Source organism: Pseudomonas sp. P7758, assembly GCF_013386485.1.
Lineage (GTDB): Bacteria > Pseudomonadota > Gammaproteobacteria > Pseudomonadales > Pseudomonadaceae > Aquipseudomonas.
In genome coordinates, this window is the sequence record NZ_JACARS010000005.1 from 1 (window position 1) to 57,671 (window position 57,671).

At 62.4% G+C, this 57,671-nt stretch carries 49 protein-coding genes (1 of these 49 running past the window's edge); 20 read left to right on the top strand and 29 right to left on the bottom strand.

Going from position 1 to position 57,671, the window contains the following annotated elements:
* Window positions 1-88: 88 nt before the first annotated feature.
* Window positions 89-2,308 carry a primosomal protein N' gene (locus HX873_RS00555; RefSeq protein WP_177080423.1) on the bottom strand — a complete coding sequence of 740 codons (2,220 nt, stop codon included), beginning with the start codon at window positions 2,306-2,308 and terminating at the stop codon, window positions 89-91.
* Window positions 2,309-2,605: 297 nt separating this feature from the next.
* Here HX873_RS00555 and rpmE point away from each other — a divergent pair, with 297 nt between their 5' ends.
* From rpmE to HX873_RS00570, 3 genes are all read left to right on the top strand, one after another.
* On the top strand, window positions 2,606-2,836 hold the full coding sequence (gene rpmE, locus HX873_RS00560) for a 50S ribosomal protein L31 (RefSeq protein WP_003209330.1): 231 nt from the start codon (window positions 2,606-2,608) through the stop codon (window positions 2,834-2,836).
* 41 nt (window positions 2,837-2,877) lie between these two features.
* A complete protein-coding gene (locus tag HX873_RS00565; protein ID WP_087692534.1) occupies window positions 2,878-3,666 on the top strand; it encodes a thermonuclease family protein in 789 nt (262 codons plus the stop codon).
* Window positions 3,667-3,847: 181 nt separating this feature from the next.
* Window positions 3,848-5,116 carry a malic enzyme-like NAD(P)-binding protein gene (locus HX873_RS00570; protein WP_003209334.1) on the top strand — a complete coding sequence of 423 codons (1,269 nt, stop codon included), beginning with the start codon at window positions 3,848-3,850 and terminating at the stop codon, window positions 5,114-5,116.
* Between the two features lie 195 nt (window positions 5,117-5,311).
* Here HX873_RS00570 and HX873_RS00575 read toward each other — a convergent pair whose 3' ends face one another.
* The gene (locus HX873_RS00575) at window positions 5,312-7,768 is read right to left on the bottom strand and encodes a penicillin-binding protein 1A (protein ID WP_371316571.1); all 2,457 of its coding nucleotides are present in this window, start codon (window positions 7,766-7,768) and stop codon (window positions 5,312-5,314) included.
* 220 nt (window positions 7,769-7,988) lie between these two features.
* Here HX873_RS00575 and pilM point away from each other — a divergent pair, with 220 nt between their 5' ends.
* The 10 genes from pilM (at window position 7,989) to hemE (ending at window position 22,520) form a co-directional block, all read left to right on the top strand.
* The gene (pilM, locus tag HX873_RS00580; RefSeq protein WP_177122240.1) at window positions 7,989-8,642 is read left to right on the top strand and encodes a type IV pilus biogenesis protein PilM; all 654 of its coding nucleotides are present in this window, start codon (window positions 7,989-7,991) and stop codon (window positions 8,640-8,642) included.
* On the top strand, window positions 8,642-9,193 hold the full coding sequence (locus HX873_RS00585) for a PilN domain-containing protein (protein ID WP_087692529.1): 552 nt from the start codon (window positions 8,642-8,644) through the stop codon (window positions 9,191-9,193). Before pilM ends, HX873_RS00585 begins: the two co-directional genes overlap by 1 nt.
* Window positions 9,190-10,215 (top strand): pilus assembly protein PilP, encoded by a 1,026-nt coding sequence (locus tag HX873_RS00590; protein WP_177122241.1) that lies wholly within the window; start codon window positions 9,190-9,192, stop codon window positions 10,213-10,215. The genes HX873_RS00585 and HX873_RS00590 overlap by 4 nt, the downstream gene beginning before the upstream one ends.
* Window positions 10,216-10,284: 69 nt before the next feature.
* Window positions 10,285-11,622, top strand: a complete 1,338-nt coding sequence (locus HX873_RS00595) for a type IV pilus secretin PilQ (protein ID WP_177122263.1) — start codon at window positions 10,285-10,287, stop codon at window positions 11,620-11,622.
* Window positions 11,623-11,626: 4 nt separating this feature from the next.
* Window positions 11,627-12,145, top strand: a complete 519-nt coding sequence (gene aroK / locus HX873_RS00600; protein ID WP_003209345.1) for a shikimate kinase AroK — start codon at window positions 11,627-11,629, stop codon at window positions 12,143-12,145.
* A 147-nt stretch (window positions 12,146-12,292) separates the two neighbouring features.
* On the top strand, window positions 12,293-13,393 hold the full coding sequence (aroB, locus tag HX873_RS00605; RefSeq protein WP_003209346.1) for a 3-dehydroquinate synthase: 1,101 nt from the start codon (window positions 12,293-12,295) through the stop codon (window positions 13,391-13,393).
* A 10-nt stretch (window positions 13,394-13,403) separates the two neighbouring features.
* Complete coding sequence (locus tag HX873_RS00610; protein ID WP_003209350.1) at window positions 13,404-14,963, top strand: SPOR domain-containing protein; 1,560 nt, start codon at window positions 13,404-13,406, stop codon at window positions 14,961-14,963.
* A 350-nt stretch (window positions 14,964-15,313) separates the two neighbouring features.
* The gene (gene gltB / locus HX873_RS00615; RefSeq protein ID WP_003209351.1) at window positions 15,314-19,759 is read left to right on the top strand and encodes a glutamate synthase large subunit; all 4,446 of its coding nucleotides are present in this window, start codon (window positions 15,314-15,316) and stop codon (window positions 19,757-19,759) included.
* Window positions 19,760-19,791: 32 nt separating this feature from the next.
* Window positions 19,792-21,210 (top strand): FAD-dependent oxidoreductase, encoded by a 1,419-nt coding sequence (locus HX873_RS00620; RefSeq protein ID WP_003209353.1) that lies wholly within the window; start codon window positions 19,792-19,794, stop codon window positions 21,208-21,210.
* 242 nt (window positions 21,211-21,452) lie between these two features.
* The gene (gene hemE / locus HX873_RS00625) at window positions 21,453-22,520 is read left to right on the top strand and encodes a uroporphyrinogen decarboxylase (protein ID WP_177122242.1); all 1,068 of its coding nucleotides are present in this window, start codon (window positions 21,453-21,455) and stop codon (window positions 22,518-22,520) included.
* A gap of 53 nt (window positions 22,521-22,573) precedes the next feature.
* Here the strand turns inward: hemE and HX873_RS00630 are convergent, their stop codons facing one another.
* A complete protein-coding gene (locus HX873_RS00630; protein ID WP_371132458.1) occupies window positions 22,574-23,791 on the bottom strand; it encodes an MFS transporter in 1,218 nt (405 codons plus the stop codon).
* A 181-nt stretch (window positions 23,792-23,972) separates the two neighbouring features.
* On the opposite strand from HX873_RS00630, the gene HX873_RS00635 reads away from it, so the two are divergent.
* The gene (locus HX873_RS00635; RefSeq protein ID WP_003209358.1) at window positions 23,973-24,866 is read left to right on the top strand and encodes a LysR family transcriptional regulator; all 894 of its coding nucleotides are present in this window, start codon (window positions 23,973-23,975) and stop codon (window positions 24,864-24,866) included.
* Between the two features lie 161 nt (window positions 24,867-25,027).
* Here HX873_RS00635 and HX873_RS00640 read toward each other — a convergent pair whose 3' ends face one another.
* The 19 genes from HX873_RS00640 to HX873_RS00730 all read right to left on the bottom strand — a co-directional run bounded on the left by HX873_RS00640 (window position 25,028) and on the right by HX873_RS00730 (window position 41,287).
* Complete coding sequence (locus HX873_RS00640; RefSeq protein ID WP_003209360.1) at window positions 25,028-25,468, bottom strand: hypothetical protein; 441 nt, start codon at window positions 25,466-25,468, stop codon at window positions 25,028-25,030.
* 26 nt (window positions 25,469-25,494) lie between these two features.
* A complete protein-coding gene (locus HX873_RS00645; RefSeq protein WP_177066716.1) occupies window positions 25,495-26,721 on the bottom strand; it encodes a beta-ketoacyl-ACP synthase in 1,227 nt (408 codons plus the stop codon).
* Window positions 26,721-27,449: a 3-oxoacyl-ACP reductase FabG gene (gene fabG / locus HX873_RS00650; RefSeq protein WP_087692521.1), complete on the bottom strand. Its 729-nt coding sequence runs from the start codon at window positions 27,447-27,449 to the stop codon at window positions 26,721-26,723. Before fabG ends, HX873_RS00645 begins: the two co-directional genes overlap by 1 nt.
* The gene (locus HX873_RS00655; RefSeq protein ID WP_177122243.1) at window positions 27,446-27,907 is read right to left on the bottom strand and encodes a hotdog family protein; all 462 of its coding nucleotides are present in this window, start codon (window positions 27,905-27,907) and stop codon (window positions 27,446-27,448) included. The genes fabG and HX873_RS00655 overlap by 4 nt, the downstream gene beginning before the upstream one ends.
* Entirely contained in the window at window positions 27,904-29,070 is a 1,167-nt protein-coding gene (locus tag HX873_RS00660) for a beta-ketoacyl-[acyl-carrier-protein] synthase family protein (RefSeq protein ID WP_177122244.1), read from the bottom strand. The genes HX873_RS00655 and HX873_RS00660 overlap by 4 nt, the downstream gene beginning before the upstream one ends.
* Window positions 29,067-29,549 carry a hypothetical protein gene (locus HX873_RS00665; RefSeq protein ID WP_032899865.1) on the bottom strand — a complete coding sequence of 161 codons (483 nt, stop codon included), beginning with the start codon at window positions 29,547-29,549 and terminating at the stop codon, window positions 29,067-29,069. Before HX873_RS00665 ends, HX873_RS00660 begins: the two co-directional genes overlap by 4 nt.
* The gene (locus HX873_RS00670; RefSeq protein ID WP_008439235.1) at window positions 29,546-30,280 is read right to left on the bottom strand and encodes a class I SAM-dependent methyltransferase; all 735 of its coding nucleotides are present in this window, start codon (window positions 30,278-30,280) and stop codon (window positions 29,546-29,548) included. Before HX873_RS00670 ends, HX873_RS00665 begins: the two co-directional genes overlap by 4 nt.
* A complete protein-coding gene (locus HX873_RS00675; protein WP_177122245.1) occupies window positions 30,277-32,595 on the bottom strand; it encodes an MMPL family transporter in 2,319 nt (772 codons plus the stop codon). The genes HX873_RS00670 and HX873_RS00675 overlap by 4 nt, the downstream gene beginning before the upstream one ends.
* Window positions 32,585-33,247 carry an outer membrane lipoprotein carrier protein LolA gene (locus HX873_RS00680; protein WP_043226421.1) on the bottom strand — a complete coding sequence of 221 codons (663 nt, stop codon included), beginning with the start codon at window positions 33,245-33,247 and terminating at the stop codon, window positions 32,585-32,587. The genes HX873_RS00675 and HX873_RS00680 overlap by 11 nt, the downstream gene beginning before the upstream one ends.
* Before the next feature lie 32 nt (window positions 33,248-33,279).
* Entirely contained in the window at window positions 33,280-33,705 is a 426-nt protein-coding gene (locus tag HX873_RS00685; protein WP_177122246.1) for a thioesterase family protein, read from the bottom strand.
* Complete coding sequence (hutH, locus tag HX873_RS00690; protein ID WP_177122247.1) at window positions 33,698-35,239, bottom strand: histidine ammonia-lyase; 1,542 nt, start codon at window positions 35,237-35,239, stop codon at window positions 33,698-33,700. Before hutH ends, HX873_RS00685 begins: the two co-directional genes overlap by 8 nt.
* Window positions 35,223-36,158 carry a glycosyl transferase gene (locus tag HX873_RS00695; RefSeq protein WP_134325617.1) on the bottom strand — a complete coding sequence of 312 codons (936 nt, stop codon included), beginning with the start codon at window positions 36,156-36,158 and terminating at the stop codon, window positions 35,223-35,225. The genes hutH and HX873_RS00695 overlap by 17 nt, the downstream gene beginning before the upstream one ends.
* Window positions 36,155-36,889, bottom strand: coding sequence for a glycosyltransferase family 2 protein (locus HX873_RS00700; RefSeq protein WP_177008295.1), 735 nt, complete (start codon window positions 36,887-36,889; stop codon window positions 36,155-36,157). Before HX873_RS00700 ends, HX873_RS00695 begins: the two co-directional genes overlap by 4 nt.
* A 167-nt stretch (window positions 36,890-37,056) precedes the next feature.
* Window positions 37,057-38,727 carry an acyl-CoA synthetase family protein gene (locus tag HX873_RS00705; RefSeq protein WP_177080415.1) on the bottom strand — a complete coding sequence of 557 codons (1,671 nt, stop codon included), beginning with the start codon at window positions 38,725-38,727 and terminating at the stop codon, window positions 37,057-37,059.
* Entirely contained in the window at window positions 38,724-39,269 is a 546-nt protein-coding gene (locus tag HX873_RS00710; protein WP_008439202.1) for a membrane protein, read from the bottom strand. The genes HX873_RS00705 and HX873_RS00710 overlap by 4 nt, the downstream gene beginning before the upstream one ends.
* Entirely contained in the window at window positions 39,266-39,520 is a 255-nt protein-coding gene (locus HX873_RS00715) for an acyl carrier protein (protein ID WP_003209389.1), read from the bottom strand. The genes HX873_RS00710 and HX873_RS00715 overlap by 4 nt, the downstream gene beginning before the upstream one ends.
* Window positions 39,521-39,529: 9 nt before the next feature.
* On the bottom strand, window positions 39,530-39,799 hold the full coding sequence (locus HX873_RS00720) for a phosphopantetheine-binding protein (RefSeq protein WP_003209392.1): 270 nt from the start codon (window positions 39,797-39,799) through the stop codon (window positions 39,530-39,532).
* Window positions 39,783-40,589, bottom strand: a complete 807-nt coding sequence (locus tag HX873_RS00725) for a 1-acyl-sn-glycerol-3-phosphate acyltransferase (RefSeq protein WP_177122248.1) — start codon at window positions 40,587-40,589, stop codon at window positions 39,783-39,785. Before HX873_RS00725 ends, HX873_RS00720 begins: the two co-directional genes overlap by 17 nt.
* Complete coding sequence (locus tag HX873_RS00730) at window positions 40,565-41,287, bottom strand: beta-ketoacyl synthase chain length factor (RefSeq protein WP_177022516.1); 723 nt, start codon at window positions 41,285-41,287, stop codon at window positions 40,565-40,567. The genes HX873_RS00725 and HX873_RS00730 overlap by 25 nt, the downstream gene beginning before the upstream one ends.
* 348 nt (window positions 41,288-41,635) lie before the next feature.
* Here HX873_RS00730 and HX873_RS00735 point away from each other — a divergent pair, with 348 nt between their 5' ends.
* The gene (locus tag HX873_RS00735) at window positions 41,636-42,406 is read left to right on the top strand and encodes a ParA family protein (RefSeq protein ID WP_003209397.1); all 771 of its coding nucleotides are present in this window, start codon (window positions 41,636-41,638) and stop codon (window positions 42,404-42,406) included.
* 441 nt (window positions 42,407-42,847) lie between these two features.
* Window positions 42,848-43,096: a DUF6124 family protein gene (locus HX873_RS00740; protein ID WP_003209399.1), complete on the top strand. Its 249-nt coding sequence runs from the start codon at window positions 42,848-42,850 to the stop codon at window positions 43,094-43,096.
* On the opposite strand, the gene trxC is transcribed toward HX873_RS00740, so the two are convergent.
* Window positions 43,084-43,518 carry a thioredoxin TrxC gene (trxC, locus tag HX873_RS00745; RefSeq protein ID WP_003209402.1) on the bottom strand — a complete coding sequence of 145 codons (435 nt, stop codon included), beginning with the start codon at window positions 43,516-43,518 and terminating at the stop codon, window positions 43,084-43,086. The two genes, HX873_RS00740 and trxC, sit on opposite strands and share 13 nt — an antisense overlap.
* A gap of 235 nt (window positions 43,519-43,753) precedes the next feature.
* Between trxC and HX873_RS00750 the strand changes: the two genes are divergently transcribed.
* The gene (locus HX873_RS00750) at window positions 43,754-44,050 is read left to right on the top strand and encodes a type II toxin-antitoxin system HigB family toxin (RefSeq protein ID WP_093202502.1); all 297 of its coding nucleotides are present in this window, start codon (window positions 43,754-43,756) and stop codon (window positions 44,048-44,050) included.
* The gene (locus HX873_RS00755; protein WP_134325620.1) at window positions 44,047-44,448 is read left to right on the top strand and encodes a type II toxin-antitoxin system HigA family antitoxin; all 402 of its coding nucleotides are present in this window, start codon (window positions 44,047-44,049) and stop codon (window positions 44,446-44,448) included. Before HX873_RS00750 ends, HX873_RS00755 begins: the two co-directional genes overlap by 4 nt.
* Window positions 44,449-44,454: 6 nt before the next feature.
* On the opposite strand, the gene selO is transcribed toward HX873_RS00755, so the two are convergent.
* The 4 genes from selO to HX873_RS00775 all read right to left on the bottom strand — a co-directional run bounded on the left by selO (window position 44,455) and on the right by HX873_RS00775 (window position 52,992).
* Window positions 44,455-45,918 (bottom strand): protein adenylyltransferase SelO, encoded by a 1,464-nt coding sequence (gene selO / locus HX873_RS00760; RefSeq protein WP_008439185.1) that lies wholly within the window; start codon window positions 45,916-45,918, stop codon window positions 44,455-44,457.
* 50 nt (window positions 45,919-45,968) lie between these two features.
* Window positions 45,969-49,319, bottom strand: coding sequence for a mechanosensitive channel MscK (gene mscK / locus HX873_RS00765; RefSeq protein WP_008439184.1), 3,351 nt, complete (start codon window positions 49,317-49,319; stop codon window positions 45,969-45,971).
* Between the two features lie 70 nt (window positions 49,320-49,389).
* On the bottom strand, window positions 49,390-51,132 hold the full coding sequence (locus tag HX873_RS00770) for a potassium/proton antiporter (protein ID WP_003209410.1): 1,743 nt from the start codon (window positions 51,130-51,132) through the stop codon (window positions 49,390-49,392).
* Between the two features lie 234 nt (window positions 51,133-51,366).
* The gene (locus tag HX873_RS00775; RefSeq protein ID WP_177028666.1) at window positions 51,367-52,992 is read right to left on the bottom strand and encodes a methyl-accepting chemotaxis protein; all 1,626 of its coding nucleotides are present in this window, start codon (window positions 52,990-52,992) and stop codon (window positions 51,367-51,369) included.
* 277 nt (window positions 52,993-53,269) lie between these two features.
* Between HX873_RS00775 and HX873_RS00780 the strand changes: the two genes are divergently transcribed.
* Both HX873_RS00780 and HX873_RS00785 read left to right on the top strand, forming a co-directional pair.
* On the top strand, window positions 53,270-53,500 hold the full coding sequence (locus tag HX873_RS00780) for a hypothetical protein (RefSeq protein ID WP_003209413.1): 231 nt from the start codon (window positions 53,270-53,272) through the stop codon (window positions 53,498-53,500).
* A complete protein-coding gene (locus tag HX873_RS00785) occupies window positions 53,497-53,790 on the top strand; it encodes a cell division protein ZapA (protein ID WP_003209415.1) in 294 nt (97 codons plus the stop codon). The genes HX873_RS00780 and HX873_RS00785 overlap by 4 nt, the downstream gene beginning before the upstream one ends.
* Here HX873_RS00785 and HX873_RS00790 read toward each other — a convergent pair.
* Both HX873_RS00790 and putA read right to left on the bottom strand, forming a co-directional pair.
* Window positions 53,787-55,589, bottom strand: coding sequence for an acyl-CoA dehydrogenase (locus tag HX873_RS00790; RefSeq protein ID WP_177122249.1), 1,803 nt, complete (start codon window positions 55,587-55,589; stop codon window positions 53,787-53,789). The two genes, HX873_RS00785 and HX873_RS00790, sit on opposite strands and share 4 nt — an antisense overlap.
* A gap of 229 nt (window positions 55,590-55,818) precedes the next feature.
* A protein-coding gene (putA, locus tag HX873_RS00795) for a trifunctional transcriptional regulator/proline dehydrogenase/L-glutamate gamma-semialdehyde dehydrogenase (RefSeq protein ID WP_134325624.1) crosses the window boundary here: on the bottom strand, window positions 55,819-57,671 show its end. 2,101 nt of this gene lie beyond the right edge of the window; only the last 1,853 of its 3,954 coding nucleotides appear in the window; its start codon lies off the right edge, out of view; its stop codon occupies window positions 55,819-55,821.

Here is a 57,671-nt window from a genome sequence, read left to right on the forward strand (position 1 = left end):
GCTTGCTCCCGCTGGAGTGCGTAGCGCTCCCGGCTTTTTTGGGGCTGCTACGCAGCCCAGCGGGAGCAAGCTCCCTCGCCACAGGTGGTTAATACAAATCTACCGGGTCTACGTCCAGCGACCATCTCACTTGTCGCCCGCTTGGCATTTGCTCCAGCGCAAGTAACCAGCTGCTTAATAAACGATGCAGCGGCGCGCGGGCACTGGCTTGCAAGAGTAGCTGGGCGCGGTAGCGCCCGGCGCGGCGTTCCATCGGTGCTGGCACCGGGCCCAATAGCTCGATGCCGGTCAGACCCAGTTCCCCCAGCAAACGTTCAGCCTCGCTGCACGCTTCATCCAGGAAACCTTCGGCCTGCCCTGGCTTGTGCGCTTCGGCCCGCAGCAGCGCCAGATGCGCAAACGGTGGCAAACCTGCCGAGCGTCGCTCGCTCAAGGCCTGTTCGGCGAAGGCAAAGTAACCTTGTTCTGTCAGTTGAATCAGCAGCGGGTGGTCGGCCAGGTGCGTCTGGATGATCACCTTGCCCGGCTCTTCGGCCCGCCCGGCCCGGCCTGCGACCTGCACGATCAACTGCGCCATGCGCTCGCTGGCGCGAAAATCCCCGGAGAACAGCCCGCCGTCGGCATCCAGGATCGACACCAGGGTCACCCGTGGGAAGTGATGCCCTTTGGCAAGCATCTGCGTGCCCACCAGAATGCACGGCTGGCCCTTCTGGATCGTGGTGAACAACTGATTCATCGCGTCCTTGCGCGAGGTGCTGTCGCGGTCGACCCGCAGCACCGGGTAATCCGGGAACAGGATGCCCAGTCGTTCTTCGGCGCGCTCGGTGCCCGCGCCCACCGGTCGCAAGTCGACTTTGCCGCACTGCGGGCAGTGCCGCGGCACCCGCTCCACATGGCCGCAGTGATGGCAGCGCAACTCGCCGGAGCGCTGGTGCACGGTCATTCGCGCATCGCAGCGATTGCACTCGGACATCCAGCCGCAGTCGTGGCACAGCAGCGTCGGCGCAAAACCCCGGCGGTTGAGGAACACCAGCACTTGCTGGCCCGCCGCGAGGGTTTGCCCGATGGCTTGCTGCATCGGCCCGGAAATGCCGCTGTCCAGCGGGCGACTTTTTACATCCAGGCGCAGGAAGCGGGGCTGCTTGGCACCGCCGGCACGTTCATTGAGACGCAGCAGGCCGTAGCGCCCGGTGTAGGCGTTATGCAGGCTTTCCAGGGAAGGCGTGGCCGAGCCCAGCACAATCGGGATGTTTTCCTGGCGGGCACGCACCAGCGCCAGGTCGCGGGCGTGGTAGCGCAGGCCTTCCTGCTGTTTATAGGAGCCGTCGTGTTCTTCGTCGATGATGATCAGCCCGGGATTTTTCATCGGGGTGAACAGCGCCGAACGGGTGCCGATAATAATGTCGGCCTCACCGTCCCGGGCGGCGAGCCAGGATTCCAGGCGCTCGCGGTCGTTGACCGCCGAGTGCACCAGGGCGATGCGCGCGTTGAAACGCTGCTCGAAACGCGCCAGGGTTTGCGGGCCGAGGTTGATCTCGGGGATCAGCACCAGTGCCTGTTTGCCGGCTTCGAGGGTTTCGCGGATCAGTTGCAAATAGACTTCGGTCTTGCCGCTGCCGGTGACGCCCGCCAGCAGGAACGCGTGGAAACTGTCGAAACCGGCGCGAATCGCTTCATAGGCGGCGCGTTGTTCGGGGTTGAGCGGCAGTTCCGGCTGGGCCAGCCAGTGTTCGTGGCGCTCGCCGGGAGCATGCTTGCGGATCTCCACCTGCACCAGGCCCTTGGCCAGCAGCAAGTCCAGGCTGTCCTTGCTCAGCATCAGCTTGCTTAAGAGCTGATGGGCGACGCCGTGGGGATGCTGGGCCAGGGTTGCCAGGGCTTCACGCTGGCGCGGGGCGCGGGCGATGCGCGGGTCGTCCATGCGCGCCCCCGGGACCATCGACCAGAAACGCTCCTGGCGCGCCTCGGCCAGTTCGCCCTGGCGCAACAGCACCGGCAGCGCCCAGCTCAAGGTGTCGCCGAGGCTGTGCTGGTAATACTGCGAGGTCCACAGGCACAGCTTGAACAGCGCAGGCGGCAGCGGCGGCGTGCTGTCGAGGATGGCCACGGCCGGCTTGAGCTTCTCGGCGGGCACTTCGCTGTGATCGGCGACTTCCACCAGGATGCCGATCATCTCCCGCCGGCCAAACGGTACCCGTACGCGCATGCCGGGCTGCAACTGCGACCGCAATACGCCGGCAGGGGCCCGATAATCGAACAGGCGGCGCAGGGGCGAGGGCAGGGCGAGGCGCAAAATGGCGTCGGGCACGCGGGGGTTCTCATATGACGGGCGGCGAAGAAGGGCGGGAGCCTAGCAGACCAGCGGTGGATGTGGGAGCCGGGCTTGCCCGCGATAGTATCGACACGGTGCACCTGAGGCACCGCGGCGCCTGCATCGCGGGCAAGCCCGGCTCCCACAGGGTCTTGTGTATGCCGCGCTTTTCTGATGAAAGGGGCCGTTGTGCTTCTTGCGCGTTTAAAAAGGTCTGGTAGAATCCGCGGCCTAATTACGTGCGGTATTCAACAATAGTGTTGATTGGCGGCACGCTAGCCTGAGGAATACACCATGAAAGCCGATATCCATCCAAACTATGTTGCCATCGACGTTACCTGCAGCTGCGGTAACAAGTTCGAAACCCGTTCGACTTTCGGCAAAGCTCTGCCAATCGACGTGTGCAACGAGTGCCACCCGTTCTACACCGGTAAGCAGAAGACTCTGGATGTTGGCGGCCGTGTTGACCGCTTCAAGACCCGCTTCGGTGCTTTCGGCGCTAAAGCTGCTCCTAAAGCCGAGTAAGGCTGGTCCGCTTGGATGGCCTGTATGGCTTGTCCTCGCTGATGAAAAAGGCGTCCCTTGTGGGCGCCTTTTTTGTGTCTGCGATTTGGCTGGCGCCCGCCCAGGCCGAGGTATTCTGCCCGGCGCCCGGCGATGTCGCGACCTTCGACGTGCAGCGGGTAGTGGATGGTGACACCGTGCGCCTCAAGGACGGCCGCAGCATACGCATGATCGGCGTCAATGCCCCGGAAACCGGCAAGCAGGGGCGCACTGATGAGCCCTTCGCCGTGGCCGCTCGCGAGCGCCTGCAAAGTCTGGTGGACGCGAGCGGTGGGCGCGTTGGCGTGGTGCCCGGACGGGAGAGCAAGGACCGTTACGGCCGCACCCTGGCCCATCTCTACGGTGCCAATGGAGCAAATCTGGAAGCGCAGTTGCTCGCCGAAGGCCTTGGCTTCCAGGTGGCGGTCGCGCCGAATGTGGAACTGGTGGCCTGCCAGCAAGCCGCCGAACGCAGCGCCCGGCAGGCCCGGCTGGGGGTGTGGCGCCGGTCACCGGTGGTCGATGCGGCGAAGATCCGGCGCTCGGGCTTTGCGGTGGTCAGCGGTCAGGTGAACAAAATCGAACGCAATCGCGGCGGAGTCTGGATTGAGTTGCAGGGCTCACTGGTACTGCGCATTGCACCCAATCTGGTGGGCCGATTCGACAGTGCACTGTTGAAGGGTTTGCAGGGCCAGTCCATCGAAGCCCGCGGCTGGGTGCTGGACCGCTCCCGACGCGGCGGCCTGGAAAAGGGCCAGGCACGCTGGCTGTTGCCACTGACCGATCCCGGCATGCTCGAGCAGGCGCCGTAAGAAAAAATTGTAGACATTTTTCAGGTCGATTGTGAACAGTTGAGCCCTTGTATCCCGTGGCTCTTGGCCAAAAGTCGTAGGGCAGGGCCCTTGACACCTGTGACTGCCCAGTCTTGTGGGGACTTTGCGACACGCGTATCCTCGGCGGTCCGTCGACCAACAGTAAAAGCGGAATGCCGATATGTCTGATTTGAAAACTGCCGCTCTCGAATATCATGCCCATCCTCGTCCAGGAAAGCTGAGTGTAGAGCTCACCAAAGCCACTGCCACCGCCCGCGACCTGTCGCTGGCCTACAGCCCTGGCGTTGCCGAGCCCGTACGTGAAATCGCCCGCGATCCTGAACTGGCCTACAAGTACACCGGCAAAGGCAACCTGGTTGCAGTGATCTCTGATGGCACCGCGATCCTCGGCCTGGGTAACCTCGGCCCATTGGCTTCCAAGCCAGTCATGGAAGGTAAGGGCGTGCTGTTCAAGCGCTTCGCCGGCATTGACGTATTCGATATCGAAGTCGATTCCGAGAGCCCGCAGGCTTTCATCGACACCGTAAAGCGCATCTCCATCACCTTCGGTGGCATCAACCTGGAAGACATCAAGGCACCTGAGTGCTTCGAGATCGAAAAGGCCCTGATCGAACAGTGCGACATCCCGGTATTCCACGATGACCAGCACGGCACCGCGATCGTTACCGCGGCCGGCATGATCAACGCCCTGGAAATCGCCGGCAAAACCCTTGGCGAAGCCAAGATCGTTTGCCTGGGCGCTGGCGCCGCGGCCATCTCCTGCATGAAGTTGCTGGTGAGCATGGGCGCCAAGCTGGAAAACATCTACATGGTCGACAGCAAGGGCGTTGTGCAGTCCGAGCGTACCGACCTGAACCAGTACAAGGCGATGTTCGCGCATCCGTCCTCCAAGCGTACCCTGGCTGACGCCCTGGACGGTGCAGACGTGTTCGTTGGCCTGTCCGGCCCGAACCTGCTGAGCGCCGAAGGCCTCAAGTCCATGGCGGCCAACCCGATCGTGTTCGCGTGCTCCAACCCGGATCCGGAAATCTCCCCGGAGCTGGCCCACGCCACCCGTAGCGACGTGATCATGGCCACCGGCCGTTCGGACTACCCGAACCAGGTCAACAACGTACTGGGCTTCCCGTTCATCTTCCGTGGTGCCCTGGACGTTCGCGCCAAGCGCATCAACGAAGAGATGAAAGTCGCGGCCGCCAACGCCCTGCGCGAACTGGCCAAACTGCCGGTTCCTCAGGAAGTGTGCGACGCCTACGGCGGCATCAAGCTGGAATTCGGTCGTGAGTACATCATCCCGAAACCAATGGACAAGCGCCTGATCACCCTGATCTCCGATGCCGTGGCCAAAGCCGCAATCGAGACGGGTGTGGCCACCCTGCCGTATCCGAAGAACTACCCGCTGCAAAGTGTGGATGATGTGTTCAACGGCTAAGCCGTTGTAGCGCACCACCAAAAAGCCCCGGCTCTTGCGAGTCGGGGCTTTTTTTGTGGCTGGCAATTGGCTCGAGCCTGGCGGTGATCCAACTGTGGGAGCGGGCTTGCTCGCGAAGACGGTGTGTCAGTCGGCCCATCTGAGCCTGATACTCCGCTTTCGCGAGCAAGCCCGCTCCCACATTGGAACTGCGTGTTAGAACAAGTCGATCGGCGCCGCCTCGTCCGCCGGCAGCGGGCTGCCCGGTGCAACACCATTGCCCAGCTCGTTGACCGACGGCGGCGTGTCCTCGCTCTTGAACAGCTCGAAGTACGCATTCGGCGTGCTCGGCGCTGCTGCACGGCCGCTGACCGGGTCGATCCGCAGGCTCAGGATGCCTTCCGGTTCCGGCTGGGTATGCAGCGGCATATCCTTCAGCGCGGCGCCCATGTAGCTCATCCAGATCGGCAGCGCGACGGTGCCGCCGAACTCCCGGCGACCGAGGCTTTCCGGCTGGTCGTAACCAGTCCATACGGTGGTCACGTAGTCGGCGTTGTAGCCGGAGAACCAGGCATCCTTGGAGTCGTTGGTGGTACCGGTCTTGCCGGCGATATCGGCACGGCCCAGGGCCAGGGCGCGACGCCCCGTACCTTTCTTGATCACGTCTTCCAGGATGCTGTTGAGGATGTAGGTGGTACGGCCATCCACAACGCGTTCGGCTACCGCCGGCGCTTGTGGTGCGGCGGGAGCACCGGCTGCCGGGGCTTCGCCTGGCGTCGGCTCGATGGTGATGCCGCCGTTGGCCGGTGCTGCCTGGCCGTCCGTGGCCGCGACGCCATTGACCACGTCGCCCGGTACCCGTGGCGGGTTGGCGGTGAACAGGGTTTCGCCGCTACGGCTTTCGATCTTGTCGATCAGGTACGGGGTGATCTTGTAGCCGCCGTTGGCAAAGGTGCTCCAGCCGGTGGCGATTTCCATCGGCGTCAGCGTGGCGGTACCCAGTGCCAGGGACAGGTTGGGCGGCAGGTCCGACTTGTTGAAGCCGAAGCGGGTGATGTAGTCGATGGTCTTGCCTACGCCCATCGCCTGCAGCAGGCGGATCGACACCAGGTTACGCGACTTGTACAGCGCCTCGCGGACGCGGATCGGGCCGAGGAAGGTGTTGGTGTCGTTCTTCGGGCGCCAGACCTTGTCCAGGTACTCGTCGACGAACACGATCGGTGCATCGTTGACCAGGCTGGCGGCGGTGTAGCCGTTATCCAGTGCAGCGCTGTAGATGAACGGCTTGAAGCTGGAACCCGGCTGGCGCTTGGCCTGGGTGGCGCGGTTGTAGTTGCTCTGCTCGAAGGCAAAGCCGCCGACCAGGGCACGGATTGCACCGTTCTGCGGGTCAAGCGACACCAGCGCGCCCTGTGCCACGGGCACCTGGCTGAATTTCAGGCTGTCGTCCTTCTGGCGCTGCACGCGAACCAGGTCGCCGACCTGGGCCACGTCCGACGGCTGCTTGGGCATCGGGCCCATGCTGTTGGTGTTCAGGAACGGGCGAGCCCATTTCATGCTGTCCCACGACACATGCTCTTCGCCGGTGCGGGTCAGTACCTGCACGCCATCTTTCTTCACCTGGGTGACGATGGCGGGTTCAAGGCCGCTGATCGGGCGCTGTTTGCCCAGCTCGACGGTCCAGGCGCTCAGGGTCTTGCCCGGCAGGCGCGATTCAGGGCCGCGGTAGCCATGGCGCTGGTCATAGGCGACCAGGCCATCGTGTACCGACTTGTTGGCGATTTCCTGCAGGTTGCTCGGAATCGTCGTGGTCACGCGGAAACCTTCGGTGTACGCCTCGCTGCCATAGCGGCCGACCATCTCGGCACGGGCCATTTCGGCGATATACGGGGCATTCACTTCCGGGGTCGGCACGTGATAGCTGGCGTTCAGCGGCTCGGCCACCGCACTTTCGTACGCGGCCTGGTCGATCTTGCCCAGCTTGTACATGCGGCCCAGGATCCAGTCGCGGCGCTCTTTGCTGCGCGCCGGGTTGGCCAGCGGGTTGAAGCGCGAAGGCGCCTTGGGCAGGCCGGCAATCATCGCCATCTGCGCCAGGCTGGCGTCACGAATCGACTTGCCGTAGTAAACCTGTGAAGCCGCCTCGATGCCGTAGGCGCGGTTGCCCAGATAGATCTTGTTGACGTACAGCTCAAGGATCTCGTCCTTGGTCAGCTGACGTTCGATCTGCAACGCCAGGAGGATTTCCGTGGCTTTGCGGGAAAAGCTGCGTTCGCTGGTGAGGAAGAAGTTCTTCGCCACCTGCATGGTGATGGTGCTGCCACCGGATTGAATGTGTCCGCTTTTTACCAACTGCGTGGCCGCCCGCACCAGGCTGCTTGGGTCGACGCCATAGTGATTGGCGAAGTTATCGTCTTCAGCCGACAGCAGGGCGTTGATGAAATTGGGTGGAATGTCGGCGAAACGGATCGGTGTGCGGCGCATTTCGCCGAACTCCGCGATCAGTTTTTCATCGCTGCTGTAGACCCGCAAAGGAATCTGCAACTGGATACTTCTCAGGGCCTCTACGGAGGGCAAACCCGGACTAAGGTAGAGATAGGCCCCGCTGAGCACGAGCATCAGCCCGCAGACGATCGCGACAATGGAGTACCCGAAAAACTTCAGCAGACGAATCAAGGCTTTTGGATTTCCAAGGAAAAGAATGGGTTAGGCGTCGGGGCATGCACGGCAAGTGGTGGATCGACCCGGCCAGCAGATAAACGCGGGAAAAAACGCTGGGCATTAAAGCATTTTTCGGCTTCGGGCGTCATTCGCGCCGCTCATACAAGCCGACCGAATGCAGGAAGCCTGGCAGCAATCAGTCCGTAAGACAGGGAAAGTTTTGGGGAGTTTTATGAGAAAGGGATTTTTCAGGCGAAAAGCCGATGCCGTCCTGGGTATCGACATCAATGACACCGGCGTCAGGCTGGTGGAACTGGAGGCGTCAGGCACTGGCTACAGCGTGCGGGGCTACGCCATGCAGCAGTTGCCGACCCATGCGGTGGTCGACAGCAGCGTGGTTGATTTCGATGCCGTCGCGCAGGCACTTTCCCGGGCGCGGGTACAGGCGCATACATCACTCAGGCATGCCGCCGTGGCCGTAGCAGGGCCCTCGGTGATTACCCGCGTGCTGGAGATGGACGCGGGGCTGACGGATGCTGAAATGGTGCGTCGAATCCATGGGGAAGCAGACCAGTACATTCCTTATCCGCTGGAGGATGTGGCTATCGACTTCCAGGTGCAGGGCCCGTCGGCCCATGACTCTCAAAGCGTCGATGTGCTGCTGGTTGCCTGCCTCAAGGAACAGGTGGAGGCCCGTGAGGCGGTTTTGGCCCTTGCGGGGCTGGCGACGCGGATAGTGGATGTCGAAGCATTTGCATTGGCTCGCGCGGGCAGGCAGGCTTCGGACAGCATCACGCCGGGCCGTCGTGTCGATGGCGCGCAATGGGCCGTGGATGCCCAGGGAATGGGAGTGGCCTGCGGGCTGGCCCTGAGGAGTTTCGACTGATGACACGAATCAACCTGTTGCCGTGGCGCGCAGAACGGAATGAGCGGCGGCGCAAATATTTTCTGGTGTTTTTGGCGGGGGCTGCAGCGGTGGCGCTGGCTGCGGTTTGGCTGGCAGACCAGGTGATCGACCGTGCAATCGATCGGCAGTTGGCCCGCAATAACCAGTTGAGCCAGGGTGTCACCGGGCTCGACTCACGGATCAAGGCCATCGACGAACTGCATGAGCAGCGCCAGCAGTTGATGGAACGGATGAAAGTTGTGCAGGGTTTGCAGGACGATCGTGCGGCGGGTGCTCAGTTGCTGGACCAGTTGGCCCGTGCCGTGCCGGACGGGGTGCAGTTGCGCGAAGTGAGCGTCGACGGCGGTTCTGTTTCCATCAGCGGCACGGCCGGATCGAACCGGGACATTGCTCAGTTCATGCGTGGCCTCGAAGCTGCCGAGGACTTGGAAGCGCCCCGGCTTCAACGGGTTCGCGGCGCGCAGGAGGGCGACGACAATGGCTTCCAGTTGACGGTTCGCCATGGTCACTCGGATGAGGTGCGCCAATGAGAGGGGCGTCAGGCCTGCCAGGGCTGACGGAATCCGATATAACCCAGCTCTGCCAGAACGCCGCCAACTGGCCCTTGCCGGGCAAGGCGTTGCTGGCTGGCGCGGTGGTTTGCCTGCTGTGGGCGGTGGGCAATACCTTCTACTTGAGTGGGGCGCGGGAGCAACTGTGCCAGCTTGAGTCGCAGGAAGTGGCGCTTGAACAGCAGGTCGCGCTGAAAACCATCCAGGCTGCCGGCCTGGAGTCCCTGGTCCGCGAACTCGAAACAATGCGAGGCCATTTCGCCAACCTGTTACGGCGGCTGCCTGCCGACACCCAGGTACCCGGCCTGCTTGAAAATATTGGCCGCCTGAGTGCCGCCAATGGCTTGGTGCTGGAGGCCATCGAACTTCGGGATGACCAGCCTCGCGCCCTGTACATCGAATCGCCCATGCAGATTGGCGTCACCGGGACTTTTCACGACCTGGCGGCGTTCATCAACGGCATGGCCAGCTTGCCAGGAATTGTCACGGTACATGACTTGGCATTCAGTCCTGTCGATCCCTCGGTGTTGCATCTCAGTCTGGTAGCCAGGACCTATCGTCACAACCGCCAGGCGGGCGATGACCTGGAGGTTGATTTGCACCCGCCGGCACAGGCTGTCGCCGAGCCCGGGCCGCAGCAAGTGGCGTACGATTTTGCAGCCTTGCGCGACCCTTTCCAGCCGCCCTCTCGCCAACTGGTTCGACCCGCCGGGCGACCGGCTGCCGGACCTGATCTCGCCAGGCCTCGCGGAATCCTCGAAGGCTTCGCCGTGGAGCAGTTCGAAATGGTCGGGACCTTGTCCCTGGGGGCTCAAACCTTCGCCCTGCTGCGCGGAGCGTCGTCTGTCCATCGGCTGGCAATCGGCGATTACCTGGGCCCGGACCACGGGCGCATCACGGCAATCCACGACTCCCATGTCGAACTGGCCGAGCTTTTCCCGGATGGCCAGGGCGCGTGGCTGGAACGCTCGCAAACCCTTGCCCTGAACGTGAACTCATAACGGAAACAAACAATGAAAAGGACTTTTTCGTCCTTCGGTGTGGCGCTATGGATAGCGTTTACGGCACCGATGGTCATGGCTGTGCCCAATCGAATCGACTTGATTCACCTGCCGCCACCTGGCAATGCGCCCCTGAGTACCGGACGCGTGGCATTCACCGGGGACAAGCTGTCCCTCAACTTCCAGAACATCGAGTTGCGCGCGGTGCTGCAGCAGATTGCTGACGTTGCCGGCCTCAATCTGGTGACCAGCGACGACGTGCAGGGTTCGATCACCCTGCGCCTCAAGGACGTGCCCTGGGACCAGGCCCTGGACCTGGTGCTGCAAACCAAGGGGCTGGACAAGCGTGTGACGGCCAATGTGCTGCTGATCGCGCCGGCCGAGGAGTTGGCCGCCCGCGAGTTGCTGGCGATGGAGTCGCGCAAGCAAATGACTGAGTTGGCACCGCTGCGCCGCGAGTTGCTGCAAGTCAATTACGCCAAGGCGTCGGACCTGGCCAAGCTCTTCCAGTCGGCCGTGGGCCTGGAAGGCGCCACCGATGAGCGCGGCTCGGTGGCGGTGGATGACCGCACCAACAACATCATTGCCTACCAGACCCGGGAGCGGCTGGAGGAGCTGCGCAAGATTGTGGCGCAACTGGATATTCCGGTAAGGCAGGTGATGATCGAGGCGCGGATCGTCGAGGCCAATGTGGATTACGACAAAAGCCTTGGCGTGCGCTGGGGCGGGCAACTGAATCGGGGTAACTGGAGCGCTGGCGGGATCAGGAAACCGCTGGCCGAAGGCACCGAGCCGCCTGAAATCCCGCCCAGCTCGCCGTTTGTGGACCTGGGGGCGGTCAACGGCAGCGCCGGCCTGGGTGTCGCGTTTATCACCGACAACCTGCTGCTGGACCTGGAACTGACCGCCATGGAAAAAACCGGCAATGGTGAAATCGTTTCGCAGCCCAAGGTCGTCACCTCCGACAAGGAAACCGCGCGAATCCTCAAGGGCACCGAGATTCCCTATCAGGAGTCCAGCTCCACCGGCGCGACCTCGGTGTCGTTCAAGGAGGCCTCCTTGTCATTGGAAGTGACCCCGCAAATCACCCCGGACGGCTGGGTGATCATGGAGGTCAAGGTCACCAAGGACGAGCCCGACTACCTGAACAGGCTCAACGATGTGCCGCCGATCAAGAAAAACGAGGTCAATGCCAAGGTGCTGGTCAAGGACGGGGAGACCATCGTGATCGGCGGGGTTTTCTCCAATACTCAAAGCAAAGTGGTAGATAAAGTGCCATTTTTGGGCGATGTGCCGTATCTTGGCCGCCTTTTCCGGCGGGATGTGGTTTCGGAGAAAAAATCCGAGCTGCTGGTATTCCTGACTCCGCGTATTATGAATAACCAGGCGATTGCTGTGAGTCGTTGATTCTGTGCGAAATTTGATTCTTGTAGGACCGATGGGGGCTGGAAAAAGCACCATCGGCCGTTTGCTGGCCAAAGAGCTGCGCCTGCCATTCAAAGACTCCGATAAGGAAATTGAATTGCGCACGGGCGCCAATATCCCGTGGATCTTCGATAAGGAAGGCGAACTGGGCTTTCGCGACCGCGAGCAGGCGATGATTGCCGAACTGTGCGGCTGCGATGGCGTGGTATTGGCCACCGGCGGTGGCGCAGTGATGCGCGACGAGAACCGCCGGGCGCTGCACGCCGGCGGTCGCGTGGTTTATCTGCACGCGTCTGTCGAGCAGCAGGTGGGCCGCACCGCTCGCGACCGCAATCGCCCATTGCTGCGCACCGCCGACCCGGCAAAAACCCTGCGGGACCTGCTGACGCTGCGCGACCCGCTTTATCGGGAAATCGCCGATCTGGTGGTGGAAACCGATGAGCGGCCGCCACGAATGGTGGTTCTCGACATTCTCGAGCGCCTGGCACAGTTGCCACCCCGTTAAAGCCAGGGCCGAAATGCGCTATCCTCGGCGGCGCGTCATGACCGTCCGAGTTGTGGCGTAGAGCCATCAGGCAGCGTCAGATCCCGACGTTGCCGACAACGTTAATGTAGGGCAGGACGCCTGCTTTCATCTTCAACGCGGGGACACATGCAGACACTTAAGGTCGATCTTGGCGAGCGCAGCTACCCGATCCATATTGGCGAAGGTTTGTTGGACCAGCCCGAGTTGCTCGCACCGCATATTGCCGGGCGGCAAGTGGCGATCATCTCCAATGAAACGGTCGCGCCGCTGTATCTTGAGCGTCTGAGCCGCAGCCTGGCGGCGTACTCGGTGATCTCGGTGGTGCTGCCGGACGGCGAGGCCTTCAAGACCTGGGAAACCCTGCAACTGATCTTTGATGGCCTGCTGACGGCCCGTCATGACCGGCGCACCACGGTGGTGGCCCTGGGTGGCGGTGTGATCGGCGACATGGCCGGCTTTGCAGCCGCCTGCTATCAGCGCGGCGTGGACTTTATCCAGGTACCGACCACCTTGCTGTCCCAGGTCGATTCGTCGGTGGGCGGCAAGACCGGCATCAACCACCCGCTGGGCAAGAACATGGTCGGCGCGTTCTATCAGCCGAATGTGGTGCTGATCGACACTGCCACCCTCAATACCCTGCCACCCCGCGAGCTGTCGGCGGGCCTGGCGGAAGTCATCAAGTACGGGCTGATCTGCGACGAGCCGTTCCTGACCTGGCTGGAAGAACACGTCGACGCCCTGCGCGCCCTTGACCAGGTGGCACTCACCGAAGCGATTTCCCGCTCCTGCGCCGCCAAGGCGCTGGTGGTGAATGCCGACGAGCGTGAGTCCGGCGTGCGCGCCACCTTGAACCTCGGCCACACCTTCGGCCATGCGATCGAGACCCACATGGGCTATGGTGTGTGGTTGCATGGAGAGGCCGTAGCGGCTGGCACAGTGATGGCATTGGAGATGTCGCAACGCCTGGGCTGGATCAGCGCCCAGGAGCGTGATCGCGGGATCCGCCTGTTCCAGCGCGCCGGGTTGCCGGTCATTCCTCCCGAGGAGATGACCGAGGCAGATTTTCTCGAACATATGGCAATAGACAAGAAAGTGATCGACGGTCGACTGCGACTGGTGCTGTTGCGCCGAATGGGCGAAGCGGTAGTGACCGACGATTATCCGAAAGAGATTTTACAGGCCACGCTGGGAGCGGATTACCGCGCCCTGGCCCAGCTTAAAGGTTAATAAGATCCCGATGACTAGTTTGCATGCCGACGAGGCGTTCCTCGGCCATTACCAGTTAAGCCACGACCCTTTTGCTCCTCGGGTGCCTGGTTTCAAGTTTTTCCCTGCGCAACGCAAGCCGGTGCTGGGACAACTGCACCACCTGGCGCGCTACAGCCAGTTGCTGCTGGTGGTCACCGGCCCATTGGGCAGCGGCAAGACCTTGCTGCGCCAGGCACTGGTGGCCAGCACCAACAAGCAATCGGTACAGAGCGTGGTGGTTTCCGCCCGTGGTGCCGGTGATGCGGCAGGCGTGTTGCGCCAAGTGGCCCAGGCCCTCGACGTGTCCACTGCCGAGCCGAATGCGATCCTCAAGCAAGTGGTGCAACTGGGCCTGACCGGCCAGGAAGTCTACCTGCTGGTGGATGACGCCGAGCAGCTCGACGAATCTGCCCTGGAAGCGTTGCTGGCCCTGGCGGCCGGTACGCCTGAAGGGCGCCCGCATGTGTTCCTGTTTGGCGAGTCTTCGCTGATCGCCGAACTTGAACAGATCAGCGGTGAGCAGGAGCTGTTCCACGTCATCGAACTGCAGCCTTACGAAGAAGAAGAAACCCGCGAATACCTGGCCCAGCGGCTGGAAGGCGCAGGGCAGGGCATCGAACTTTTCTCCGCTTCGCAGATCTCTGATATTCACGAAAGCTCCGACGGCTGGCCTGGCACCATCAACCAGGTTGCCCGGGATGCCATGATCGAAGCCATGATTGCCAGCCGCTCAGCGGTAAAGCGTCCAAAGATGGGGTTTACTATGCCGAAGAAGCACGTATTGGCAATTTCTGCCGTTGTCGTGGTTGCCGTCGCTGCCGCCTGGTTGATTCCAGGTCGCAACAAGGCACCGACCACCGCTGGCGCGCCAACCGAACAGGCGCAGTTGCCACTGGGCAAGCCAACGCCGAACGTTGAGTTTGCCAACTCCGGCCAACCCACCAACCTGCCGATGGTCGGCCAGCCAGTGATGCGCGGCCCGCTCGCCGAGGAAGCTGGCGGCATTTCTGAAGGCGACGATGGGGTGCCCGTGGAAGGCTCCAGCGCCACGCCGCCGACCGTGACCACCACCGCGCCACCTGCGGGCGTGCCAGCCGGTCAGCCAGCGGCCAAGCCGACGCCAGCGCCAGCCCAGGTCGCCACCGCCAAGCCTGCGCCTGTTGCCAAGCCGGTCGCCCCGGCGCCTGCGGCCAAGCCGGCTCCAGCCGCCAAGCCTGCCGAAAAACCGGCCGTCGTGGCCAAGGCCGCGACTGGCGCTGCCGGCAGCAGCTGGTATGCCAGCCAGCCTACCGGTAACTTCGTGGTGCAGATCCTCGGCACCAGCTCCGAAGCCAACGCCCAGGCGTTCGTGAAAGAGCAGGGCGGCGAGTACCGTTATTTCAAGAAAGTGCTCAACGGCAAGCCTCTCTACGTGATCACTTACGGCAACTTCTCCAGCCGTACAGCAGCGGAATCCGCTATCAAGGCCTTGCCAGCGAAGGTTCAGGCTGGTAAACCTTGGCCTCGCACTGTCGCCAGCGTTCAACAAGAACTGGCAACAACTCGCTGAAGATCCGGCGGCCTTACCCAGGCCGCCCTCTCGGCACCTCAAAAAAAACAACACAGCGTGCAGCCCTGAAGGCCGCGCGCTTTGTGGTGTCTGCGTCACAGTGGCTTTTGAGTCGTAGCGGTCAAAATTAAAAAAGTTTTGACTAGCACAGCATATCGCTTTAAACCTTTCATAAATGCGACATAGATTTGCGACATTTCGTCGCTAAATTTGTGAGCGTCTGTGTCGATGTGTACAATGACCTCCCTTTTGCCCCCGCTAAGCCGGCGTACGTTCGGCGTGGAAGGTAACCGGTTGAATTGAAAAGAAATTTGCCTCGGAATAAGAGGCAGCCTGGTGAGAAAGTGTCTATGAAAGCAGGTCTGTACCAACCCGATGAATTCAAGGATAACTGCGGTTTCGGCCTGATAGCCCACATGCAGGGCGAGCCCAGTCATACCCTTTTGCAAACGGCCATCGAGGCCCTGACCTGCATGACCCACCGCGGTGGGATCAACGCCGACGGCAAGACCGGTGACGGTTGCGGCTTGCTGATTCAAAAGCCCGACCAGTTCCTGCGCGCAGTCGCCAAGGAACATTTCGGCGCCGATTTGCCCAAGCAGTACGCTGTGGGCATGGTGTTCTTCAACCAGGACCCGGTAAAAGCCGAAGCTGCTCGCGAGAACATGAACCGCGAGATCCTGGCCGCTGGCCTGCAGCTCGTCGGCTGGCGCAAAGTGCCGATCGACACCAGCGTACTCGGCCGCCTGGCCCTGGAGCGCCTGCCGCAGATCGAACAAGTGTTCATCGCAGGCGACGGCCTGAGCGACCAGGACATGGCGATCAAGCTGTTCACCTCTCGTCGTCGCTCGTCCGTGGCCAATGCCGCCGACACCGACCACTACATCTGCAGCTTTTCCCACAAGACCATCATTTATAAAGGCCTGATGATGCCGGCGGACTTGACCGCCTTCTATCCAGACCTGAGCGATGAGCGCCTGCAAACCGCAATCTGCGTGTTCCACCAGCGCTTCTCCACCAACACCCTGCCGAAATGGCCGCTGGCCCAGCCATTCCGCTTCCTCGCCCACAACGGCGAGATCAACACCATCACCGGCAACCGCAACTGGGCCGTGGCCCGTCGCACCAAGTTCGCCAACGACCTGATGGACCTGGAAGAGCTCGGCCCGCTGGTCAACCGCGTGGGTTCCGACTCCTCCAGCATGGACAACATGCTCGAACTGATGGTCACTGGCGGCATCGACCTGTTCCGTGGCGTGCGCATGATCATTCCGCCAGCGTGGCAGAACGTCGAGACCATGGACCCCGACCTGCGGGCGTTCTATGAGTACAACTCGATGCACATGGAACCGTGGGACGGCCCGGCCGGCGTGGTAATGACCGACGGTCGCTACGCCGTGTGCCTGCTCGACCGTAACGGCCTGCGCCCGGCGCGCTGGGTGACCACCACCAACGGCTTTATCACCCTGGCGTCGGAAATCGGCGTGTGGAACTACAAGCCGGAAGACGTGATCGCCAAGGGCCGTGTTGGCCCGGGCCAGATCCTCGCCGTGGACACCGAGACCGGTCAGATTCTCGACACCGATGCCATCGACAACCGCTTGAAGTCCCGTCATCCGTACAAGCAATGGCTGCGCAAGAATGCCCTGCGCATCCAGGCAACCATGGAAGACAACGACCACGGTTCTGCCTTCTACGACGTCGACCAGCTCAAGCAGTACATGAAGATGTACCAGGTCACTTTCGAAGAACGTGACCAGGTGCTGCGCCCACTGGGCGAGCAGGGCTACGAAGCCGTCGGCTCCATGGGCGATGACACGCCAATGGCCGTGCTGTCCCAGCGCGTGCGCACGCCGTACGACTATTTCCGCCAGCAGTTCGCCCAGGTGACCAACCCGCCGATCGACCCGCTGCGCGAAGCCATCGTGATGTCCCTGGAAGTGTGCCTCGGTGCCGAGCGCAACATCTTCCAGGAATCGCCTGAGCACGCTTCCCGCGTGATCCTCAGCTCGCCGGTCATTTCCCCGGCCAAGTGGCGCTCGTTGATGACCCTGGATCGCCCGGGCTTCGACCGGCAGATCATCGACCTGAACTACGACGAGAGCCTCGGCCTGGAAGCCGCGGTGCGCAATGTCGCCGATCAGGCTGAAGAAGCCGTGCGCGCCGGCCGTACCCAAATCGTGCTGACCGACCGCCACATTGCCCCGGGCAAGTTGCCGATCCACGCTTCCCTGGCCACCGGCGCGGTACACCACCGCCTGACCGAAAAGGGCCTGCGTTGCGACTCCAACATCCTGGTTGAAACCGCCACCGCCCGCGACCCGCATCACTTTGCGGTGTTGATCGGCTTCGGCGCCTCGGCGGTGTATCCGTTCCTGGCTTACGAAGTACTCGGCGACCTGATCCGTACCGGCGAAGTCCTGGGCGACCTCTACGAGGTGTTCAAGAACTACCGTAAGGGCATCACCAAGGGCCTGCTGAAGATCCTGTCGAAGATGGGCATCTCCACCGTCACGTCCTACCGCGGCGCGCAATTGTTCGAAGCCATCGGCCTGTCGGAAGAAGTTTGCGAGATGAGCTTCCGTGGTGTGCCGAGCCGCATCAAGGGTGCGCGTTTCGTCGACATCGAAGCCGAGCAGAAAGCCCTGGCCGCCGAAGCCTGGAGCGCGCGCAAGCCGATCCAGCAAGGCGGCCTGCTGAAGTTCGTGCACGGTGGCGAATACCACGCCTACAACCCGGACGTGGTCAACACCCTGCAAGCCGCCGTGCAGCAAGGCGACTACGCCAAGTTCAAGGAATACACCGCGCTGGTGGATAACCGCCCGGTGTCGATGATCCGCGACCTGTTCAAGGTGAAAACCCTGGACACGCCGCTGGCCATCAGCGAGATCGAGCCACTGGAATCGATCCTCAAGCGTTTCGACTCCGCCGGTATTTCCCTGGGCGCCTTGTCGCCTGAGGCTCACGAAGCCCTGGCCGAAGCCATGAACCGTCTGGGTGCGCGTTCAAACTCCGGCGAAGGCGGTGAAGACCCGGCGCGCTACGGCACCATCAAGAGCTCGAAAATCAAGCAGGTCGCCACTGGCCGCTTTGGTGTGACCCCGGAATACCTGGTCAACGCCGAAGTGCTGCAGATCAAGGTTGCCCAGGGCGCCAAGCCGGGCGAAGGCGGGCAACTGCCAGGCGGCAAGGTCAACGGCCTGATCGCCAAGCTGCGTTATGCAGTGCCGGGCGTGACATTGATTTCGCCGCCGCCGCACCACGACATCTACTCGATCGAGGATTTGTCGCAGCTGATTTTCGACCTCAAACAAGTCAACCCGCAGGCCCTGGTCTCGGTGAAACTGGTAGCGGAAGCCGGCGTGGGCACCATCGCCGCCGGTGTGGCCAAGGCCTATGCCGACCTGATCACCATCTCCGGCTACGACGGCGGCACCGGCGCTTCGCCGCTGACCTCCATCAAGTACGCCGGTGCGCCGTGGGAACTGGGCCTGGCCGAGACTCACCAGACCCTGCGCGGCAACGACCTGCGCGGCAAGGTCCGGGTGCAGACCGACGGTGGCCTGAAAACCGGCCTCGACGTGATCAAGGCTGCAATCCTCGGCGCCGAAAGCTTCGGCTTCGGCACCGCGCCAATGATCGCCCTGGGCTGCAAATACCTGCGCATCTGCCACCTGAACAACTGCGCCACCGGCGTGGCCACTCAGAACGAGAAGCTGCGCAAGGACCACTACATCGGGACCGTCGACATGGTGGTGAATTTCTTCACCTACGTCGCCGAGGAAACCCGTGAGTGGCTGGCCAAGCTGGGCGTGCGTTCCCTGGAAGAGCTGATCGGCCGTACCGACCTGCTGGACATCCTCGAAGGCCAGACCGCCAAGCAACAGCACCTGGACCTGACGCCGCTGTTGGGCAGCGATCACATCCCGGCCGACAAGCCACAGTTCTGCCAGGTTGACCGCAACCCGCCGTTCGACAAGGGCCTGCTGGCCGAGAAGATGGTCGAGATGGCCACTTCGTCGATCAACGACGCAAGCGGCGGCGAATTCGCCCTGGATATCTGCAACTGCGACCGTTCCATCGGCGCACGCATCTCCGGCGAAATCGCGCGCAAGCACGGCAACCAGGGCATGGCCAAGGCGCCGATCACCTTCCGCTTCAAGGGTACCGCTGGCCAGAGCTTCGGCGTATGGAACGCCGGTGGCCTGAACATGTACCTCGAAGGCGACGCCAACGACTACGTGGGCAAGGGCATGACCGGCGGCAAGCTGGTGATCGTCCCGCCAGTGGGCAGCGTCTACAAGACTCAAGACAGTGCCATCATCGGCAACACCTGCCTGTACGGCGCAACCGGCGGAAAGCTGTTTGCCGCGGGCACGGCCGGTGAGCGTTTCGCAGTGCGTAACTCCGGTGCCCACACTGTGGTTGAAGGCACGGGCGATCACTGCTGCGAGTACATGACCGGGGGTTTTGTCGCGGTGCTGGGCAAGACCGGCTACAACTTCGGTTCGGGCATGACCGGCGGTTTCGCCTACGTGCTCGACCAGGACAACACCTTCGTCGACAAGGTGAACCACGAGTTGGTGGAGATCCAGCGGATCAGCGGCGAAGCGATGGAATCCTATCGCAACCACTTGCAGCATGTGCTGGACGAATATGTCGAGGAAACCAACAGCGAATGGGGTCGCAACCTCGCTGAAAACCTCGATGACTACCTGCGTCGTTTCTGGCTGGTCAAGCCCAAGGCTGCCAACCTGAAATCGTTGCTTTCCAGCATCCGTGCCAACCCGCAGTGATATGCGCCTGAAGAGTTTGATGAGGTTTTAACATGGCTGAACGTCTGAATAACGACTTCCAGTTCATCGATGTCGGGCGCAAAGATCCGAAGAAGAAACTGTTGCGTCAACGCAAGAAAGAGTTCGTGGAAATCTACGAGCCCTTCAAACCCCAGCACTCGGCCGACCAGGCCCACCGCTGCCTGGGTTGCGGTAACCCGTATTGCGAATGGAAGTGCCCGGTGCACAACTTCATTCCGAACTGGCTGAAGCTGGTGGCCGAGGGCAACATCCTCGCCGCCGCCGAGCTGTCGCACCAGACCAACACCCTGCCGGAAGTGTGCGGCCGGGTGTGCCCGCAGGACCGTCTGTGCGAGGGTGCGTGCACCCTCAACGACGGCTTCGGCGCGGTGACCATCGGTTCGGTGGAGAAGTACATCACCGACACCGCGTTCGCCATGGGCTGGCGCCCGGACATGTCCAAGGTCAAGCCGACCGGCAAGCGCGTCGCGATCATCGGCGCGGGCCCGGCGGGCCTGGGCTGTGCCGACGTGCTGGTGCGTGGCGGCGTGACCCCGGTGGTGTTCGACAAGAACCCGGAAATCGGTGGCCTGCTGACCTTCGGCATCCCCGAGTTCAAGCTGGAAAAAACCGTACTGAGCCATCGTCGCGAAGTCTTCACCGGCATGGGTATCGAGTTCCGCCTCAATACCGAAATCGGCAAGGACGTGACCATGGAGCAACTGCTCGAAGAATACGATGCCGTGTTCATGGGCATGGGCACCTACACCTACATGAAGGGTGGCTTCGCCGGTGAAGACCTGCCGGGCGTGTACGACGCTCTGGACTTCCTGATCGCCAACGTCAACCGCAACCTGGGCTTTGAAAAGTCGCCGGAAGATTTCGTCGACATGAAAGGCAAGAAGGTCGTGGTGCTGGGCGGTGGTGATACCGCGATGGACTGCAACCGCACTTCGATTCGCCAGGGCGCCAAGTCGGTGACCTGTGCCTACCGTCGTGACGAAGCCAACATGCCGGGTTCGCGCAAAGAGGTGAAGAACGCCAAGGAAGAAGGCGTGAAATTCCTCTACAACCGCCAGCCGATCGCTATCGTCGGTGAAGACCGTGTCGAAGGCGTGAAAGTGGTCGAGACCCGTCTCGGCGAACCGGATGCCCGTGGCCGTCGCAGCCCCGAGCCGATCCCGGGTTCCGAAGAGATCATCCCGGCAGACGCCGTGGTCATCGCCTTCGGTTTCCGCCCAAGCCCGGCGCCGTGGTTCGAGCAGTTCGAAATCCAGACCGACAGCCAGGGCCGCGTTGTAGCCCCGGAACAAGGCCAGTACAAACACCAGACCAGCAACCCGAAAATCTTCGCCGGTGGCGACATGGTGCGCGGGTCTGACCTGGTAGTGACGGCCATCTTCGAAGGCCGCAACGCCGCCGAAGGTATCCTGGATTACCTGCAGGTCTGACCCCGATCCCGGATTGAAATGGGATCAAAATGTGGGAGCGGGCTTGCTCGCGAATGCGGTATATCAGTCACCAGATGTGTTGGCTGACCCACCGCTTTCGCGAGCAAGCCCGCTCCCACATTTGTTTTGTGGCGCTTTCATATCCGCGACAAATTGACCCGATAGACAAAAGGCACGGCTCTTGCCGTGCCTTTTGCGTCGCGCTCTGAGAAAATGCCCGCACTTTTTTTGCGGATGCCGACATGACTGCCCTCAAGAACGACCGTTTCCTTCGTGCCCTGCTCAAGCAACCCGTGGACGTCACCCCTGTGTGGATGATGCGCCAGGCCGGTCGCTACCTGCCGGAATACCGCGCCAGTCGCGCCCACGCCGGCGACTTCATGAGCCTGTGCATGAACCCGGAGTTCGCCTGCGAAGTCACCATGCAACCGCTGGACCGCTATCCACAGCTGGATGCGGCCATCCTGTTCTCCGATATCCTGACCATCCCTGACGCCATGGGCCAGGGCCTGTACTTCGAAACCGGCGAAGGCCCGCGTTTCAAGAAAGTCGTCAGCACCCTGGCCGACATCGAAGCCCTGCCGATCCCCGATCCCCACAAGGACCTGGGCTACGTCATGGATGCGGTCAGCACCATCCGCCGCGAGCTGAACGGCCGCGTGCCGCTGATCGGCTTCTCCGGCAGCCCGTGGACCCTGGCCACCTACATGGTCGAAGGCGGCTCGTCGAAAGACTTCCGCAAGACCAAGGCCATGCTGTACGACAACCCGCAAGCCATGCACCTGCTGCTGGACAAGCTGGCGCAGTCGGTCACCTCCTACCTCAACGGCCAGATCATGGCCGGCGCCCAGGCGGTACAGATCTTCGACACCTGGGGTGGCAACCTGTCGGCGGCGGCGTACCAGGAGTTCTCCCTGGCCTACATGCGCAAGATCGTCAGCGGCCTGATCCGCGAACACGAAGGCCGCAAGGTGCCGGTGATCATGTTCACCAAGGGCGGCGGCCTGTGGCTGGAAAGCATCGCCGACGCCGGCGCCGACGCGCTGGGCCTGGACTGGACCTGCGACCTCGGCGAAGCCCGTCGCCGCGTGGGCAACAAGGTTGCGCTGCAAGGCAACATGGACCCGACCGTGCTGTACGCCAAGCCGGAAGCCATCCGTACTGAAGTGGGCCGCATCCTCGCCAGCTACGGCAAAGGCAGTGGTCACGTGTTCAACCTTGGCCACGGCATTACTCCGGAAGTTGATCCGGAGCACGCAGGCGCGTTCCTGCGGGCGGTGCACGAGTTGTCGGCGCCGTATCACGAGTGATCGCGCGGCAATGAAAAAGCCCGGCAGATGCCGGGCTTTTTTGTGAGCGGTGATTAAGCCTTGGCTTCCTGCAACGGCGGCAACTTCGCCAGCTTCAACGCCACCAGCAACGCGACGATCAACAGCGCGACGATAAACCCGCCAATCCCGTTCCACCCGGCGTAGTGCCAGAAAAACCCGCCCGCCGTCCCCGCAATACTCGACCCCACGTAGTAACTGAACAGGTACAGCGACGACGCCTGGCCCTTGGCTTTCAGCGCGCGGCGGCCGATCCAGCTGCTGGCCACCGAGTGGGCGCCGAAGAAGCCGAAGGTGAAGATCAGCATGCCGGGCACTACCAGCCACAGCGGGGTAAACAGCGTCAGGGCGATGCCGCCGAGCATCAGCACGATGGTGCCCCAGAGCACTCGGCGACGGCCCAGGCGGTCGGCCAGGGAGCCGATTTTCGCCGAGCTGTAGATACCCGAGAGGTAGACCAGCGACAGCAGGCCTACCACGGCCTGGCTCAAATCGTACGGGTCCGCCAGCAAGCGGTAGCCGATGTAGTTGAACATCGTCACAAAGGCGCCCATCAGCACGAAGGCCTCGAGGAACAGCCACGGCAGGCCGGCGTCCTTGAAGTGCATGGTGAAGCCGTCCACCAGGCTGCGCGGGTGCAGGGTGCTGGCGCGGAAGTTGCGCGACTCGGGGAGGATCTTCCAGAACACCGTGGCTGCGATCAGCGCCAGGGCGCCAATGATCAGCATCGCCGTGTGCCAACTGACGAAGTCGATCAGCACACCGATGATCAAGCGCCCGCTCATGCCGCCAATGGCGTTACCACCGATGTACAAACCCATGGCCAGGCCGATGTGTTGCGGGTGGATCTCTTCACTCAGGTAGGTCATGGCCACCGCTGCCAGGCCGCTGAGGGACAGGCCCACCAGTGCGCGCATCAGCAGGATGCCTTCCCAGCTTGGCATCAAGCCGCTGGCGATGGTGCACAGTGCGGCGCAGAACAGCGCGGCAACCATCACCGGCTTGCGCCCCAGGGTGTCGGAAATCGGCCCGGTGATCAGCAGGCCAATGGCGAGCATGCCGGTGGCCACCGAGAGAATCAGGCTGCTTTGCGCGGCATTGATGGAAAATTCGTGGGACAGCGCCGGCATCATCGGCTGTACGCAGTAGAGCAGGGCGAAAGTGGCGAAACCGCCGGAGAACAGCGCCAGCACCGTGCGCATGAACATCGGGGTGCCTTTTTCGATGTACTGCTCGTTGAGCTGTGCCACCACTTCATCGAGGGCGGTGGGCGGTACTTCTTGAGCAAGCGGAGCGACAGCAGATTTCACGCGGGACCTCGGGGAGGAAAGACTGCCAGGGCTGGCAATGCAAAAAAGAATATAGCTCCCTATTGATTCTTTCCAATATATTGTTCGACCTGTTTAAGAGCTTTTACGACCTAATGAGGTTTTCATGGAATTGCGCCACCTGCGTTACTTCATCGCCGTGGCTGAAGAGCTGCATTTTGGCCGCGCCGCGCAGGTGCTGGGGATCTCCCAGCCGCCCCTGAGCCAGCAGATCCAGGCGCTGGAGCAGGAGATAGGTGCGCGGTTGTTTGAGCGTACCAATCGTCGGGTCGAGCTGAGCGAGGCCGGCAGGTTGTTCCTGCAAGAGGCGCGGTTGGTGCTGGCGCAGGTGGATAAAGCGGCGGACGTGGCGCGTCGGGCGCAGCTGGGGGAACTGGGGGAGTTGAAGATTGGCTTCACCTCTTCTGCGCCGTTCAACTCCAGCATCCCACAGGCGATCTTCGCGTTTCGCCAGGCATTCCCGGCGGTGCATTTGAATCTGCAGGAGATGAGCAGCACGGAGGTGGCCGAGTCGCTGGTGGATGAGTCGATTCAGGTGGGGTTGATGCGACCGTTGCCGTTGCCCGATTCCTTGAGCGTCGTGGAGCTGATGCGCGAGCCCTTGGTGGCCGTGCTGAACGCCGGGCATCCGTTGGTGGAGGGCAGTGAGCGGGGTTTGCACCTGGCGCAATTGGCCGAAGAACCGTTTGTGTTTTTCCCGCGGACTTACGGCAGCGGGTTGTATGCCCAATTGATGAGCCTGGCGCGTGATGCCGGCTTCAGCCCGCACTTCGCGCAGGAGGCCGGGGAGGCGATGACCATCATCGGCCTGGTGGCGGCGGGGTTGGGTGTCTCGGTGTTGCCGGCGTCGTATCAGCGGATCCGCATTGATGGCGTGGTGTATCGCACGTTGCTGGATCAGGAGGCAGTGACGGCGGTGTGGCTGGTGCAGCGCAAGGGCCAGCAGACGCCGATGGCCAAGGCGTTTGTCGAGCTGCTGACCCGCAAGGCATTGGTATGACCGACGTATAACCTGTGGCGAGGGAGCTTGCTCCCGCTGGGCTGCGCAGCAGCCCCAAAACCCGACGACTAAGTTTTACCAGACAACCTTCAATCGCAGGTTTCAGGGGCGCTTCGCGCCCCAACGGGAGCAAGCTCCCTCGCCACAGGGAAGCGGGTGTTTCAGTTCTGCTTCGACGTCCCGGTCTGCTGGAGCAACTGCGCCGTGTCACTCACACCATTGGTGCGCAACGCCGCCAGGATGTCACGGTCCAGCATGCTCACCCAGCGGTTGTAGTTGCGGTGAATCTTGCCGTCTTTGTAACCCAGGTCGCGGCTGTCGCGGTAGGTGATGGCGTAGCTGGTGGCGGTGTAGCGGATGTCGATTTCAGCGTGGAACTGGTTGCGCACGTTGATCTCGGCCTGCACCAGTTGCGGGCTCAGGCGCTGCACCACCCATTGGCGTTTGTTCAAGGCCGCGATAATGGTCTGCTTCATTTTTTCTTCGTTGACCTGCGGGTTCGCCGGCAAGTCGTGCTGGGTGTTGAGCACCGGTTTGTTGGTGCAGCCAGCGGTGGTGAGCAGGGCCAAAGCGACCAGTGTTGCGCGTAGCAGGGAAGACATTCCATTTCTCCAGTCAGTAAAAAAACTTAGACCCAGCGGCGGAAGATCAGCGAAGTGTTGACGCCGCCAAAGGCAAAATTGTTGTTCATCACGTAGTCGCTGTGCAGCTCGCGGAACTCACCTTGCAGGTAGTCCAGCTCGCCGCAGCGCGGGTCGACCTCGTCGAGGTTGAAGGTGTGCACGTATTGGTTGCGGTTCATCATCTCGATGCTGAACCACGACTCCAGCGCGCCGCATGCGCCCAGGGTATGCCCAAGGAAACTCTTCTGCGAACTGATGGGCATGCGGCTGCCGAACAGGCTGCTGGTGGCCAGGGTTTCGGCGATGTCGCCCTGGTCGGTGGCGGTGCCATGGCCGTTCACATAGCCGATCGCGTCGGGCGCAAGCCCCGCATCTTCCAATGCCAGTTCCATGGCGCGGCGCATGGTGGCCTGTTCCGGGCGGGTGGTGTGCTGGCCGTCGGCGTTGCTGCCGAAGCCGACGATTTCGGCGTGGATATGCGCGCCACGGGCCAGCGCATGTTCCAGTTCTTCGAGCACCAGGATGCCGCCGCCTTCGCCGATCACCAGGCCGTCGCGGCCACTGTCGTAGGGACGCGGGCTGGTTTGTGGTGCATCGTTTTTCAGGCTGGTGGCGTACAGCGCATCGAACACCATGGCTTCGGTAGGGCACAGCTCTTCGGCGCCACCTGCCAACATCAGCGGCAGGCGGCCGAACTTGATGGCTTCATAGGCGTAGCCGATGCCCTGGCTGCCGCTGGTGCACGCGCTGGACGTGGGGATCAGCCGGCCGGTGAGGCCGAAGAAAATGCTGATGTTCGCCGCTGTGGTGTGGGGCATCATCCGCACGTAGGAGTTGGCGTTCAGCCCCTCGGCCACCGAGTTCAGCAGCATATTGCCGAAGGCCTTGATCTCGTCGGTGCTGCCGGTGGACGAGCCACAGGCCACGCCCATGCGCCCGTCCTTGATCGACTCGTCGCCCAGCAAGCCGGCGTCTTTGAGCGCCTGCTCCGCCGCCCATACCGCCAGCCGGGAAACCCGGCCCATGCTGCGCAGTTGCTTGCGGGTCCAGTGGGCGGGCACCACGAAATCATCGATCGGCCCGGCCAGCCGGGTGTTCAGTTCGGTGAAACGGTCCCACTCGTCCATGCGCCGGATGCCGCTGCGGTTGGCGCGGAAGTTGGCGGCGATGGTTGCCCAATCGCTGCCCAGGGACGTAACGCCGGCGATGCCGGTGACCACCACACGTTTCATCAGCACAGGCCTCCATTCACGGCCAGCACTTGGCGGGTGATGTAGCCGGCTTCTGCCGACATCAGGAAATTCACCGCCCCGGCGACTTCTTCCGGAGTGCCCATGCGCTGGGCGGGGATCATTTTCATCAGCTCTTCCACCGGTACGTTTTCATCGAGCATCGCGGTGTCGATCAGCCCGGGGGCCACGCAGTTGACGGTGATCTTGCGCTTGCCCAGCTCGATGGCCAGGGCCTTGGCGGCGCCGATCAGGCCGGCCTTGGACGCGCTGTAGTTGACTTGGCCGCGGTTGCCGATCAGCCCGGATACCGAGGTGATGCACACGATCCGCCCGGCGGCGCGACGACGAATCATCGGCATCATCACCGGGTGCAGCACGTTGTAGAAACCGTCGAGGTTGGTGCGCATCACCACGTCCCAATCGTCTTCCGACAGCGCTGGAAACGCGCCATCGCGCGTCAGGCCCGCATTGAGCACCACGCCGTAATACGCGCCATGGGCTTCCACGTCGGCTTCAAGGATCTCCTTGCAGCTGGCGCGGTCCGCCACATCGAATTGCAACACCCGGGCCTTGCGCCCCAGCGCTTCGATTTCGACCTGCACCGCATCCGCCTCGGCACGCCCGCTGCGGCAGTGCAGCACGATGTCGTGCCCGGCCTGGGCCAGGCGCACAGCGATAGCGCGGCCGATGCCACGGCTGGAGCCGGTCACCAATACGGATTCAGTCATGGCGTGGTGTCCTTCGATTCATCTAAATAGTTGGCCGCCTGGGGCGGTCGAAATACGTTCAAGCGCGCGCTGGCCTGGATGCCGTCGCCGGTGAGGTGGCATTCGAACACACCCATGCCGTTGTCGTCTTCCAGGGAGCGCAGGCCGTGGATGGTCAGCTCGGTGCCTGCGGGAAAGTGCTCAACGTTGCACTCGAACTTGCGCGTGCCCAGCAGGAAGCCCAACTCCACGGCTTCACCTTTCTGGCGCGCGTGGCAACCGGCGTAGGCCGCGACGCTTTGCGCCATCAACTCAATGCCGACCCACGCGGGCAGGCTGCCATCGGCGCGGTTGAAAAGACCGCCGGGCTTGACCGTCAGGCGGGTCTGGATCTGTTCTTCATCAAAGCTCAGGACCTGATCGATCAGGATCATGTCACCGGCGTGGGGCAGCAGTTCGGCGAGCGGCCAATCAGTCATGGGGCGTCTCCGATAATCAGGCTGACGTTGTTGCCGCCGAAGGCAAACGAGTTGCTCATCAGGCAGCGTTTTTCCAGGGCGTCGCCGGGCGACGCCCACTTCAGTACGGGCAGGTCGGGGTCCGCCTGGCCATCCCAGACATGCGGCGGCACTACGCCTTCTGCCAGGCTCAGCCAGCAGAACGCCGCTTCCAGGGCGCCAGCGGCGCCCAGGGTGTGGCCGGTCATGGGTTTGGTCGAGGAGCAGGCTACGCCGTCCGGGAACAGGGCCGCGACCGCCAGGCTTTCCATGGCGTCATTGTGCTGCGTGGCGGTGCCGTGCAGGTTGAGATAGCCAATTTGTCCGGGCGCCAGTTGTGCGCTGGCCAGGGCCTTGCGCATCGCTTGCAACGCACCCTTGCCGGCAGGCTCGGGGGCGGAAATATGGTGGGCGTCGCAACTGGCGCCACTGCCCAGCAGTGCGACCGGCGCCGGGGTTTTGCTCATCAGGAACAACACGGCGGCTTCGCCGATATTGATGCCGTTGCGGTTCAGCGAAAACGGATTGCAGCGCTCTGCCGAAACCGCCTCCAGCGACGAAAAACCATTGAGGGTCAGCTTGCACAGCGTGTCGACGCCACCGCAGATCACCGCATCGCACACGCCCAGGTCCAACAGGCGTTGGGCACTCATCAGCGCTCGTGCGCTGGAGGTGCAGGCGGTGGAAATCACGTAGGCCGGGCCGCTCAGTTGCAGCCAGTCGGCGAGGAAATCGGCCGGGGCGCCAAGCGCCTGTTGCTGATAGTCGTAGTCGGCGGGGAACTGGTTTTCCCGCAGATAGTGGGCGATGCCACGGCTGGCTTCATCGATGCCCGAGGTGCTGGTGCCGAGCACGATGCCAATGCGCGACGCGCCGAACGTCTGGATCGCTTGCCGGATCTCGTCGTCAATCTGCAACGCGGCTTCCAGCAGCAACTGGTTATTGCGGCTGCGATGGGATTCCAGCCCGGGCGGTATCGCCGCCAGTTCACCGTGCACAGCGGCCACCGGCAACACACGCTCCGGCACCCAGCCGCTTTCGGCGCGCATGCCGGAGCAGTCGCCGGCAAACAGGCGGCGGCTGACTTCGCGCTTGTCGCGGCCCAGGGCGCAGATCACGCCGAGGGCATTGAGGTAGGCGCTCATCGGGCAGCCCCAAGCGGCGAGATGTGGTAGGTCAGGTGTTGCCCGATCACGTCCACGCGAAACACCAGGGAGGAGTGATAGGTGATCTTCCAGTGGGACGGCAGGGTGCGGATCAGGTCCATTTCCTGGGTGCCGGGGTACAGCCTGGAAACTTCATCCGCCGAGGTCAGGGCGAACAACAGCGCGGCAAACAATTCACGCGCCTGGGGATTGGGCGGCAGCAGACCGTCGGCCTGCCAGGCGCCATTGATCAGCATCTGCCGAGCCTGGGGAATGCCCAGCGGGTCCATCATCGACCAGCGAATCCCGCCGCCTTCGCGCTGCATCACCAGCAACCAGTCCTGGCGTTGGCCATCCTGTTCGCGCTGCACATGCAGTTGCAACGGCAGGCTCAGCACCGGGGTTTTCGACGGCAACGGCGGCTGGCTGGCGCACGCGCCCAGCAGCAACAGGCAGCCGATCAACAGCATTCGGATCATGTTTCAGCGCTCGCCAGAGGTTTGCGGGCGACCACGTTGACCAGGGTTTCTTCGCGCTGGCCGGCCGGTTTTGGCTGGCGCAGGCCCCAGCGCTCAAGCAGGCCGAAATCGGTGGCGCGGCTCCACCACAGGTACGGGTACGAGACGTTCTGCGGGCCGAACTCAAAGCCCTGCTCGCGAATCATCTCAAGGTACTCCTCGGCGCTTTTCTGCACATGCATCGGGTGACGAAACAGCCAGCGGATTACCCAGGTGTCGATATAGGCCTCGGTGGATTCGGCAAACAGCAGGTAGCCGCCCGGCTTGAGCACCCGATAGAACTCTTTCAGGGCGCGATGCTGTTCCACCAGATGATGGAAGGTCTGGTGACAGAACAGTACGTCGACACTGGCGTCGGCCACGTCGAGGGTCGCGCAGTCGCTGCCGATCAACTCGATGGCGATGCCCTGGCGCGCGGCTTCGGCGCGGCTCAGGTCGAGGCTGTGGGGGTCGGCGTCGAGGCCGATCAGGCGGTCGGGGGCGAACACCTGCTGCAGGTACTGGAACGACTTGCCCTGGCCGCAACCAGCGTCCAGCAGCACCGGGGCAACCGGCAGCGGGTCGCTGAACAGGCTGCGCAGGTCGTTGATGGCCACGCGCAGCACATGGTGCTGCCAGGTGTGGCTGCGCAGGAACCAGAAGCCGAATTTGGTTTCTTCGACGTAGTTTTTACTCAGGTATTGGCTGCTCATCTTATCTTCCTTGTCCCGGACGGGCTGGCCCACGGCGCCAGCATGAAGCTGAACGCCAGCCCCAGGCTCACCGACAGCCCAAAATTACTCACCGCCGGTGTGCTGGAAATAGCCAGCAGGCCGAACGATAGCCAAGTAGTCACGGCCGCCAACAGTGTGCCCAACAGGCTCACGGCGGCGCCGCCAATTTGTTCACGCATCAGGATCGCGTAGTCGACGCTGATGGCGGTCACCAGCAGCAGGCCGAACAGGCTGAACAACGTCAGCGGCTGCCCCAGCCAACCCAGGCTGGCCAGGCTGCACAGCGCCGCCAGCAACGGCAGGGCGACGATGCGCAAGGCGCCGCCGAAGCCGAACGGCAGGATCAGCAGCAGTACGATCAACACGCAGGACATCAATTTCAATTCCGCCGCGCTGATCTGTGTGGCGGCGAACACCTGGTTCAAGTCGCCGAGGCGATCCACCAACTGCACGCCGGGCAGATCCAGGGCCTGCACCCGCAGCAAGGCCGGGTTGTTCAACCCTTGCAGGCTCACCATCGCCGCCACGCCACCGTCGACATTCCCCAGCCACAGCGTGCGCCATGGCTCGGCCAGCGGGCCGACCAGTGCTGCGTCGATGTCTTCGGTGGGCAAGGCCTGCAACTGGGCCAGCTCGGCTTGCAGCGCGCTGGCGGGCACACCGAGGTCCAGCAATGGCTGCCAGTACTGCGGCAGCTGTTTCAGGGCCTCGCGCAGTTGCTGTTGCTCCGCCGGCGCGCTGACCAACTGGTTGAGCGCCAGGTAACCCTGGAGCTTGTCCATGTTCACCAACTGATCCAGGCGCTGGCTCAGCGCGGCCTGGCGTTCCAGCAACTGCTGCTGGTTGTCCGCCCGCACCAGGAAGAACTGGCTGGTGGGCTGGAACCCGGTAATCCGCGCAACGGCCTGGGCTTCCTGCAGCAACTGCGGTGGCGCACCGATCCACTGGCGGATATCGTTTTTGCTGTTCAGGTGCCACAGCCCACCGGCGCAAAACACCAACACCAGTATCAACAACACCGGGCTTGGCAGGCGCTTGAGCAGCGACTCGCGCACGCTCAGCAGGAACTCGGCAATGCGCAGGGGCCATTGCGCCGGGCGCAGCTCGACGCCTTTGAGCAAGGCCGGCAACAGGCACACGGCCGACAGGTAAGCGCCCACCAGACCGGCAGCGGAGAACACCGCGATTTGCGTCAGCGCCGGGAACGGCGTCCACGCCAGGGCCAGGTAACCGATGCAACTGGTGGCCAGGCTCAGGCTCAGGCCGGGCAAGGTCAGGCGCAAGGCCGGCCAACTGCGCCAAGGGCTCATGCTCCAGCTCTTGGACAGGTAATGCAGCGGGTAATCCACCGCCACGCCGATCAGGCTCGAGCCCAGCACCAGCGTGATCACATGCATATGCCCGAACAGCGCCACACAGGCCACCGCACCAAACAGCATGCCCACCAGCACCGGCACGAACGCCAGCAACACCCGCCAGCGGCGGAACGCAAGCAGCAGCAATAACAGGATGCCTACCGTCGCGCCGCCGCCGACCCAAGTGATTTCCCGCGTGGCCTGCTGCTGACCATTGGCTGCATACAGCAGGCCGCTGGCGGCGAGCAATTGCGCGCCTTGCTGGTCGGCCTGCTCGCGGCTGGCCTTGAGCAGGTCAGCCACTTGCAGCGGCAGTTTCATGTCGAAGGCATTGCCGGTGGTGCGGGCCCGCAGCAGTACCCAGCTTTTGCCGTCGGCATCGGCGATCAGCGCGCCGCTGCCGATATCCAGCTGCACCGAACCGTGTTGCGGCTGGCTGTTCTGGATGCGCCCGGTGAGGCCCAGCCAATCGTCCTGGCTCGGCACCAGGCTGAAGCCGGTGAACGGGTCGAACAGCGCCTGAACCCGCTGCTGAATAAACGCCTGGGGCTCGTCGATCAGTTGCTCGCGATCCTTGGCCGAGAGCATCGCCAGCCGGCCTTGCAGCAACTGCTGACGCAGGGCCGGCAGGTCGGCTTGGAGGTTCCACTGGACCTTTTCAAACAGGCCGCTGGCTTGCCAGGCTTCGCCCAATTGCGTCGCCATGGCCACGGCTTTTTGTCGATCGGCATGCCCCACCAGCACCAGCATTTCGCGGTTCAGCGGTTCCTGCATGCGCTGTTCGGCCCGCAGCTCCAGCGCATCCGGCGCGGTGCCGGGCACCAGTTCCATCAAATTCGCCGACAACGGCGCGCCATGGCGCCATTGCCAACCCGCCAGGGCCAACACGGCCACCAGCAGGATCAGGAACAGGCGCGGCAACCAGCGTTCACTCGGCAAAGTCGTGTTGCTCCGCGTCGCTCAAGGGCTGGCTGCTGGTGCTGTCCTGCATGCGCAGTACGGTGCTGTCGCCCTGGGTTTCCAGCAGCTCGATCTTCTGCACCAGTTCGCCGCCGTCGATATTGATTTGGGTGAACACCTGCTTGAGCAGCAGCGAGCGCGGGATCAACGTGAGTTTCCACTGCTGGGCTTCGCCTTGCAGTTGCAGCTCGAAGTCACGCTGCAAGCCGCTGCTGTCGCCCTGCAACACGGCGAGGAACAAACGGTTCTGCTCGGCGCCGGCGCTCTTGTTCGGCAGCAATTGCCAGCCGTTGGCGTCACGCCGGGCGATGCCGTTGGCGCTGATGCGGTAGTCCTGTTGCAGCGGGGTTTTCAGCAGCCACAGCAGGCCGTGGTCCTTGGCCAGGACGAAGGTGCCCTTGCTGGTCAGCGGCTGCGGCAGCGCGCGCAGGTGTTTTTCCTGGATGAAGTTGCCGTGGATCACCGACGGTTTTGCCAGCTGATCGCTGAGTTGTTGCAGGTCGAAAGCATGGGCCAGGCCTGGAATGCTTAACAACAGGATTAGCGCGGTCCTTGTGGGAGCGAGCTTGCTCGCGAAGAACCTGAGGGCGCCGAGAAGTGTCAGGCGTCTCGCGTTATCGTTGACGACCATCGCGGGCAAGCCCGCTCCCACAGGGTTGTGTGTCATGACAGCGCCCTCTCGACTGCGTCGACAAATACCTTCGGCGAGGCCAACTGCATTTCGCGACTGGCAATTTCCACCGCCAGTTGCACAGTGCTGGCGCGGGTCAGGCGTTTACCGGTGGCCTTGTCGCTGATCAGGTAATTGACCTTCAAGCGGTTCTCCCACTCCACCAGGCTGGCGCGCACGTTGATAGTCTGGCCGAAGGTCGCGCCGCGCACATAGCGCAGCTGCATGTCGATCACCGGCCAGGCGTAGCCCGCTTGCAGCATCGCCGTGTAGTTGTGGCCGAGCTTGTCCAGCAAGGCGCAGCGGGCGACTTCCAGGTACTTTACGTAGTGCCCGTGCCACACCACGTTCATGGTGTCGATGTCGAAAAACGGCACGAGGATTTCAGTGTCGCAGTGCAACACGCCGGGGCTACGCATGCAGCCTCCAGTGTTGCTCGGCGATGCGTTTCAGGCACAGGCGCAGTTCGCCTTCCAGGGCGCGGTCTTCGATGACCGGCGGGAAGTCCTTGGCCAGCTCGATTTGCATGGCGGCCAGCGCCGGCGGCAGCGGGCGCGCATCTTCAGCCTGGGCCCGCAGCCATACGCCCTGATTAGCGGCGAGCAAGGTGGCGGCGGCGACTTGTTCGGTCAGTTCCAGCACACGAATCGCATCGCGGGCGGCGATGGTGCCCATGCTCACCTTGTCCTGGTTGTGGCACTCGGTGGAGCGCGAGAACACGCTGGCCGGCATGGTGTTTTTCAGCGCTTCGGCGGTCCAGGCGCTGGTGCCGATCTGCACAGCCTTGAAGCCGTGGTTGATCATCGCCCGCTCGGCTGGCGCACCGGACAAATTGCTCGGCAAGCCGTGGTTGTAACGCACGTCCACCAGCAGCGCGAGCTGGCGGTCCAGCAGATCGGCGACGTTGGCCACCAGGGTCTTGAGGCTGTCCATGGCGAAGGCGATGTGGCCGCCGTAGAAGTGGCCGCCGTGCAGCACGCGTTCTTCTTCGGCGTCGATGATCGGGTTGTCGTTGGCGCTGTTGAGTTCGATCTCGATGAACGAACGCAACCAGTTCAGGCTGTCGGCCAGCACGCCCAGGACGTGGGGCGCGCAGCGCAGGGAGTAACGGTCTTGCAGGCGATGCAGCGGCGCGGTCGGCGCGTCAATCGCCAGATCCTTGCGCAGCCAGGCGGCGACTTGCATCTGCCCCGGGTGCGGCTTGGCGGCGAACAGGCGCTCGTCGAAATGCTCCGGGTTGCCTTGCAGCGCCACCACGTTCAGCGCGGTGATGCGCGTGGCCAGTTGCAGCAGGTAGTCGGCGCGGGCGAAGGCCAGGCAGGCGAGGCCGGTCATCACGGCGGTGCCGTTCATCAGTGCCAGGGCCTCTTTCGGGCGCAGTACCAGCGGGTCCCAGCCCAGCTCGCTGTGCACCTCCGACGCCTGGCGGCGTTCGCCACGGAACATCACTTCGCGCTCACCAGACAAGGTTGCGGCCACGTAGGACAGCGGCGTCAAGTCACCGCTGGCGCCCACCGAGCCCTCTTCCGGAATCAGCGGCAGCACGTCGAATTCCAGGAACGCGTGCAGGCGCTCCAGCAACTCCACGCGCACGCCCGACACGCCATGGCACAGCGACTGCAACCGCGCCGCCAGCACCGCGCGGGTGGCTTGCGCATCCAGCAACTTGCCCAGGCCGCAGCCGTGGAACGTGTAGAGGTGGCGGGGCAGCGCTTCGACGTGCTCCAGCGGCACCGCCACCACGCACGAGTCGCCGTAGCCGGTGGTCACGCCGTAGATCACGCCTTCCTTGTCCAGCAACGAATCCAGGAACTGCGCGCCCTTGGCGATGCGCTGGCGGTACTTGGCATCAGCTTGCAGTTGAGTCGGCGCCTGACGGTTGGCCAGGGCCAGCACGTCTTCGATGCGCAGGGGAATTTCGCCGAAGGTTACCGGCTCAAGATGCGTCGTCATCGGTCTTCCAGAAAGGGTAAAAGTTGAACCATTGTTGGGGCGCTTCCAGGCAGAACTGGCCCAGGCGCTCGGCGTAGCGGGCGGTCCATTGTGCGATCACCTGCGGGCGGTCGCTGCGTTTCCATTCGATCAACTGGGCAAACGGCTCGATGATCAGGCGATAACGGCCTTGATGCTTCAAGCACATCAGCAGGTTGACCGGGCATTTCAGCAAACCGGCCAACAGCCACGGGCCTTGGGGGAAGGCGGCGTCATGGCCGAGGAAATCCACGCGCACCGTACGCCCGCCATGCAGCGGTACGCGGTCGCCGGCAATCGCCAGCCACTCGCCGTCGTCGAGGCGCTGGCTGAGCAGCATCATCACTGCCGGATCAAGTTCGCTGACCTGGATCAGGCGCAGATTGGTCGCCCCGGCTTCGCCCAGAATCCGGTTGAAACGTTCAGCGTGCTTGGTGTGCACCAGCACGTTCATGGTGACCTTTTCGCCCAGTTCGGCGAGGGCGCGGCACACCTCAAGATTGCCCAGGTGCGCGCCCACCAGCATCTGCCCGCGTTCGCTGCGCAGCTGGCCGCGCAGTTGGGCCGGGTCGATGATTTCGATCTGCTCCAGGCGCAGCTTGCCGTTCCATACGTCGAGCTTGTCCAGCAGGGCGTCGGCGAACGCCATGAACTGGCCGAAGACGCTTCTGTGGGTAGGGCGCAGGTCGTCGCGCCGGCTCCAGTCGGCCAGGCGCTGCTGGTATTGCCAGGCGCTTTGGCGGGCCGTGCGGCCGAACAGAAAGAAGTAGAAAACGATGCCGTAGAGCAGCGGGCTCAGCAGCCGGCGCCCGAGGACCTTGGCGGCGAAGGCGGTGAATTTCATCAGCCAGAAGCTGCCGCGCTCCTCGCGGTCGGCCCAGTGCTTGGTGTCCTGGCTCATGCCTGCCACCGGCGCCAGAGGATCATCGGCGCGCGCACCAACATGCCGAAGAACAGCCGGGTGTGCATCGAGGAAATCAGCGCGTTGTCGTGGAACAGGCGAAAGTGCGACAGGCCGTCGGCGGGGTAGTGCACCTTGGTCGGCAGCCAGCGCATCGGCTGGTTGCGCCAGGCCAGTCGCACCAGGATGTCGGAGTCGAAATCCATGCGTTTGCCGATGTTGGCCGAGTCCATCAAGGCCAGGGTCGGTGGCAGTGGGTACACGCGAAAGCCGCACATGGAATCGCGGATCTGCAGCGACAAGGTGTTGATCCACACCCAAACGTGGGTCAGGTAGCGCGCGTAAAGGCGGCCCTTGGGCACGCTGTCGTCGTATTCCGGGTAGCCGCAGATCACCGCATTCGGGTGGGCGCGGGAGGCGTCGAGGAAGGTACCGACTTCCCGCAGGTCGTGCTGGCCGTCGGCGTCCACTTGCAGGGCGTGGGTGAAGCCCAGGCGTGCGGCTTCGCGAAAGCCGGCCATGACGGCGGCGCCTTTGCCCTGGTTGGCGGGCAGGGTCAGCAGGGACACGTTGTCGAGGGTTGCCAGTTGCGCCAGCACGGCGGCGCAGGCGGCGCTGCTGCCGTCGTCTACCAGCAGGCATGGCAGGCCGCTGTCCAGCACGGTGCGCACCACGGCGGGCACGGCGGCTTCGTGGTTATAGACCGGGATCAAGGCGCAGGGCTTATGCATAACAGGTACCCCATTGGCAGAAGCGCTGTGCGTGGCGAGGGAGCTTGCTCCCGCTGGGCTGCGAAGCAGCCCCAACACAGGCGACCGAGACCTGCCTGATAAACCACAGTGCCTGGGTTGGGAGTGCTGCGCACTCCAGCGGGAGCAAGCTCCCTCGCCACAAAAGCTTAATCACTGACCCTCCCCAGCACGATCCGCCCACTGGAGCAGGCGGCCGCCTCATTGCGGTAGGCGAAGTACAACTTGCCGCGCTCCTGGTCGAACCGCAGGTGCAGTTCGATCCGGTCATCCGGGCGTACCAGTTGCTGGAACTTGAGCACCTCCATCCCGGCGAACGGCCCCGGCAGCTTGAGCAGTTGCTGGCCCAGGCTCAGCGCCCAATCCACTTGCACCACGCCCGGTAGCACCGGGGTTTGCGGGAAGTGGCCGCTGAAGTAGGCGAGGTCCGGCGGGATCGCCAGTTGCAGGGTCCATTCACCGTTGGCTTCGACTTGTTCCAGTACTTCCGGGGCTTTCGGGCGCGGTGCCAGCAGCAGGGCTTCGACGTCGGCCTGGGGCAGCTTGCCTTGGGTGTTCAGCGGCAATTGGCGCAACAGGCGCCAGCGGCGGGGCAGCGCCAGGGCTTCGCAGTGTTGGCTCAAGTGCTGGCGCAGGGTTTGGGTGACGGTGCGTCGGCCCTGGTTACGCAGGGCATGCAAGCCGTCTGCGCTGAGCACCACGAGGGCGCCGAGGGAGGCGCGGTTTTCCTGCACCACGCCCAGGCGCGTTTCAGCGACCCAGGCATGGTCCATCAGCGCCTGTTCCAGCATCGGCAGGGAGATGCGTTTTTCTTCCAGCTTGACGATGCGGTCCAGGCGGCCGAGCAATTCGAAGCGGCCGTCGGCGTGGATGGTGGCGGCGTCGGCGGTCTGTTCGACATGGCCGGCGGGCAAGTATGGCGAGGCGATGCGCAAGGCGCCGTCGGCGTCCTGGCTCAGCTGCACGTCGGCAAACGGCTGCCACGGTTGTTCGCCCTGGCGCCAGGCGATGCCGCCGGTTTCCGAGCTGCCGAGGATTTCCGTCGGCCATTGCTGCAAACGCTGATGCAGGCTGCCGGCGGCTTCAAGGGGCAAGGCGCCGCCGGAGGAAAACACCCGTTTGACCGGTGTAAGCGCTGGCCAGTCGAGGTTGTCACCCATGCGCTTGAGGAGCGCCGGGCTGGCGACCCAGGCAAATTGCGCATGCTCCCGGCTGGCGCGCTGCAAGTCCTCGGGAAATGCCAACTGTTGGCGCACAAAGGTGCGCCCGGCACACAACGGCCACAGCACCCGGAACAGCAAGCCATAGATATGCTGGGTGGCGACGCTGCCGATGATGCAGGCCTCGCCGAGGTCGGCGCCCCACAGGGTTTCCAGCGCCTGGACCTCGTTGGCCATCTGGCGCAGGGTTTTGTCGATGCGCTTGGGTTCGCCGCTGGAGCCGGAGGTGCACAGGCTCAGGCAGCAGGCATCCAGGTCCAGGGCTGCGGCGCTTGATGGCGCTTGATACAGCGCGTCCAAGTCGCTGGCCTCGGTCAACCAGGCGTCGACGGCATCGTCCCAGCGTTGGCGCGTTTGTGGTTGCAGGTCGGCAGGCAACAACACGCTGACGCCTGCTCGCCACGCACCCAGCAGGGCGATCGCCAGCAAGCCGGCATCTTCCAGGTACACCGCCAGGCGCTGGATGCCCCGGGCTTGCAACCCGGCGGCCAGGCTCAGGGACTTCTCCCACAGGTGTGGGTGATCCAGGGCAGGTTCGGTGGTCACCAAACGCTGCTCCACAGGCTCAAGCAGCAAGTGCTCAAGATTCAACCAATTCATACGCGGCCTCGAACCCTTTGTCGTACCAGCCATTCCACGGCAAACAACAGCCCCATCAGCCCGTAGGCGATCATGCCGTTGTACAACGTCCACCAACTCAGCGGCGCCCACAGGGTGAGCGCGGCGGCGAGCAGGCCGTTACACAGGAAAAATACACTCCACACCACGGTGACCTGGCGGGTATACACAATCGCTTCTTCGGGCAGTTGCGGCTCGCTCATGCGCGCCAGGCGCTCGACCATCGGCGGCCCGTATTTCAGGCTCAGGCCGAACAGTGCCAGCATGAAGGCGCTGACCAGGCTCGGGTACCAGCGCAGCATCTGCGGGTTGTCGAACCAGGCGAGCAGCAGACAAAAGACAATGATCGCCGCCGCCATCCAGCGGCTGCCCGGGCGCCTGGCGCCGGTCAGGGCGCGCAACAGCCACAGGCTGCCCAGCAGCAGGCCAAATTGCCACGGGGCAAAATGCTCAGTGCCGTAATACACCGCAAAAGGGTACAGCAGCCCCGCCAGCAACAGGCCAAGGCCGATCAGCCGGCTCATGCGGCCGGTTGAACCAGACGGTAGACCGCCTCGACCACGTCATTCACGGTACGCACGGCCTTGAACTCTTCGGCGGCGATTTTCTTGCCGGTCTGGCGCTTGATGTGGTCGATCAGGTCCACTGCATCAATGCTGTCGATTTCCAGGTCCTGGTACAGGTTGGCGTCGAGCGTGACGCGTTCCGGTTCCAGTTCAAACAGTTCCACCAGGGCGTCGCGCAAGGTGTTGAAAATATCGTCACGAGTTTGCATGGTACGGTCTCAAGCTGCCTGTCGGGCCGTGACGAACGCCGCGAGGCTGGCCACGTTGGTGAAGTGATTGCGGGTGTCCTTGGCGTCGGCATCGATCTTGATGCCGTACTTTTTCTGGATCGCCAGGCCCAATTCCAGGGCGTCGACTGAATCCAGGCCAAGGCCTTCGCCGAACAGGGTTTGCTCGTTGCCGATGTCGCTCTCGCTGATGTCTTCCAGGCCCAGGGCCTCGATGATCAGCGTTTTTATGTCGTGCTCAAGGCTATGTGGGTTGCTCATCTTCGGCGAGCTCCTTAATAAAATACTGGTGCAGGTAATCGTTGAGCTTGCGTGATGCCTGGGGCGCGGGCCCTTGTGCGGCAAACGCCTGTGGTTCTATATCGGCACCCACGCGCAAACTGAAGTGAAAGCGGCGATTCGGGATGCGATACCAGGGTTCGGCCTTGGTCAGGGTGGTGGGGCTGACCTTGATCACTACCGGAGTGATGATGCTCGCACCGCGCAGGGCAATGGCGGCGGCGCCGCGATGAAAGGTCGGTGCCTGGCCCGGTGAGGTGCGGGTACCTTCCGGGAAAATGATCAGGGTCTGGCCGTCCCGCAGGGCATCGGCGGCGGCGTCGAGCATGTCGGCGCTGCCGTCGTTGCTGATGTAGCCGGCGTCGCGCACCGGGCCCCGGGTGAAGGGGTTCTGCCACAGGCTCTGCTTGACCACGCAGTTGGTCTGGCGCATCTGGGCGATCAGGAACACCACGTCCACCAGCGATGGGTGGTTGGCAATGATCATCTGGCCCGGGCGGCCGAGCTTTTCCGCGCCTTCGACGCTGTAGGTCAGGATGCCCAGGCGCATCATCATGCGGATAAACAACCAGAACAGGCAGCTGATGGTGTGGCGGGCGCGTCGCTGATGCTGTTTGGCATCACCCGGCAGGCAACTGAGCAGCGGAAACACCAGGACACGCAGGCACAGGCCGCCGAGGCCAAACAGGGCGAAGGCGGTGGCAGTGGCGAACAGGCGCCAGTAGTAGGCCTTCCGAGGCTTTTCGGTCAGGACTTGCGTTGCCAGTTCCATACTCGGTTCTTCCAGGCATGTTGGCAGGCGCCCTCTTCGTTCAGCAGGGTGCGCAGCAGGTTCAGGGCGTGGGGCCACTGGGCTTTGGTGGTGGGTTGGACAGCGGCTGTATTCAGTTCCAGCTGCCACTCGTCGCCCGGTGTCAGCAGCAGGCCGAGGGCGTAGGGGAAGGGCACGTCCTCGATCCAGCGCGCATAGGCTTCGGGGGGCTGTTCCTCGGTAATGATCAGCAATACAGCCGGTGCGCCTTCATTGAGCAGGGCAGCGGCTTCGAGCATGCCGTGCTCCAGGCCATCGCCGGCGGCGGCGAGGGCAGTCATTTCACTGGTTTCATTGCGCAGGATCGACCACAGGCCAATCACCGCGTTATGCACCGACAGGCTGAACTGGGTCGGCGACAGGGGCTCGTCGTTGGCCAGGTCGCTGAGAATATCGAGGGTGCGTGGGGTTTCGCCGTGACGGGAAACAAACACCAATGGCAACTGTTGCAAGCCTTCGGCCAGGGGCCAGCCCACACTGAAGGCCATGCGCGCCAGGCGGCTCAGGCGCCGGCGCTGCATGGCCGGCAGGAAGGACACATCGGGTGCCGCGTCGGTGCGGGCGAGCAATGTCGGCTGCCGGCACCAGGTGCGCCAGTCGTCCGCGCTTTCGAGCCCGGGAGCCCAGGCGCGCCATTGGGCGATGTTGAAATTGATCACTGAGAAGTTATCCCGCCCCTGCGGGCTTCCTTGTGCGGCCATTGGCCCCGAATACCGGGACAGGGTGCAATCGCCGAATGGCGCGCATTATCCCGGTGCTGCGGGGTTCTAGCAAACTTTGGTAAAGAATTGTTCACGGATGATTACAAATTCGCTGGAAAGAATTACCGATTGTCCATCATGCAGGTAGGGCAGCAGGTGTCAGGCAATTCCTGCTTTGTCGGACAGACGGGAAATTGTTATGCGAGATAGAGCCTCTGATGCTGTAGTACAGGAACAAACGAGGTAGCTAACGGGCGCTTTTGCCCTCTACACTCGGGTCATTCATTGATACACGGAGGTTTTTCCATGCGGCGCGTGGTGTTCAACCAAAAAGGCGGTGTTGGCAAGTCCAGCATTGCCTGCAACCTGGCGGCGGTCAGCGCCAGCGAAGGCTATCGAACCCTGTTGGTGGACCTCGATGCCCAGGCTAACTCTACCCAGTACCTCACCGGGCTGACCGGCGACGATATCCCCATGGGAATCGCCGACTTCTTCAAGCAAACCCTGTCTTCCGGGCCGTTTTCGAAGAAAAACCAGGTGGATATCTACGAAACCCCGTTCGACAACCTGCACGTCATCACCGCCACCGCGGAACTGGCAGACCTGCAGCCCAAGCTCGAGGCCAAGCACAAGATCAACAAGCTGCGAAAGCTGCTGGATGAATTGAGCGAGGACTACGACCGGATCTACCTGGATACGCCGCCGGCGCTGAACTTCTATGCCGTTTCAGCGCTGATTGCCGCTGATCGCGTGCTGATCCCCTTCGATTGCGACAGCTTCTCCCGCCAGGCGCTGTATGGCCTGTTGGCCGAGATCGAAGAATTGAAGGAAGACCACAACGAAGGGCTGGAAGTGGAAGGCATCGTGGTCAACCAGTTCCAGGCCCGGGCGAGCCTGCCGCAGCAGATGCTGGATGAATTGATTGCCGAAGGGTTGCCGGTACTGCCGGTGTACCTCACCAGCTCGGTGCGCATGCGTGAATCGCACCAGGCGAACATGCCGCTGATCCACCTGGACCCACGGCACAAGCTGACACAGCAGTTTGTGGAATTGCATAACTTGCTGGAAAACGCGTGATTTAGCAGGCAACACATCACCCATGTGGGAGCGGGCTTGCTCGCGAATGCGGTGGATCAGTCGAATTCTCTATTGACTGACTCACCGCATTCGCGAGCAAGCCCGCTCCCACATTTGGTCTTTGTTCCTACAGGGAAATCGTCGTCTTGCGCCGTTGCCTACAGTTACGCCAGAATCCGCCGGCTTGTGCGTCTGGATGGGCGTCTCTAAGGTTGCTCGGTCGCTGAATTCTCAGTGATCGGGTTTAGTAGCCCGAGTGTTTGTCGTTAAGTGCATAAGCTTCATCTTTCAGGCGCTGAGTCTGTGCTTGATGGTAGCTGTGCGTAGGGCGTCTTCGGGCGCGCCGGCTTCGACATTTCCCGGTCTACTAACCTGCGTACAGCTGCCACCCTAATTCGTTTAGTAGCGATCAGATGGCGGCTCCAATCAGGAATGTCGACCATGTTTAAAGCTACTCCAAATCCCCCGTCGTACCTTTTTACAGTCAGCCCCGGCCAAGCCACCGAAACCCTGATCCTCAATACCTACGAAACCTTCTCCTCAGTCACCACCCTCCTGCTCGACCTTTCCGACGACCTCACCGGCAAGCAGCGCGATGTCGCGTTGGCCATTCATCAGTTGAGCGAATTGGGCGTATTGCTGATGGGGCAAGTGATGGACCGGGGTGTCCCGTTACCTCAAACGCCCTGACTGCGCAGCCAGCTCATCAACTGCGGTAACGGAAACGCACCGCTCTGACGCGCCACTTCCCGGCCATTCTTGAACAGGATCAGGCTGGGAATCGAGCGAATCCCCAACTGAGCGGATAACTGCTGATTGGCCTCGCTATCGAGCTTGGCCAATCGACACTTCCCGGCCAACTGCCCGGCGGCCTGCTCAAACACCGGCGCAAACGACTTGCACGGCCCGCACCATTCGGCCCACACGTCCACCAGCAACGGCAGGTCGCCTTTGATCTGGCTGGCGTAATCGCCCTGTTTCAGCTCAAAGGGTTTGCTCAGCAGCACCGGTTGCTTGCAGCGCCCGCACTTCGGCGCATCGCCCAGGCGTTCATTGGGGATGCGGTTGAGACCGTTGCAGTGGGGGCAGGGAATTACTAGAGAGTCGGACATGCTGGGCTCCGTGAAAGTGGCCAATGGGTTCTATTTGGAGCCGGGAAGGGTGTTTATCAAGGTTCGACGCTAGTGACGTACGCGTTCACATTTTTGGTGGTGACTTCTATCGCGGCGTATCTAGGCTGTTGAAGGGTGCTTGGAATTGCGCCACTGGTCCGCCAAGGAATATCGCAGATTGCGATATTTTTTCGGCAAGACTAACCTTCATAGCAAGATGCGATAAGGATGTTGCATGCGAGTGATCAGCGAAAAAAGGATATGGGAAGCGAAAGAAAGATGGCCGCATTCAGCCACGGCACTGGATGAGTGGTATCGCAGAATGAAACGCAACAGTCCCGCCGACTTTGCGTCGATGAAAGGAATGTTCCCTGCAACAGACAAAGTCGGGCAGTTCCATGTGTTTGACATCGGGGGCAATAAGCTGAGGTTGATTGCCTTCGTGCATTACCAAGTACAACGAATTTATATCAAGTACCTGTTCGATCACCGTGAATATGAGCAAGGTAAATGGAAGGAGAAAATCAGATGAGCGCACTCATCAGGCAGGCTGCCGAACACTGGCAATTTGTTTCGTCATTGCTGCGCAAGCCAAGAAACGAGGCGGACTACGATACCTTGGTCAGCGCCCTCGACGAATTGCTGGACCTGATAGGCGAAGATGAATCCAGCCCGCTCATGAGCCTGGTGGATATCCTCAGTGACTGGATCGAGGCCTACGATCTCGAGCACCGGCCGATGCCCGTTGCCAGTGGCGTTGAAGTGCTACGTTCAATGATGCGAGAGCATGGCTTGACCCAAAGTGATCTCCCGGGCGTTGGTGCGCAGTCGGTTGTCTCTGAAGTACTTAGTGGCAAACGCCAGCTCAACCTGCGGCAGATTCGTTGGCTGGCGGAGCGCTTTGGGGTTTCAGTGGAGACCTTTATCTAGGTCGCGCTATGAAGAACAACTAATCTCCAAATGCTTCCCCCAATCCGGCGGCCGCTGGGCGTATTGTTCCATCCCCGGCTGCTCTTCAAACGGTTTGGTCAGCACTTCATGCAGCCGGCGCACTTCGCTGTAATCCCCAAGCTCCGCCGCCTGGATGGCGTTCTGCGCCAAATAGTTGCGCAGGATATAAAGCGGATTCACCCCATGCATCCGCTCACGTCGCTGTTCTTCTGTGCCGCTGGCGTCGCGCTCCACGCGCGCCTTGTACAGATCCGCCCACCCATCAAACCCCTTGAGGTCGACAAAGTCGTCGCGCAACCGCGCCACGGCCAATGCGGCGGATTCATCCCCCAGCCGGCGGAAGAACAGGGTGTAGTCGACGCCGCTGTTCTGCATCAGTTGCAGCAGGCGCTCCACCAGTTTCTGATCGTCATCTTCGGCGGTGGTGAGGCCCAGTCGGCGGCGCATCAGGTCCAGGTAGTGGGCCTGGAACAACGGCAGATACAGCCCCAGCGTTTCCCGCAGCGCCTCGACGCTGATAAACGGCGTCAACGCCTGGGCCAGTGCGCTCAGGTTCCACTGCCCGATCGGCACCTGGTTGCTGAAGGAATAACGCCCTTCATGGTCGGAGTGGTTGCAGACGAACTGCGCGTCGAAATCGTCCAAAAATGCAAACGGCCCGAAGTCGAAGGTGATGCCGAGGATCGACATGTTGTCGGTGTTCATCACTCCATGGCAGAACCCATAGGCCTGCCACTTGGCGATCAACTCGGCATTACGCTCGACGATTTCGCGGAACATCGCCAGGTACGGCTCGGGCTGTTCCATGCATTCCGGGAAGTGCAGGGACAGCACGTGCTCCGCCAATTGCTTCTGCAATTCAGGCTTCTTGGTGTAGTAGAAATATTCGAAATGCCCAAAGCGCACGTGGCTGTGGGCCAGGCGCAGCACCATGGCGGCGCGCTCCTGTTTCTCGCGCCACACCGGCGTGGTGGAACCGATCACACACAGTGCACGACTGCTGGGAATGCCCAGCGCATGCAGTGCTTCCGACGCCAGGAACTCCCGGATCGACGAGCGCAACACCGCACGACCATCGCCCATGCGCGAGTACGGGGTTTGCCCGGCACCCTTGAGGTGCAGGTCCCAATGCTCGCCGGCCTGGTTGTACACCTCGCCCAGCAACAATCCGCGGCCATCCCCCAGTTGCGGGTTGTACGAGCCAAACTGATGCCCGGAATAGATCATCGCCCGCGGCTCGGCCTCGGCCCACAGCTTGTGCCCGCCGAACAGCTCGGCAAACACCGGCGTTTCGGCCACGGCGGGGTCGAGATCCAGCAGCGCCATGGCTGCCTCGCTCGCCACCACTAAACGCGGTTCGTCGATGGGCTCGGGCAGCACATGGGTTGAGAAACCGTCGCCCAGGCGGGCGAAGCGGTTGTCGAAGGTCAGTTCGTCGAGGGCTTTCAACGGCCATCTCCTGAGCAGAATGTCCGACCATTCTGCTGGGGATAGCGCGTTTAGTCGAGTTTGGCGGGCGGCGGCTCGGGCAGGTCCTGGTCCTGGGCGGGCGGCAGGATGGTCCGGTTTTCTTCTTCCACCGGCACCAGCTTGTATTCCTGGCCATGCAGGTTCTTCAGGTAAACCTCCATCTGCCGGAACGAGATGTTGATGTGGTGGTTCTTGAACTCGCGGTTGATGAAGCGGTTGACCTCATCGATCACCGGGTTGCGGTCGCCCAGGTCCCGTACATGCATGCGCAGTTCGTGATCGAGGGTGCTTTCACCGAAGTTGAGGAAGTACACGTGGGGCGCCGGGTCCTTCAACACGCGTGGGTTTTCGGCGGCGGCCTTGAGCAGCAATTCTTTCACCAGGTCCAGGTCCGAGCCGTAGTCCACGCCCAGTTTCAGGGTGACCCGGGTGATGGTGTCGGTCAGCGACCAGTTGATCAGTTGCCCGGTGATGAACGTCTTGTTCGGGACAATGATGTCCTTGCGGTCGAAGTCGGTGATGGTGGTGGCGCGGATGCGGATCTTGCTCACCGTGCCCGACAGGTTGCCGATGGTGATGGTGTCGCCGATCCGTACCGGGCGCTCGAACAGGATCATGATGCCGGAGATGAAGTTGGCGAAGATTTCCTGCATCCCGAAACCCAACCCCACCGACAGCGCGGCCACCAGCCATTGCAACTTGTCCCAGCTCACGCCGAGGGTCGACAGGGTGGAGACAAACCCGACGCCGGCAATCACATAGGACAGCAAGGTGGTGGTGGCGTAGGCGCTGCCCTGGGCCAGGTCGAGCTTGGACAGCACCAACACTTCCAGGAGGCCGGGCAGGTTGCGCGCCAGGGCGAAGGTGATGCCGATGATGATCAGGGCGCCGAGCAAGTCGCCGATGCTGATGGGCACCATGCTGATATTGGCGCCGGTGCCGCTGGTGTATTCGTAGAGGGTGACGTTGTCCAGGTAGGAAAACACCGAGATCAAGTCGGACCATACCCAGTACAACGCAGCGATAAAGCCGCCCAGCAGCGCCAGGCGAATCAGGCGCATCGACTGTTCGTTGACCTGTTCGATGTCCAGGGTCGGCTCTTCGATCACTGCTTCACCCTCACCGGCTTCCTTGGCGGCCTGGCGTTTGGCCAGGGCCCGCGCATAGGCCAGGCGCCGTGCCGCAACGCCCAGGCCACGTACGAAGGTGGCTTCGATCACCAGCCAGAACATCAGCAGGTACAAGGTGTTGATCAGCCGGTCGCTGAGCTTGAGGGCGGTGTAGTAGTAGCCAAAACATACGGCGATAAACAGCGCCACCGGCAGTGCCGTAAACACCAGGCCCACGGCCTTGCGAAACAGCGAGGCTTTTTCATGAGTCGGGCTGTTGAGCAGCAGGCGCCCGAGCAGCCACGCCATCAGTGCGTAGCAGGTCAGTACCACGCCGATGCCCAGCACATCGTCGGCCAGCGCTGCCGGCTGATGCTCGGCGATGGCCACCACGGCCACCAACGCCAGTACCACGAGCCCGAGCTTGCGTACCCAGCCCTGGAGGAATTCGACCTGGGGTTTTTCCCAGCGGAAGTGCAACTCGGCGACGCCGCCGGGCGCGAGGATCCGATACGCGGTGTAGAACACCAGCCACGCCTGGGCGATCTGCAGCAGGGCGGCGCCGAGGTTGGCGTTTTGCCCGCGGGCGTCGATCTGCAGCGCATAGCCGCAGAGTGCCAGGCCCAGGGCCACCGGCATCGCCAGCGCGATATTCACCAGGATCGCCACCGGCGTGTGCCACTGGCTGTCGCGTTTGAAGTGGCCGATGTCCATATGGATTTTTTTCAGCCGGGCATACAGGTAGCTGCGACGCCACAGCAGCGCGCCGATCAACAACAGCAGGGGCAGGAACAGCAGCGGGCGCTGGGTCAGGCCGTCATACAGCTCGCTGACGCTGGAGGCCCACGGCAGGGTATTGACCTGTTTGCTCAAGTGCGCCGGTACGGTTTCCAGCCATTCGGTATCCAGCGGCTTGTTGCTGGGAATCCAGAACATCTGTTCGTCGAGGGTCGCCCGCAAGGTGGTGGCGGTGCTCAGCAGTTGTTTCTGGTTCAGTTGCAGGGTGATGGATTCGTTGAGCAGTGCGCTCAGTTCCCGGCTCAAGCGTTCCAGCAGGTCGCTGCGGGTGATCGCCAGTTCCAGCAGGGTGCGCCGCAGTTGTGGCGTCACCTGGTCGGCCGGCTGGTTGGCCAGCAAGCTGTCGACGTAGGTGCTCGGGGTGCTGATCAGTTCGCGCTGTTGATTGACCTCGAACTGGTACAGGCGAATGTTGGCGATGTCATCCGCCAGGTCGCGGTCCACGGTCAGGCGCGGGAGGGCCTGCTTCTGTTTGTAGAGGATCTTGGACAGCAGCAGGCTGCCCTTGAGCACGTTGATCTGCTCGTCCAGCGCCGAGTCGCTTTGGGTCACACTGTCCAGTTGTTGCTTGGTTTGCAGGTTTTTCTGGGTCAGCTCGTTGAGCCGGTCAGTGCTTTTGAGCAGGTAGTCGGACAGTTTCAGGTTGGCCGCGCTTTCCGTGGCGAGCAGGCTGCTGCCACCGGCCTTCTGGGCTTCGATGGACTGCTGGGTCACGGTTTCCTGGGACTGGGCCAGGCGTTTCTGGTTGATCAGGGTTTGCAGGTCCTGGATTTCCTGCTCCAGGCGCGCGGTCTTTTCCAGCACCAGGTCGTGCTGGCTGTTGCCCAGGTCTTGCAGTTGGCTGTTGCCGGCCAGTTCCTGGCGGCGCAGGGGAATCAGGGCGTTGAGGGCGGCCAACTCGGCATTCAACTGGTTGCGCTGGTCGCCGCTGAGGGTCTTGCCGTTGTCCTTGCCTGCCTTGAGAGTCGCGTTGATCTGCTGGATACGTGTCTGGCTGCTGCTGATTTCGGTCTGGGCGCGCTCGGGTCGGGTCTGGGCCGCGATGGTCAGGCTGTTGGCGTCGGCCAGTTCCTTTTGCAGGTCGCCTTGCTGGGTGGTGCGCTGCACCAGCAGTTGTTCAAGCTGTGGCACGGGCAAGGTGGCGTAGCGCTGGGCGACGGGAATGACCTTGGTGGCCTTGAGGCGGGTCAGTTCGCGCTGGTTGTCGACGGTCTGGCGCGGCGCGTCTTCGAGCTGGCGCTTGAGGTCCACCAGGCGCTGCTGGTAGTCCTGCTGGTTGCCCAGGAAGGTGAGCGTTTGCTGCAGGATGCTTTGCAGCGCCTTCATGTCGGCGTCGGGCAGTTTGCGGTCCGGCAGCTTGTCCAGGGTTTGCTGGACGGAATCGATGCTGGGCGGGTCGGCCGCGTGTACGGTGCCGACGCAGAGAGTCAGGCCCAGCAGGGCAGTGGCGAGAAAAGTGCGCAGGGTTGTCATAGAGACCGGTCGAGCAAGGTGAAAAATAGGGGGCGTCCCGACATCGACTGGCGCGCCGTCGCCCCGCAGTTTAGAGGAAGAGTCCGGGGCCCGGGCGACTTCCTTCGGGGAATCTGACGCCGACTTTGCCGATCTTGTTCCCGTCCATGACCGCGACGGTCCAAATGGTGTTGTTCCATTCCACCTGGTCGCCGACCACGGGCGCACCGCCGACTTTCTGGGTGATGAAACGACTCAGTGGCATGTCCGGGTCGATGCCCTCGAGCTTGAGCCCGTACAGGGCCGAAACCGCGCCCAGCTGAGCGTCGCCTTCCAGGACGAAGTCACCGAAGAAGCGCAGGTCGAGGCCCCGTTGTGGTGCCTGGCTGAACAGTTTGCCGAGGGCCGGCAAGTTGTGTTCATGGCCGATTACGCACAGCAGATCGTCGACTTCGAGCACTGTACTACCCGACGGATGGAGCAGTTGCTGGCCACGAAACAGCGCGGCGATCCGCGTGCCTTCGGGCATTTTCAGCTCCCGCAGGGCGGCGCCGATGCACCATTTCTCGGCGCCCAGGCGGTAGACGAACAGCTCCCACTCGCTGGTGACGTGCACTTCCAGGGCCGCCCGGGAAATCGGCGCCGGCTCTGGCGGTACCGTCACTTTCAACAGTTTGGCTACCCACGGCAGGCTCGTGCCCTGCACCAGCAACGACACCAGCACGATAAAGAACGCCAGGTTGAAGTAAAGCTGTGCGTGGGGCAGGCCGGCCATCAGCGGGAACACCGCCAGAATGATTGGTACCGCACCGCGCAGGCCGACCCAGGCGATAAAGGCTTTCTCTCGGCCATGGAAGGCCTTGAACGGCAACAGGCCGACGATCACCGACAGCGGCCGTGCGAAGAGAATCATCCACAGCGCCAGGCCCAGGGCCGGCAGCGCGATGGGCAGAAGATCATGGGGCGTGACCAGCAGGCCCAGCACCAGGAACATGCCGATCTGTGCCAGCCAGGCCATGCCGTCGAGCATATGCAAAATGCCGTGCCGGCTGCGCACCGGGCGGTTGCCGATCACCAGGCCGCACAGGTAAACGGCGAGGAAGCCGCTGCCGTGCAGGGCGTTGGTCAGGGCGAACACGAAAAGGCCGCCGGAAATCACCAGGATCGGGTACAGGCCGTTGGCCAGGTTGATCCGGTTGACCATCTGCAGCATCAACCAGCCGCCGCCCAGGCCGATGATGCCGCCGATGCCGAACTCGCGGATCAGGTGGCCCAGCAGGCTCCAGTGCAGGCCAGTCTGGCCGCTGGCGAGCATGTCGATCAGGGTGACGGTGAGGAACACCGCCATCGGGTCGTTGCTGCCGGATTCGATTTCCAGGCTGGCGGTGACCCGTTCGTTCAGGCCTTTGCCGCCCAGCAGCGAGAACACCGCTGCGGCGTCCGTGGAGCCGACGATGGCGCCGATCAGCAGGCCTTGAATGATGTTGAGGTTGAACAGCCAGGCGGCTGCCATGCCGGTGAGGCCGGTGGTGATCAGCACCCCGACCGTCGCCAGGGACAACGCAGGCCAGAGGGCTACACGGAAACTGGCTACCCGCGTTCGCAGTCCGCCGTCGAGCAGGATCACGGCCAGGGCGAGGTTGCCCACGAGGTAGGCAGTCGGGTAGTTATCGAAGATGATGCCGCCGCCGTCGACGCCGGCGATCATGCCCACGGCCAGGATGATCACCAGGATCGGAATCCCCAGGCGGGACGAAAGAGAACTCACCAGAATGCTCGCACCTACCAGCAACGCGCCGATCAAGAACAGGCTGTTGATGGTCGTCGCATTCAAAGGCAGTACTCCATGAGCAGGAAAGACGAGGCGCAAACTGACCATGCAGTCTGCGTGCCAGCGATTCTAACCTGTTGAATTGCTGTGCTGTCAAAAAGGTTTTGAATGGCTGGCGCATATTCAATGTGGGAGCGGGCTTGCTCGCGAAAGCGGTGTGTCGGTCGCGTTATGCGTAGCTGATCCACCGCATTCGCGAGCAAGCCCGCTCCCACATTTTTAGCCCTGCGGTATCCGTTAAAGCCTGAACCGCCCCACCATCCCGTTCAAATCCACCGCCAACCGCGACAGCTCACTGCTCGCCGCACTGGTCTGGCTGGCGCCGGTCGCCGACTGCACCGACAAGTCACGAATATTCACCAGGTTGCGATCCACTTCCCGCGCCACCTGCGCCTGCTCTTCAGCGGCACTGGCGATCACCAGGTTGCGCTCGTTGATTTCAACGATGGCAGTGTTGATGGTGTCCAGCGACATCCCCGCACCCTTGGCGATGTTCAACGTCGATTCCGCCCGCTCGGTGCTGTTGCGCATCGAATCCACTGCATGCTCGGTACCGGCCTGAATGCTGCCGATCATCCGCTCGATTTCGCTGGTGGACTGCTGGGTGCGATGGGCCAGGGCCCGCACCTCATCCGCCACCACCGCAAAACCACGCCCGGCTTCACCGGCACGCGCCGCTTCAATCGCGGCGTTCAGGGCCAGCAGGTTGGTCTGGTCAGCCAAACCACGAATCACGTCCAGCACCTTGCCGATGTCCCGGGACTCTTCCGCCAGGTTGCCGATCAAGGTGGCAGTGGCTTGCACGTCGCTGCTCATGCGTTCAATGGCGCTGACGGTTTCCTGCACCAAATCACGTCCATCGCCCGCAGACGACGTGGCGTTCTTCGAGGCTTCGGAAGTGCTGACCGCGTTGCGGGCCACTTCTTCAACCGCGCTGGTCATCTCGTTCACCGCCGTGGCGGCCTGTTCGATTTCGTTGTTTTGCTGGGTCAGGCCACGGGCGCTTTCGTCGGTCACGGCATTCAGCTCTTCCGCGGCGGAGGCCAATTGGGTGGCCGAGCCGGAAATGCGCTGCAAGGTGTCCTTCAATTTGTCCTGCATCTTGGCCATTGCCAACAGTAGTCGGCCGGCTTCGTCGTTGCCTTCCACCTTGATCGGGCGCGTCAGGTTGCCTTCGGCGATTTCCTCGGCGGCATCCAGGGCCTGGGCGATCGGCTGGGTAATGCTGCGGGTCAGCAGCCAGGCGAACAGCATGGTCAGCGCCGTGGCGAGGATCAGCAGGATCACCACCAGCTCAAACGCCATGTCGTACTGGTCGGCAGCTTGCTGGTTGGTGGCCAGCGCCATCTTGTTGTTGATGTCCAGCAGGCGGTTCAGTACGGCGTTGACCTGATCCGAGTTGTTCAGCAGCTCGGTATTCAGCAGCGTGCGCAGCTCTTCAACCTGATTGGCCCGTGACAGGCTCTTCATGCGCTCTTCAATCTGATGGTACTGGGCCAGCAGACGCACGTATTCATCGTAGGCAGCACGTTCTTCGCTGCTGTCGATCAACTTCTCGTAGACCGCCTGGGCCGTACGAATCTGCTGATTGCGCACGTCAAAAGACTCAAGGGTCTTTTGCTGGACGTCAGGCTCGCGGTTGGTCAGCAGGCGATACGACAGCACCCGCAGGCGCAGGGTCAGTTGAGTGAACTCGTCCAGGGCGCGAATGCTCGGCACGCTGCTAAGGGTGATGTCTTCCGTCGCCGCACGGATCTTGCTCATCTGGTTCAGGGCGAACACACCGAGAAACAACATCAGCGCGCCAATCAACGCGAAGCCGAGAAAGGCCCGCGGCGCGATATTCATATTACGAAGAGACATGTTGTGATCCTGGGGAGAAGCGCGATCCATGCGGGGTTTGAGCGGGGTGTCCATGACCTATCGGTCATACGACTAAAGTCTTGAGGGGGTGCGCGCTTTTGTCGCAGATCGGGGCGGGCCGACGGGATTCAGGAACCAGATGCCATAAATGCAGTCACTAAGGCTCGAAAGCGTGGCCTGCCCTGTAAAATCAAGGCCCCGCGCCAGGGATAACCCTGGCATCCGAGGTGAATTTTCTTTATCGTCACCGCCCTTTGAAAAAGCCCGAGAAATCAAAATGTTAGAAGCATCCCTCAGCCAATTGGAACAACTGGTCAGCGACCTGGTACAGCAGAACCAGGATCTGCTGGGCACCAACGAATCCCTCAAGGCCGAACTGGCTCGCGCCAAGGATGAAAACGACAGCTTGCAGCTGAACCTGATGGAACAGGAAGAAAAGCAGGGCGCCACCGCTGCCCGTATCCAGGCGTTGGTTGAGCGTGTGAGCGCAGGTCCTGTCAGCGCATGAATGAAGGGATAAAGGTCGTTTCGATTCTCGGTGAGGATTACTCGATCAAGGCACCGGAGGGGGAAGACAACACCCTGATGAGCGCCGTGACGATGCTCAAGGCATCCCTGGCCACCACCAAGAAAAAGTACCCGACGCTGATCGGTGACAAGCTATTGGTGCTGGCGGCGCTGAACCTGTGCGCCGAGCAGATCGAAATGCAAAAGCACCATCAGCAGGAACTCGACCGTTACCAAGAGCAAGTCAGCGCCACGGTCGAGGTGATTTCCAAGGCAATCGGAACGCCTTAGAACCACTCATCCTGCATCCCCAGGCACGTGTCATCGCGTGCCTCGAGAATCGCCAGTTCATGATGGCAGCCCGGTATTTCCCACGTCAGGAAGTACCGGGCGGCCTGGAGCTTGCCCTTATAGAAGGCGACATCGGCAGCATTGCCCCTGGCCAGCCCTTCCTCGGCGCGAATTGCCTGTTCCAGCCAGCGCCAGCCAATCACCGTATGCCCGAACACCTTCAGGTACAGCGCCGAATTCGCCAGGCTGCTGTTGACCTTGCCCTGGGCGAGATCCGTCAGCAGGCCGAGGGTGACCGCTTGCAGGCGCGCCACCAGTTGTTCCAGCGGTTCCCGCAAGGCATTCAGCGACGGATACTCCTGTGCCCGTGCGCCGGTCTCGGCGATCAGGCGGATCAGTTGCTTCAAGCCCGCACCGCCGTTCTGCGCCAGCTTGCGCCCGAGCAAGTCCAGCGACTGAATGCCGTGGGTGCCTTCATGGATCGGGTTCAGACGGTTGTCGCGGTAGTACTGCTCCACTGGGTATTCGCGGGTATAGCCGTGGCCGCCGAGTATCTGGATCGCCAGTTCGTTGGCCTTCAGGCAAAACTCCGATGGCCAGGATTTGACGATCGGCGTCAGCAGGTCCAGCAGTTCGTGGGCCTGTTTGCGCGCAGCTTCGGTTTCCAGGGTGGTGGTGTCGTCGAACAGGCGCGCGGCGTACAAGCCAAGGTCGAAGGCGCCTTCCACGTAGGCTTTTTGGGTCAACAGCATGCGTTTGATATCGGCGTGCTGGATGATCGACACCGGCGCGGTGTTGGGATCCTTGCTGTCGGGCAAGCGGCCTTGGGGACGTTCACGGGCATATTCCAGGGAATACAGGTAGCCGGCGTAACCCAGCATCACCGCGCCCATGCCCACGCCGATCCGCGCTTCGTTCATCATCTGGAACATGCAACTCAGGCCCTGATGCGGCTGGCCCACCAGGTAGCCGACGCACTCGCCGTTATCGCCGAAATTCAACGCGGTCGAGGTGGTGCCACGCCAGCCCATCTTGTGAAACAGCCCGGCCAGCAGCACATCGTTGCGCTTGCCCAGGCTGCCGTCGTCGTTGACCAGGAACTTGGGCACGATAAACAGCGAAATGCCCTTCACCCCGGCAGGTGCGTCCGGCAGCTTGGCCAGCACCATGTGCACGATGTTCTCCGACAGCGGGTGATCGCCGCCGGAGATGAAGATCTTGTTGCCCTTGAGGCGATAGCTGCCATCAGCCGCCGGCTCTGCGCGGGTACGAATATCCGACAGCGATGAGCCCGCATGGGGCTCGGTCAAGGCCATGGTGCCGAAGAAGCGGCCTTCGATCATTGGTTGCAGGAAGCGTTGTTTCTGCTCCTCGGTGCCGAAGCTCTCGATCAGGTTGGCGGCGCCCATGGTCAGGAACGGGTAGGACGTGGATGCGGCGTTGGCCGACTGGAAGTGGGCGAAACACGCCTGGGAGAGCAGGGTGGGCAGTTGCATGCCACCGGCTTCGAAGCTGCGGGCGGCGTTGAGAAAACCGGCTTCGAGGAAGGCCTCTACCGCCGGTTTCACCTCGGGAATCAGAATCGCCTGACCGTTTTCGTAGCGGGGCTCGTTCTCGTCGCCCTTGCGGTTATGCGGGGCGAAGAACTTCTCGGCAATGCTGCGGGCGGTGCCGATGGCGGCGTCGAAGGTTTCACGGTTGTGTTCGGCAAACCGCTCGCGCTGGGTCAGGCCCTCGGCATCGAGGACTTCGTACAGCTCGAAAGCCAGATTGCGGGAACTGAGCAGCGTCTCGGACATGGCGGCTTACCTGTGTGGGAATGGGCCTGAGTCTAAGTGCGCAAATAGAGGCTGGATAGCAAGATTGATCTGGGTGATGGAGGAGCAAAACAACAGCGGTGAGTTGCAAACACGGTCAGTGTGGGAGCGGGCTTGCTCGCGAATGCGGTGGATCAGTCAGTACATCTGGCGACTGACACTGCGCATTCGCGAGCAAGCCCGCTCCCACATTTTGACCGCGTTCCGTCAGTTAGCCGATGGTCATCAGGCTGGCGTTACCACCCGCAGCAGCAGTGTTGACGCTCAACGCCCGCTCGATCACCAGGCGCTCCAGGGCGATCCCGGTTTCGCCCGAAGACAAACCGTGAACCCCGACAATCGCCCCGCCACGCTTGGCCACTTGCTGGCAAACCCCGCGCAGTTGGTCGGAATCACCGTGATGCAGCACGGCATCAAACACGGTTTCATCCTTGGTCCAGTCAGCCACCCGCGTGATCTTCGCCTGAATATCCTTCGGCAAGCGTGCGAACACGGCCTTGGTCAATTCAGTTTCCGGCCATACCGCCGAGCCGCCGACTGCCAGCACGGCCGCCAGTTGCGTCAGCAGGTCGCCTTCCACTTCCGCCAGGCACAACACGTGCTCGCGGGGCAGGATGGCGTAGCTGTTGCGCTCGCCGGTCGGGCCGGCCAGTTGGCGGGTGATACCGCTTTGGGATTGCGCGGCGAACTGCACGCACAGGGCGCTCAAGTCGCTGAGCTTGCTGCTGTCGGCCCAGGCTTTCAGGGCGGTCAGCGGCTTGCTCATGGCATCCCGCAGGCGAACATCCGGTGCGGCCAGTGCATCACCACGGACGAAGGATTGCTCGATGGCGTCCGTAGGACGGGTCGACAGCAAACGGTACAGATACAGCGGGCCGCCAGCTTTCGGGCCAGTGCCCGACAAGCCTTCGCCACCGAACGGCTGTACACCGACCACGGCACCCACGATGTTGCGGTTAACGTAGACGTTACCGGCATGGACGTTGTCAATCACCTTGGCGATGGTCTCGTCGATGCGGGTGTGCACGCCCAGGGTCAGGCCATAGCCGGAGGCATTGATCTGGCCGATAAGCTGGTCGATCTCTTTGCGCTTGTAGCGCACCACGTGCAGCACCGGGCCGAAGATCTCCCGTTGCAGTTCGTCGAAGCTTTCCAGTTCGATCAGGGTTGGCATCACGAAGGTGCCGCGCTTGATCTCTTCGCTATCGGCAATCGCGACCTGGTAAACGTTGCGGCCTTTGTCGCGCATGGCCTGGATATGTTTCTCGATGCCAGCCTTGGCTTCGGCGTCGATCACCGGGCCGATATCCACCGACAGGCGCTCCGGGTTGCCGAGGCGGCATTCAGCCATGGCACCTTTAAGCATTTCGATGACGCGGTCAGCGGAATCTTCCTGCAAGCACAGTACGCGCAGGGCCGAGCAACGTTGACCGGCACTGTCGAAGGCCGACGACACTACGTCGATCACCACTTGTTCGGTGAGTGCCGAGGAGTCGACGATCATTGCGTTCTGGCCACCGGTTTCGGCGATCAGCGGAATCGGACGACCCTGTGCATCCAGGCGGCCGGCGACACTGCGTTGCAGCAAGCGCGCAACCTCGGTGGAACCGGTGAACATCACGCCCTTGACGCGATCATCACCCACCAGGCGCGCACCGACGGTTTCGCCCTGGCCCGGCAGCAGTTGCAGCACGCCTTCCGGAATCCCGGCTTCCAGCAGCAGGCGCACGGCTTGTGCGGCCACCAGCGGTGTTTGCTCGGCAGGCTTGGCCAGTACCGGGTTGCCGGCGGCCAGTGCAGCGGCGACCTGGCCACTGAAGATCGCCAGCGGGAAGTTCCACGGGCTGATGCACACCACCGGGCCCAGCGGGCGGTGAGCGTCGTTGGTGAAATCGTTGCGAGCCTGCACCGCGTAGTAACGCAGGAAGTCCACGGCTTCACGCACTTCGGCGATGGCGTTGGCGAAGGTCTTGCCGGCTTCGCGGGCCAGCAGGCCCATCAGCGGCTGGATCTCGCCTTCCATCAGGTCGGCGGCACGTTCCAGGATCGCGGCGCGTTCGGCGG

Excerpts from the sequence above, each read along its gene's own strand:
- HX873_RS00695 (WP_134325617.1), bottom strand. The coding sequence starts at position 36,158 with ATGAGCCAGGACACCAAGCACTGGGCCGACCGCGAGGAGCGCGGCAGC.
- HX873_RS00720 (WP_003209392.1), bottom strand. The coding sequence starts at position 39,799 with ATGAGCAACCCACATAGCCTTGAGCACGACATAAAAACGCTGATCATC.
- HX873_RS00590 (WP_177122241.1), top strand. The coding sequence starts at position 9,190 with ATGAGAGGGGCGTCAGGCCTGCCAGGGCTGACGGAATCCGATATAACC.
- rpmE (WP_003209330.1), top strand. The coding sequence starts at position 2,606 with ATGAAAGCCGATATCCATCCAAACTATGTTGCCATCGACGTTACCTGC.
- HX873_RS00685 (WP_177122246.1), bottom strand. The coding sequence starts at position 33,705 with ATGCGTAGCCCCGGCGTGTTGCACTGCGACACTGAAATCCTCGTGCCG.
- HX873_RS00670 (WP_008439235.1), bottom strand. The coding sequence starts at position 30,280 with ATGAGCAGCCAATACCTGAGTAAAAACTACGTCGAAGAAACCAAATTC.
- HX873_RS00755 (WP_134325620.1), top strand. The coding sequence starts at position 44,047 with ATGAGCGCACTCATCAGGCAGGCTGCCGAACACTGGCAATTTGTTTCG.
- HX873_RS00595 (WP_177122263.1), top strand. The coding sequence starts at position 10,285 with ATGGTCATGGCTGTGCCCAATCGAATCGACTTGATTCACCTGCCGCCA.
- HX873_RS00705 (WP_177080415.1), bottom strand. The coding sequence starts at position 38,727 with ATGAATTGGTTGAATCTTGAGCACTTGCTGCTTGAGCCTGTGGAGCAG.
- fabG (WP_087692521.1), bottom strand. The coding sequence starts at position 27,449 with ATGACTGAATCCGTATTGGTGACCGGCTCCAGCCGTGGCATCGGCCGC.
- pilM (WP_177122240.1), top strand. The coding sequence starts at position 7,989 with ATGAGAAAGGGATTTTTCAGGCGAAAAGCCGATGCCGTCCTGGGTATC.
- HX873_RS00790 (WP_177122249.1), bottom strand. The coding sequence starts at position 55,589 with ATGTCCGAGACGCTGCTCAGTTCCCGCAATCTGGCTTTCGAGCTGTAC.
- HX873_RS00735 (WP_003209397.1), top strand. The coding sequence starts at position 41,636 with ATGCGGCGCGTGGTGTTCAACCAAAAAGGCGGTGTTGGCAAGTCCAGC.
- HX873_RS00700 (WP_177008295.1), bottom strand. The coding sequence starts at position 36,889 with ATGCATAAGCCCTGCGCCTTGATCCCGGTCTATAACCACGAAGCCGCC.
- HX873_RS00740 (WP_003209399.1), top strand. The coding sequence starts at position 42,848 with ATGTTTAAAGCTACTCCAAATCCCCCGTCGTACCTTTTTACAGTCAGC.
- HX873_RS00640 (WP_003209360.1), bottom strand. The coding sequence starts at position 25,468 with ATGTCTTCCCTGCTACGCGCAACACTGGTCGCTTTGGCCCTGCTCACC.
- HX873_RS00715 (WP_003209389.1), bottom strand. The coding sequence starts at position 39,520 with ATGCAAACTCGTGACGATATTTTCAACACCTTGCGCGACGCCCTGGTG.
- HX873_RS00570 (WP_003209334.1), top strand. The coding sequence starts at position 3,848 with ATGTCTGATTTGAAAACTGCCGCTCTCGAATATCATGCCCATCCTCGT.
- HX873_RS00725 (WP_177122248.1), bottom strand. The coding sequence starts at position 40,589 with ATGGAACTGGCAACGCAAGTCCTGACCGAAAAGCCTCGGAAGGCCTAC.
- HX873_RS00775 (WP_177028666.1), bottom strand. The coding sequence starts at position 52,992 with ATGTCTCTTCGTAATATGAATATCGCGCCGCGGGCCTTTCTCGGCTTC.
- HX873_RS00780 (WP_003209413.1), top strand. The coding sequence starts at position 53,270 with ATGTTAGAAGCATCCCTCAGCCAATTGGAACAACTGGTCAGCGACCTG.
- HX873_RS00565 (WP_087692534.1), top strand. The coding sequence starts at position 2,878 with ATGAAAAAGGCGTCCCTTGTGGGCGCCTTTTTTGTGTCTGCGATTTGG.
- HX873_RS00655 (WP_177122243.1), bottom strand. The coding sequence starts at position 27,907 with ATGACTGATTGGCCGCTCGCCGAACTGCTGCCCCACGCCGGTGACATG.
- gltB (WP_003209351.1), top strand. The coding sequence starts at position 15,314 with ATGAAAGCAGGTCTGTACCAACCCGATGAATTCAAGGATAACTGCGGT.
- hutH (WP_177122247.1), bottom strand. The coding sequence starts at position 35,239 with ATGACGACGCATCTTGAGCCGGTAACCTTCGGCGAAATTCCCCTGCGC.
- HX873_RS00750 (WP_093202502.1), top strand. The coding sequence starts at position 43,754 with ATGCGAGTGATCAGCGAAAAAAGGATATGGGAAGCGAAAGAAAGATGG.
- aroB (WP_003209346.1), top strand. The coding sequence starts at position 12,293 with ATGCAGACACTTAAGGTCGATCTTGGCGAGCGCAGCTACCCGATCCAT.
- HX873_RS00680 (WP_043226421.1), bottom strand. The coding sequence starts at position 33,247 with ATGGTCGTCAACGATAACGCGAGACGCCTGACACTTCTCGGCGCCCTC.
- HX873_RS00665 (WP_032899865.1), bottom strand. The coding sequence starts at position 29,549 with ATGATCCGAATGCTGTTGATCGGCTGCCTGTTGCTGCTGGGCGCGTGC.
- trxC (WP_003209402.1), bottom strand. The coding sequence starts at position 43,518 with ATGTCCGACTCTCTAGTAATTCCCTGCCCCCACTGCAACGGTCTCAAC.
- mscK (WP_008439184.1), bottom strand. The coding sequence starts at position 49,319 with ATGACAACCCTGCGCACTTTTCTCGCCACTGCCCTGCTGGGCCTGACT.
- HX873_RS00785 (WP_003209415.1), top strand. The coding sequence starts at position 53,497 with ATGAATGAAGGGATAAAGGTCGTTTCGATTCTCGGTGAGGATTACTCG.
- HX873_RS00585 (WP_087692529.1), top strand. The coding sequence starts at position 8,642 with ATGACACGAATCAACCTGTTGCCGTGGCGCGCAGAACGGAATGAGCGG.
- HX873_RS00660 (WP_177122244.1), bottom strand. The coding sequence starts at position 29,070 with ATGAGCGCCTACCTCAATGCCCTCGGCGTGATCTGCGCCCTGGGCCGC.
- HX873_RS00710 (WP_008439202.1), bottom strand. The coding sequence starts at position 39,269 with ATGAGCCGGCTGATCGGCCTTGGCCTGTTGCTGGCGGGGCTGCTGTAC.
- HX873_RS00610 (WP_003209350.1), top strand. The coding sequence starts at position 13,404 with ATGACTAGTTTGCATGCCGACGAGGCGTTCCTCGGCCATTACCAGTTA.
- HX873_RS00635 (WP_003209358.1), top strand. The coding sequence starts at position 23,973 with ATGGAATTGCGCCACCTGCGTTACTTCATCGCCGTGGCTGAAGAGCTG.
- HX873_RS00645 (WP_177066716.1), bottom strand. The coding sequence starts at position 26,721 with ATGAAACGTGTGGTGGTCACCGGCATCGCCGGCGTTACGTCCCTGGGC.
- HX873_RS00620 (WP_003209353.1), top strand. The coding sequence starts at position 19,792 with ATGGCTGAACGTCTGAATAACGACTTCCAGTTCATCGATGTCGGGCGC.
- hemE (WP_177122242.1), top strand. The coding sequence starts at position 21,453 with ATGACTGCCCTCAAGAACGACCGTTTCCTTCGTGCCCTGCTCAAGCAA.